This is a genomic window from Delftia sp. WSY_12 (genome assembly GCF_043104645.1).
In the GTDB taxonomy this organism is placed as follows: Bacteria; Pseudomonadota; Gammaproteobacteria; order Burkholderiales; family Burkholderiaceae_C; genus Comamonas; species Comamonas tsuruhatensis.
Map to the genome: position 1 here is coordinate 1 of NZ_JBICKW010000029.1, position 54,891 is coordinate 54,891.

General features: G+C 67.9%; 56 protein-coding genes (1 of these 56 only partly in view). 27 read left to right on the forward strand and 29 right to left on the reverse strand.

Going from position 1 to position 54,891, the window contains the following annotated elements; translation table 11 throughout:
- Positions 1-185: 185 nt before the first annotated feature.
- The 8 genes from fusA to ACF8LI_RS17870 all read right to left on the reverse strand — a co-directional run bounded on the left by fusA (position 186) and on the right by ACF8LI_RS17870 (position 7,592).
- The gene (gene fusA / locus ACF8LI_RS17835) at positions 186-2,294 is read right to left on the reverse strand and encodes an elongation factor G (RefSeq protein ID WP_016448515.1); all 2,109 of its coding nucleotides are present in this window, start codon (positions 2,292-2,294) and stop codon (positions 186-188) included.
- Positions 2,295-2,446: 152 nt separating this feature from the next.
- Positions 2,447-2,920: a 30S ribosomal protein S7 gene (gene rpsG, locus ACF8LI_RS17840; RefSeq protein ID WP_016448516.1), complete on the reverse strand. Its 474-nt coding sequence runs from the start codon at positions 2,918-2,920 to the stop codon at positions 2,447-2,449.
- 160 nt (positions 2,921-3,080) lie between these two features.
- The gene (gene rpsL / locus ACF8LI_RS17845; RefSeq protein ID WP_003059441.1) at positions 3,081-3,458 is read right to left on the reverse strand and encodes a 30S ribosomal protein S12; all 378 of its coding nucleotides are present in this window, start codon (positions 3,456-3,458) and stop codon (positions 3,081-3,083) included.
- A 157-nt stretch (positions 3,459-3,615) separates the two neighbouring features.
- Positions 3,616-4,785: a D-alanyl-D-alanine carboxypeptidase family protein gene (locus tag ACF8LI_RS17850; protein ID WP_016453570.1), complete on the reverse strand. Its 1,170-nt coding sequence runs from the start codon at positions 4,783-4,785 to the stop codon at positions 3,616-3,618.
- Positions 4,786-4,876: 91 nt separating this feature from the next.
- Positions 4,877-5,512, reverse strand: a complete 636-nt coding sequence (locus ACF8LI_RS17855; RefSeq protein ID WP_017405508.1) for an alpha/beta hydrolase — start codon at positions 5,510-5,512, stop codon at positions 4,877-4,879.
- 80 nt (positions 5,513-5,592) lie between these two features.
- The gene (locus ACF8LI_RS17860) at positions 5,593-5,967 is read right to left on the reverse strand and encodes a ferredoxin (protein ID WP_016448519.1); all 375 of its coding nucleotides are present in this window, start codon (positions 5,965-5,967) and stop codon (positions 5,593-5,595) included.
- Positions 5,968-5,977: 10 nt separating this feature from the next.
- Positions 5,978-7,132 (reverse strand): VanZ family protein, encoded by a 1,155-nt coding sequence (locus ACF8LI_RS17865; protein ID WP_074922622.1) that lies wholly within the window; start codon positions 7,130-7,132, stop codon positions 5,978-5,980.
- A gap of 31 nt (positions 7,133-7,163) precedes the next feature.
- On the reverse strand, positions 7,164-7,592 hold the full coding sequence (locus tag ACF8LI_RS17870; protein ID WP_016453572.1) for a CopD family protein: 429 nt from the start codon (positions 7,590-7,592) through the stop codon (positions 7,164-7,166).
- Positions 7,593-7,715: 123 nt separating this feature from the next.
- Between ACF8LI_RS17870 and hemB the strand changes: the two genes are divergently transcribed.
- Positions 7,716-8,723 (forward strand): porphobilinogen synthase, encoded by a 1,008-nt coding sequence (gene hemB / locus ACF8LI_RS17875; RefSeq protein WP_034347899.1) that lies wholly within the window; start codon positions 7,716-7,718, stop codon positions 8,721-8,723.
- Between the two features lie 4 nt (positions 8,724-8,727).
- Positions 8,728-9,945 (forward strand): magnesium transporter CorA family protein, encoded by a 1,218-nt coding sequence (locus ACF8LI_RS17880; RefSeq protein ID WP_016453573.1) that lies wholly within the window; start codon positions 8,728-8,730, stop codon positions 9,943-9,945.
- Here the strand turns inward: ACF8LI_RS17880 and ACF8LI_RS17885 are convergent.
- Both ACF8LI_RS17885 and ACF8LI_RS17890 read right to left on the reverse strand, forming a co-directional pair.
- The gene (locus ACF8LI_RS17885; protein ID WP_392413634.1) at positions 9,942-11,900 is read right to left on the reverse strand and encodes an ATP-binding protein; all 1,959 of its coding nucleotides are present in this window, start codon (positions 11,898-11,900) and stop codon (positions 9,942-9,944) included. The two genes, ACF8LI_RS17880 and ACF8LI_RS17885, sit on opposite strands and share 4 nt — an antisense overlap.
- Positions 11,901-11,919: 19 nt before the next feature.
- Positions 11,920-12,657 (reverse strand): response regulator transcription factor, encoded by a 738-nt coding sequence (locus ACF8LI_RS17890; protein ID WP_315531244.1) that lies wholly within the window; start codon positions 12,655-12,657, stop codon positions 11,920-11,922.
- A 218-nt stretch (positions 12,658-12,875) separates the two neighbouring features.
- On the opposite strand from ACF8LI_RS17890, the gene ACF8LI_RS17895 reads away from it, so the two are divergent.
- The 3 genes from ACF8LI_RS17895 to ACF8LI_RS17905 all read left to right on the forward strand — a co-directional run bounded on the left by ACF8LI_RS17895 (position 12,876) and on the right by ACF8LI_RS17905 (position 16,684).
- The gene (locus ACF8LI_RS17895) at positions 12,876-15,497 is read left to right on the forward strand and encodes a choice-of-anchor Q domain-containing protein (RefSeq protein ID WP_310044802.1); all 2,622 of its coding nucleotides are present in this window, start codon (positions 12,876-12,878) and stop codon (positions 15,495-15,497) included.
- On the forward strand, positions 15,494-16,138 hold the full coding sequence (locus ACF8LI_RS17900) for a molybdopterin-dependent oxidoreductase (protein ID WP_017405502.1): 645 nt from the start codon (positions 15,494-15,496) through the stop codon (positions 16,136-16,138). The genes ACF8LI_RS17895 and ACF8LI_RS17900 overlap by 4 nt, the downstream gene beginning before the upstream one ends.
- A gap of 228 nt (positions 16,139-16,366) precedes the next feature.
- Positions 16,367-16,684 (forward strand): hypothetical protein, encoded by a 318-nt coding sequence (locus tag ACF8LI_RS17905; RefSeq protein WP_074922616.1) that lies wholly within the window; start codon positions 16,367-16,369, stop codon positions 16,682-16,684.
- A 33-nt stretch (positions 16,685-16,717) separates the two neighbouring features.
- Here the strand turns inward: ACF8LI_RS17905 and ACF8LI_RS17910 are convergent, their stop codons facing one another.
- The 3 genes from ACF8LI_RS17910 to ACF8LI_RS17920 form a co-directional block, all read right to left on the reverse strand.
- Positions 16,718-17,086, reverse strand: coding sequence for a DUF86 domain-containing protein (locus tag ACF8LI_RS17910; protein WP_013800235.1), 369 nt, complete (start codon positions 17,084-17,086; stop codon positions 16,718-16,720).
- A complete protein-coding gene (locus tag ACF8LI_RS17915; RefSeq protein ID WP_013800234.1) occupies positions 17,083-17,373 on the reverse strand; it encodes a nucleotidyltransferase family protein in 291 nt (96 codons plus the stop codon). The genes ACF8LI_RS17910 and ACF8LI_RS17915 overlap by 4 nt, the downstream gene beginning before the upstream one ends.
- A 122-nt stretch (positions 17,374-17,495) precedes the next feature.
- Complete coding sequence (locus tag ACF8LI_RS17920; RefSeq protein WP_016448529.1) at positions 17,496-18,188, reverse strand: dienelactone hydrolase family protein; 693 nt, start codon at positions 18,186-18,188, stop codon at positions 17,496-17,498.
- Between the two features lie 118 nt (positions 18,189-18,306).
- Here ACF8LI_RS17920 and ACF8LI_RS17925 point away from each other — a divergent pair, with 118 nt between their 5' ends.
- Both ACF8LI_RS17925 and ACF8LI_RS17930 read left to right on the forward strand, forming a co-directional pair.
- The gene (locus ACF8LI_RS17925; protein ID WP_016453579.1) at positions 18,307-19,059 is read left to right on the forward strand and encodes an SDR family oxidoreductase; all 753 of its coding nucleotides are present in this window, start codon (positions 18,307-18,309) and stop codon (positions 19,057-19,059) included.
- 13 nt (positions 19,060-19,072) lie between these two features.
- Complete coding sequence (locus ACF8LI_RS17930; protein WP_016448531.1) at positions 19,073-19,720, forward strand: MarC family protein; 648 nt, start codon at positions 19,073-19,075, stop codon at positions 19,718-19,720.
- A 33-nt stretch (positions 19,721-19,753) separates the two neighbouring features.
- Here ACF8LI_RS17930 and ACF8LI_RS17935 read toward each other — a convergent pair whose 3' ends face one another.
- From ACF8LI_RS17935 to ACF8LI_RS17965, 7 genes are all read right to left on the reverse strand, one after another.
- Positions 19,754-20,254 (reverse strand): hemerythrin domain-containing protein, encoded by a 501-nt coding sequence (locus tag ACF8LI_RS17935; protein WP_016448532.1) that lies wholly within the window; start codon positions 20,252-20,254, stop codon positions 19,754-19,756.
- 246 nt (positions 20,255-20,500) lie between these two features.
- The gene (locus tag ACF8LI_RS17940; RefSeq protein ID WP_016448533.1) at positions 20,501-21,088 is read right to left on the reverse strand and encodes a hypothetical protein; all 588 of its coding nucleotides are present in this window, start codon (positions 21,086-21,088) and stop codon (positions 20,501-20,503) included.
- Between the two features lie 145 nt (positions 21,089-21,233).
- On the reverse strand, positions 21,234-21,452 hold the full coding sequence (locus tag ACF8LI_RS17945) for a CsbD family protein (protein ID WP_012202308.1): 219 nt from the start codon (positions 21,450-21,452) through the stop codon (positions 21,234-21,236).
- A gap of 523 nt (positions 21,453-21,975) precedes the next feature.
- A complete protein-coding gene (locus ACF8LI_RS17950; protein ID WP_016453581.1) occupies positions 21,976-22,644 on the reverse strand; it encodes an ABC-type transport auxiliary lipoprotein family protein in 669 nt (222 codons plus the stop codon).
- 13 nt (positions 22,645-22,657) lie between these two features.
- Complete coding sequence (locus tag ACF8LI_RS17955; RefSeq protein WP_016448535.1) at positions 22,658-23,620, reverse strand: MlaD family protein; 963 nt, start codon at positions 23,618-23,620, stop codon at positions 22,658-22,660.
- A 198-nt stretch (positions 23,621-23,818) separates the two neighbouring features.
- Positions 23,819-24,622, reverse strand: a complete 804-nt coding sequence (locus ACF8LI_RS17960) for an ABC transporter ATP-binding protein (RefSeq protein ID WP_012202305.1) — start codon at positions 24,620-24,622, stop codon at positions 23,819-23,821.
- Entirely contained in the window at positions 24,622-25,752 is a 1,131-nt protein-coding gene (locus ACF8LI_RS17965) for an MlaE family ABC transporter permease (protein ID WP_392413637.1), read from the reverse strand. The genes ACF8LI_RS17960 and ACF8LI_RS17965 overlap by 1 nt, the downstream gene beginning before the upstream one ends.
- Positions 25,753-26,078: 326 nt before the next feature.
- Between ACF8LI_RS17965 and ACF8LI_RS17970 the strand changes: the two genes are divergently transcribed.
- Positions 26,079-27,806, forward strand: a complete 1,728-nt coding sequence (locus ACF8LI_RS17970) for a GMC family oxidoreductase (protein WP_017404919.1) — start codon at positions 26,079-26,081, stop codon at positions 27,804-27,806.
- Here ACF8LI_RS17970 and ACF8LI_RS17975 read toward each other — a convergent pair.
- Complete coding sequence (locus tag ACF8LI_RS17975; protein ID WP_392413638.1) at positions 27,803-28,726, reverse strand: LysR substrate-binding domain-containing protein; 924 nt, start codon at positions 28,724-28,726, stop codon at positions 27,803-27,805. The genes ACF8LI_RS17970 and ACF8LI_RS17975 overlap by 4 nt on opposite strands.
- Before the next feature lie 99 nt (positions 28,727-28,825).
- Between ACF8LI_RS17975 and ACF8LI_RS17980 the strand changes: the two genes are divergently transcribed.
- From ACF8LI_RS17980 to ACF8LI_RS18010, 7 genes are all read left to right on the forward strand, one after another.
- Positions 28,826-29,854 carry an NAD(P)-dependent alcohol dehydrogenase gene (locus ACF8LI_RS17980; protein ID WP_016448540.1) on the forward strand — a complete coding sequence of 343 codons (1,029 nt, stop codon included), beginning with the start codon at positions 28,826-28,828 and terminating at the stop codon, positions 29,852-29,854.
- A 297-nt stretch (positions 29,855-30,151) separates the two neighbouring features.
- Complete coding sequence (locus tag ACF8LI_RS17985) at positions 30,152-30,910, forward strand: TSUP family transporter (protein ID WP_013800226.1); 759 nt, start codon at positions 30,152-30,154, stop codon at positions 30,908-30,910.
- A 251-nt stretch (positions 30,911-31,161) separates the two neighbouring features.
- Positions 31,162-31,932, forward strand: a complete 771-nt coding sequence (locus ACF8LI_RS17990) for an ABC transporter substrate-binding protein (protein WP_160854760.1) — start codon at positions 31,162-31,164, stop codon at positions 31,930-31,932.
- Between the two features lie 65 nt (positions 31,933-31,997).
- The gene (locus ACF8LI_RS17995) at positions 31,998-32,780 is read left to right on the forward strand and encodes an amino acid ABC transporter permease (protein ID WP_016448543.1); all 783 of its coding nucleotides are present in this window, start codon (positions 31,998-32,000) and stop codon (positions 32,778-32,780) included.
- A complete protein-coding gene (locus ACF8LI_RS18000) occupies positions 32,777-33,535 on the forward strand; it encodes an amino acid ABC transporter ATP-binding protein (protein ID WP_016448544.1) in 759 nt (252 codons plus the stop codon). The genes ACF8LI_RS17995 and ACF8LI_RS18000 overlap by 4 nt, the downstream gene beginning before the upstream one ends.
- 111 nt (positions 33,536-33,646) lie before the next feature.
- On the forward strand, positions 33,647-33,895 hold the full coding sequence (locus ACF8LI_RS18005; protein WP_016453586.1) for a hypothetical protein: 249 nt from the start codon (positions 33,647-33,649) through the stop codon (positions 33,893-33,895).
- Positions 33,892-34,311 carry a type II toxin-antitoxin system VapC family toxin gene (locus ACF8LI_RS18010; protein WP_043791093.1) on the forward strand — a complete coding sequence of 140 codons (420 nt, stop codon included), beginning with the start codon at positions 33,892-33,894 and terminating at the stop codon, positions 34,309-34,311. Before ACF8LI_RS18005 ends, ACF8LI_RS18010 begins: the two co-directional genes overlap by 4 nt.
- 49 nt (positions 34,312-34,360) lie before the next feature.
- On the opposite strand, the gene mrdA is transcribed toward ACF8LI_RS18010, so the two are convergent.
- From mrdA to ACF8LI_RS18030, 4 genes are all read right to left on the reverse strand, one after another.
- Complete coding sequence (mrdA, locus tag ACF8LI_RS18015) at positions 34,361-36,406, reverse strand: penicillin-binding protein 2 (protein ID WP_392413641.1); 2,046 nt, start codon at positions 36,404-36,406, stop codon at positions 34,361-34,363.
- A gap of 13 nt (positions 36,407-36,419) precedes the next feature.
- Positions 36,420-36,938, reverse strand: coding sequence for a rod shape-determining protein MreD (gene mreD / locus ACF8LI_RS18020; protein ID WP_016448548.1), 519 nt, complete (start codon positions 36,936-36,938; stop codon positions 36,420-36,422).
- The gene (gene mreC / locus ACF8LI_RS18025; RefSeq protein WP_160854756.1) at positions 36,935-38,008 is read right to left on the reverse strand and encodes a rod shape-determining protein MreC; all 1,074 of its coding nucleotides are present in this window, start codon (positions 38,006-38,008) and stop codon (positions 36,935-36,937) included. Before mreC ends, mreD begins: the two co-directional genes overlap by 4 nt.
- Before the next feature lie 183 nt (positions 38,009-38,191).
- Positions 38,192-39,235, reverse strand: a complete 1,044-nt coding sequence (locus tag ACF8LI_RS18030) for a rod shape-determining protein (protein ID WP_012202293.1) — start codon at positions 39,233-39,235, stop codon at positions 38,192-38,194.
- A 212-nt stretch (positions 39,236-39,447) separates the two neighbouring features.
- On the opposite strand from ACF8LI_RS18030, the gene gatC reads away from it, so the two are divergent.
- The 5 genes from gatC (at position 39,448) to ACF8LI_RS18055 (ending at position 45,452) form a co-directional block, all read left to right on the forward strand.
- A complete protein-coding gene (gene gatC, locus ACF8LI_RS18035; RefSeq protein WP_016448550.1) occupies positions 39,448-39,747 on the forward strand; it encodes an Asp-tRNA(Asn)/Glu-tRNA(Gln) amidotransferase subunit GatC in 300 nt (99 codons plus the stop codon).
- A gap of 66 nt (positions 39,748-39,813) precedes the next feature.
- Complete coding sequence (gatA, locus tag ACF8LI_RS18040) at positions 39,814-41,310, forward strand: Asp-tRNA(Asn)/Glu-tRNA(Gln) amidotransferase subunit GatA (protein WP_016448551.1); 1,497 nt, start codon at positions 39,814-39,816, stop codon at positions 41,308-41,310.
- A gap of 6 nt (positions 41,311-41,316) precedes the next feature.
- Positions 41,317-42,762, forward strand: a complete 1,446-nt coding sequence (gene gatB / locus ACF8LI_RS18045; protein WP_392413643.1) for an Asp-tRNA(Asn)/Glu-tRNA(Gln) amidotransferase subunit GatB — start codon at positions 41,317-41,319, stop codon at positions 42,760-42,762.
- A 166-nt stretch (positions 42,763-42,928) separates the two neighbouring features.
- Entirely contained in the window at positions 42,929-44,152 is a 1,224-nt protein-coding gene (locus ACF8LI_RS18050) for a serine hydrolase (protein ID WP_126311660.1), read from the forward strand.
- A gap of 133 nt (positions 44,153-44,285) precedes the next feature.
- A complete protein-coding gene (locus ACF8LI_RS18055; protein ID WP_392413645.1) occupies positions 44,286-45,452 on the forward strand; it encodes an HPP family protein in 1,167 nt (388 codons plus the stop codon).
- Positions 45,453-45,516: 64 nt separating this feature from the next.
- Here ACF8LI_RS18055 and serA read toward each other — a convergent pair whose 3' ends face one another.
- Entirely contained in the window at positions 45,517-46,746 is a 1,230-nt protein-coding gene (gene serA, locus ACF8LI_RS18060) for a phosphoglycerate dehydrogenase (protein WP_016453593.1), read from the reverse strand.
- Positions 46,747-47,104: 358 nt separating this feature from the next.
- Here serA and ACF8LI_RS18065 point away from each other — a divergent pair, with 358 nt between their 5' ends.
- From ACF8LI_RS18065 to ACF8LI_RS18080, 4 genes are all read left to right on the forward strand, one after another.
- Positions 47,105-48,082, forward strand: coding sequence for a hypothetical protein (locus ACF8LI_RS18065; RefSeq protein ID WP_047218829.1), 978 nt, complete (start codon positions 47,105-47,107; stop codon positions 48,080-48,082).
- A 49-nt stretch (positions 48,083-48,131) separates the two neighbouring features.
- Positions 48,132-48,695, forward strand: coding sequence for a nitroreductase family protein (locus ACF8LI_RS18070; protein WP_017404909.1), 564 nt, complete (start codon positions 48,132-48,134; stop codon positions 48,693-48,695).
- Positions 48,696-48,817: 122 nt separating this feature from the next.
- Positions 48,818-49,054: a hypothetical protein gene (locus ACF8LI_RS18075; protein WP_016448557.1), complete on the forward strand. Its 237-nt coding sequence runs from the start codon at positions 48,818-48,820 to the stop codon at positions 49,052-49,054.
- 76 nt (positions 49,055-49,130) lie between these two features.
- Entirely contained in the window at positions 49,131-49,484 is a 354-nt protein-coding gene (locus tag ACF8LI_RS18080) for a hypothetical protein (RefSeq protein WP_017404908.1), read from the forward strand.
- Positions 49,485-49,514: 30 nt separating this feature from the next.
- On the opposite strand, the gene ACF8LI_RS18085 is transcribed toward ACF8LI_RS18080, so the two are convergent.
- From ACF8LI_RS18085 to pyrE, 3 genes are all read right to left on the reverse strand, one after another.
- A complete protein-coding gene (locus ACF8LI_RS18085) occupies positions 49,515-52,133 on the reverse strand; it encodes a membrane-bound PQQ-dependent dehydrogenase, glucose/quinate/shikimate family (protein WP_392413648.1) in 2,619 nt (872 codons plus the stop codon).
- A 170-nt stretch (positions 52,134-52,303) separates the two neighbouring features.
- Positions 52,304-52,918: a hypothetical protein gene (locus tag ACF8LI_RS18090; RefSeq protein WP_016453597.1), complete on the reverse strand. Its 615-nt coding sequence runs from the start codon at positions 52,916-52,918 to the stop codon at positions 52,304-52,306.
- Positions 52,919-52,964: 46 nt separating this feature from the next.
- Complete coding sequence (gene pyrE, locus ACF8LI_RS18095) at positions 52,965-53,666, reverse strand: orotate phosphoribosyltransferase (RefSeq protein WP_016453598.1); 702 nt, start codon at positions 53,664-53,666, stop codon at positions 52,965-52,967.
- A 10-nt stretch (positions 53,667-53,676) separates the two neighbouring features.
- On the opposite strand from pyrE, the gene ACF8LI_RS18100 reads away from it, so the two are divergent.
- The 3 genes from ACF8LI_RS18100 to ACF8LI_RS18110 form a co-directional block, all read left to right on the forward strand.
- Complete coding sequence (locus ACF8LI_RS18100) at positions 53,677-54,480, forward strand: exodeoxyribonuclease III (protein ID WP_392413650.1); 804 nt, start codon at positions 53,677-53,679, stop codon at positions 54,478-54,480.
- A 92-nt stretch (positions 54,481-54,572) separates the two neighbouring features.
- Positions 54,573-54,821, forward strand: coding sequence for a type II toxin-antitoxin system CcdA family antitoxin (locus tag ACF8LI_RS18105; RefSeq protein WP_043791083.1), 249 nt, complete (start codon positions 54,573-54,575; stop codon positions 54,819-54,821).
- Positions 54,821-54,891: the start of a CcdB family protein gene (locus ACF8LI_RS18110; RefSeq protein ID WP_043791081.1), read on the forward strand. Its footprint extends 259 nt past the window's final position; the window shows 71 of its 330 coding nt (coding positions 1-71); it begins with the start codon at positions 54,821-54,823; its stop codon lies off the right edge, out of view. The genes ACF8LI_RS18105 and ACF8LI_RS18110 overlap by 1 nt, the downstream gene beginning before the upstream one ends.

Genomic DNA, 54,891 nt, shown 5'->3' on the forward strand with positions numbered 1-54,891 from the left:
CGCTCGAATTTTTCCTTTGCCATGATTTCTCCGAAAGAGCAAAACCTGTGTGATGTTTAAGGTCTGCATCCCATTGCTTGGTCGCCCCGCACAGGTGACAGGACGGCATGGGATCGCAGACCGGCAAAAATCGCAGCCCCTTTTCAGGGGCTGCGACTCAAAAGCCTTCGATTATACAAAAAGCCTTACTTGGCGCGAGCAGCCACGATGGCTTCGGCCACGTTGCGGGGAGCTTCGGCGTAGTGCTTGAACTCCATCGTGTACGTTGCGCGGCCTTGCGTCTGCGAACGCAGCGAAGTGGCGTAGCCGAACATTTCCGACAGCGGCACTTCAGCCTTGATGGACTTGCCACCGCCGGCCATGTCGTCCATGCCCTGGACCATGCCGCGACGCGAGGACAGGTCGCCCATCACGGTGCCGGCGTAGTCTTCGGGCGTCTCGACTTCCACGGCCATCATGGGCTCGAGGATGACGGGGCTGGCCTTCTTGGCGCCTTCCTTGAAGCCGAAGATGGCAGCCATCTTGAAGGCCATTTCGTTCGAGTCCACATCGTGGTACGAACCGAAGGTCAGGCGCACCTTGACGTCCACCACGGGGTAGCCGGCCAGCACGCCGGAAGTCAACGCCTCGATCACGCCCTTCTCGACCGCAGGGATGTATTCGCGAGGAACCACACCGCCCTTGATTTCGTCGACGAACTCGAAGCCCTTGCCGGCTTCCTGGGGTTCCAGGGTCAGCACGACGTGGCCGTACTGGCCCTTGCCGCCGGACTGGCGAACGAACTTGCCGTCCACATCGGTAACCTTCTGGCGAATAGTTTCGCGGTAGGCCACCTGGGGCTTGCCCACGTTGGCTTCCACGTTGAATTCGCGCTTCATGCGGTCAACGATGATTTCCAGGTGCAGCTCGCCCATGCCGGCGATGATGGTCTGGCCCGATTCTTCATCGGTGCGCACGCGGAAGGACGGATCTTCAGCAGCCAGGCGCGACAGGGCGATGCCCATCTTTTCCTGGTCGGCCTTGGACTTGGGCTCCACGGCCTGTGCAATCACGGGCTCGGGGAAGACCATGCGTTCCAGCACGATGGGAGCTTCGACGGCGCACAGCGTTTCGCCGGTGGTCACATCCTTCAGGCCCACGCAGGCAGCGATGTCGCCGGCGCGGATTTCTTCGACTTCCACGCGCTCGTTGGCCATCATCTGCACGATACGGCCGATACGCTCCTTCTTGCCCTTGACCGAGTTGAACACGGTGTCGCCCTTGGTCAGGACGCCCGAGTACACGCGCACGAAGGTCAGCTGGCCGACGAACGGGTCGGTCATCAGCTTGAAGGCCAGGGCCGAGAACTTTTCGCCGTCGTCTGCCTTGCGGCTGAGCTTGGTTTCTTCGTTTTCGGGATCGGTACCGGTGACGTCAGGGATGTCCACAGGCGCCGGCAGGTAGTCGATCACGGCGTCCAGCATGCGCTGCACACCCTTGTTCTTGAAGGCGGTACCGCACAGCATGGGCTGGATTTCGGTAGCCAGCGTACGAGCGCGCAGGCCGGCCTTCACGTCTTCTTCGGACAGAGTACCTTCTTCCAGGTACTTGTTCATCAGGTCTTCGCTGGCTTCGGCAGCGGCTTCCACGAGATTTTCACGCCACTTGTTGGCGGTCTCCACCAGCTCGGCGGGGATTTCGTGGTATTCGAACTTCATGCCTTGCGAGGCTTCGTCCCAGATGATGGCCTTCATCTTGACGAGGTCGACCACGCCCTTGAAGTTTTCTTCGGCACCGATCGGGATCACGACGGGCACGGGGTTGGCCTTCAGGCGCAGCTTCATCTGCTCGACGACCTTGAAGAAGTTGGCGCCGGTACGGTCCATCTTGTTCACGAAGGCCAGACGAGGCACCTTGTACTTGTTGGCCTGACGCCACACGGTTTCCGACTGGGGCTGCACGCCGCCCACGGCGCAGTACACCATGCAGGCGCCGTCCAGCACGCGCATGGAACGCTCCACCTCAATGGTGAAGTCCACGTGGCCGGGGGTGTCGATGATGTTGAAACGGTGCTCGGGGTAGGACAGGTCCATGCCCTTCCAGAAGCAGGTCACTGCAGCGGAAGTGATGGTGATGCCGCGCTCTTGCTCTTGCTCCATCCAGTCGGTCGTAGCAGCGCCGTCGTGCACTTCGCCCAGCTTGTGGGTCACACCGGTGTAGAACAGGATACGTTCGGTGGTGGTGGTTTTGCCGGCGTCGATGTGGGCGGAGATACCGATATTGCGGTAGCGCTCGATGGGGGTCTTGCGAGCCATGATGGATCCTTGATTGATCGTATGGAGGGAGTCTCTGCCCGTTCCAGCCTCATGGTGCAGACGGACAGCAGTCTTATCTGGGGATGCTCCTAATCGAGACAAGGCCGCAGGCAAAAATGCATGCGGCCCGTCTGATCAGGAGCGAAGCGCTCTTAGAAGCGGAAGTGGCTGAACGCCTTGTTGGCTTCGGCCATGCGGTGCACTTCGTCACGGCGCTTCATGGCGCCGCCACGGCCTTCGGTGGCCTCGAGCAGCTCGTTGGCCAGGCGCTGGGCCATGGACTTCTCGCCGCGCTTGCGTGCAGCTTCCTTCAGCCAACGCATGGACAGGGCCAGGCGACGCACGGGACGCACTTCGACGGGCACCTGGTAGTTGGCACCGCCGACGCGGCGGGACTTCACTTCGACCATGGGCTTCACGTTGTTGATGGCAACGATGAAGGCTTCCAGCGGGTCTTTGTCAGGGTGCTTCTTTTGAATCAGGTCCAGGGCACCGTAGATGATGCGTTCTGCGACCGCCTTCTTGCCGCCTTCCATGATCACGTTCATGAACTTGGACAGCTCGACATTGCCGAACTTGGGATCCGGCAGGATTTCACGTTTGGGGACTTCGCGACGACGTGGCATTTTTTACCTCTATCTTGCTTCAGTTGGCGTCTTTTCAGACACCGCGAGAGCCAACAGGACTCCCACTTACTCGACCCGCGCAAAACACTTGCGTTTGGGGTCACTACGCTGGATCTCGCGCCACGCGGGATACAGCACCTTCTTCGAAAAAACGCAGGGCTTACTTGGCCTTGGGCTTCTTCGCGCCGTACTTGGAACGGGCTTGCTTGCGGTCCTTGACGCCTTGCAGGTCAAGGGAGCCACGCACGATGTGGTAACGCACACCGGGCAAGTCCTTCACACGGCCGCCGCGCACCAGCACAACGCTGTGCTCTTGCAGGTTGTGGCCTTCACCACCGATGTAGGAGATGACCTCGAAGCCGTTGGTCAGGCGCACCTTGGCAACCTTACGCAGAGCGGAGTTAGGCTTCTTGGGCGTCGTGGTGTACACACGGGTGCACACGCCGCGGCGCTGAGGGCAGTTTTCCATAGCAGGGCTCTTGGATTTGACAACTTCGACCGTGCGGCCCTGACGCACGAGTTGGTTAATGGTTGGCATTAATAAACGTCCCTAAACGTGAATTGCTTGCGAAAAGCGAAAACGTGAATCCCTTCGGAAATTCCGAAAAGCCCTCGACTGTACCAGCTTGCAGGAGATCGCACAACTGCACCCCCTTCAAGCCGGTACGCGAGGGCCTGCGCGACAGGCGCGGGGCTTACTTGATCCAGAGGCGGATCGCATCCCAGGCACGGCCGAAGAAGCCAGCCTGCTCCACGCCTTCAAGCGCCACCAGCGGCACTTCGGCCACGGTGTCGGCCCCCAGCTTGACCTTGAGCGTGCCCATGGCCTGGCCCTTGGTGAACGGAGCGATCAGCGGGTCCTGGCGCACGACTTCGGTGCTCAGCTTGCCGCCACTGCCGGCCGGCACGGTGACCACGATGGGCGTGGTGCGGCCGATCTTGACGGTGCCCGCCTTGCCCTTCCAGACCTCGGGCGTGGCCACGGCCTGCTCGGCGTCGAACAGCTTGACCGAGTCGAAGGCCGCATAGCCCCAGTTCAGCAGCTTCTGGCTTTCATTGGCGCGCGCGTTCTCGCTGGCGGCGCCCAGCACGATGGAGATCAGGCGGCGGCTGCCCACGTTGGGCAGATCGCGCTTGGCCGTGGCCACCAGGCAGTAGCCGGCCGCAGCGGTGTGGCCGGTCTTGAGGCCGTCCACGGTCGGGTCGCGGAACAGCAGCGAGTTGCGGTTGGTGCCGTTGGAGGCCGGCGTGCCCGGGTAGAAGTACTTCTTGGTCGAGTAGTAGTGCATGTACTCGGGGAAGTCCTGCATCAGGCGCTGCGCGAGGATGGACAGGTCGCGCGCCGTGGTCAGGTGGCCGGGCTCGGTCAGGCCTTCGGGGTTCTTGTAGCTGGTGTTCTTCATGCCCAGCGCCTTGGCCTGCTCGTTCATGAGCCGCACGAAGTTCTCGGCCGAGCCGCCCACGCCTTCGGCCAGGGCCATGGTGGCGTCGTTGCCGGACTGCACGATCATGCCCTTGATCAGGTCATCCACCGGCACCTGCATCTTGGGGTCGATGAACATGCGCGAGCCCGGCATCTTCCAGGCGCGCTCGCTGACGGGCAGGCGCTGCTCCAGCGTGATCTTCTTGGCACGCAGTGCGTCGAAGACCAGGTAGCCGGTCATGAGCTTGGTCAGCGAGGCCTGCTCGATGGGCGCATCGATGTCCTTGGCACCCAGCACCTGGTTGGCGGTGACATCGACCAGCAGATAGTTGCGCGCCGCGATCTCGGGCGGCTGGGGCGGGGTGATCTGCGCCAGCGCCAGGGCCGGCGCCATGGCCGCTGCCAGTGCCAGGACTCGCAGCGTGGAGGAAATGGGCTTCATGAGGAAAACTCTCGCTAAAGGGCAGGTAAAGCAGGAAAGGCGGAAGATGCCCGCCGGCTGGGGCGGGCCTATTGAGCAGCGGCGCGGGCCGCTAGGGAAGTGAGCGCAAATGGCGGACCACGAGACTCTTGAGCAGCGGCAATTGTCCGTGAAAGAAATGACCGCCCCCGGGCACGACGGTAACAGGCAGTATCTGCGGGCGCGCCCAGTCCATGACGGCCGACAGCGGCACCGTGTCATCGGCTTCGCCGTGCACCACCAATGTCCGGTCATGGGCTTCGGGCGGCACGGGGGCCACCGAGAAACGGCTGGCCGCCGTGCCCACCAGCACAGCCTTTTCCACCCGGCCTTCATTCCACAGGCCCGCCAGCACATGGCTGGTGACGAAGGCGCCGAAGGAAAAGCCCGCCAGCGCGATCGGCCCTTCGGGAGCGACCTGGCGGACCACGGACAGCATGTCCTCGGCCTCGCCGATGCCTGCGTCGTGCTCGCCGGCACTGGCACCCACGCCACGGAAGTTGAAGCGTACGGCCGTGTAGCCGCACTGCACGAAGGCCCGCGCCAGGGTCTGCACCACCTTGTTGTCCATGGTGCCGCCAAACAGCGGATGGGGGTGGGCGATGATGGCCACGCCGCGCGCAGTCGCATCGGCGGCCGGCGCGTCGCGCAGGGCCTCCACGGCCCCGGCAAGGCCGGTCAGGGTCAAACGTTCGGTCTGCGCATTCACAATCGCTATCCTAGTAGTAGCAGCCAGTCCAAGCTGACAAAGCACTGATGCCCGGAAAGGCCCAAAGTTCCAGCCGGTGCTCAGCGGCCCACGTCGGGCGGCAGCAGCAGGCGCTCCACGGGCTGGCCGTTCTTGAGATGGGACTCGACGATCTCGTCGATATCGGTCTCGTCCACGAAGGTGTACCAGGTGCCTTCGGGGTAGACCACGGCCACGGGCCCGCCCGCGCAGCGGTCCAGGCAGCCGGCCTTGTTCACGCGCACCTGGCCCTTGCCGGCCAGGCCCAGCTGCTTGACCTGCTTCTTGCAGTGGTCGAAGCCTGCCTTGGCGCCGTGCAGCGCACAGCAGTCCTCGCCGCCAGGCCTCTCGTTGAGGCAAAAGAAGATGTGGCGCGCATAGTAGTTGCCTGCGCCTTGCTGGCCGCCTTCGGCCCCGGGACGTGGGTTTTCGCTCATGCAGCGGATTCTAGGCCTGCGTCTGCTGCCCCGAAGGCGCCGGGGGCGCTGAAGGTGCAGGCGGCAGCGGCCCTGCATCGCGGCGCGCCACCCTGAGCAGCACGTAGACCAGGGTGGCATAGGGCCACAGCCAGCCCAGCCACTGCCCCAGCCCGTAGAAGCGGATGAAACGCCCCTGCTCCCAGGCCTGCAGCGTCTCGGAGAAATAGGCACTGGTGGGCGCCTGGTTCAGGATGCTCAGTTGCAGCACCAGCACCAGCATCAGCAGGGCTGCACAGGCGCGGCGCGGCAGCGGCAGGGCCACCATGGCCAGGCCCACGCCGCCCCATACGCCCATGCGCACCGGCAGGTCCACCCACTCCCAGGCATGGGCAGGCCCCCAGCTCAGCGCGGCCGACATCGCCGAGACCGCGATGCCGATCACGATGGCCGAGCCCGCCAGCACGGCGCGCCGGCCCATGTGGCGCATCACGCAATAGGCCAGCAGGCAGGGCACCCACAGGCCCAGCATCACGCACAGCATCTCGGTCACGGGCGACAGCGGCGTCAGGGCCGACTCGCGCAGCGGCAGCCACATGAGAAAGGGCGTGCCTTCGAGCAGATCCAGCAGCCCCTGCTCCAGCCGCTCCAGCACCTGGCCCAGGCCAAAGGGCACGGCGGCGGGAAAGAGCAGCGCCCAGGGCCACAGCGCCAGCAGCACCATGGCGCCGCCGCCATCCTCGCCCAGCCAATGGGTGCGAAAGGCGCTCCAGCGCGCCAGGGCGCCCAGGCGCTCCAGCAGCAGCGCCACCAGCGCGCCCAACAAGGTGCCGCCCGCATTGAGCACCAGATCCAGATTGGAGGGAACGCGCCGCGGCAGGTAGATCTGCAGGAACTCCATGGACAGCGACAGCAGGGTGCCTGCCAGCGCCGCCAGCGGCACGGCCGCGCGCGGGCTGCCGCTGCGCACCAGGGCCAGCGCCAGGAAAAAGCCCAGCGGCGCGTAGCCGACGATATTGGTATTGACGTCGAACCAGGTCCAGTACGGCGGCGGGATCTTTGCCGTCAGGAAGACCAGCGGATCAATGCCCTGGGCACGCCAGCCATCGAAGGGAAACAGGCTGGCGAAAACGATGAGCACCGCATAGACCAGTGCCAGCGGCCAGGCCGAAGTCTTTTGCACCACGCCCTGCCTCCCTCTTCGTTGGAACGGTTTCTCAGAAAGGTTTGACGACCACCAGGATGACGATGGCCGCCAGCAGCAGCACCGGCACCTCGTTGAAGAAGCGGAACCAGCGGTGGCTGTGCTGGTCCCGGTTGTCGATCAGCTTGCGCAGCAGGCGCCCGCAGGCATGGTGGTAGCCGATGACCAGCAGCACGCCGGCCAGCTTGGCATGCATCCAGCCGTTGCCCGGCCCCTTGCCGATGCCGTAGCCCAGGTACAGCCACAGGCCCAGGCCCAATGCGGGCACGGCCAGCAGCGTGGTGAAGCGCAGCAGCTTGCGTGCCATGAGCAGCAGGCGCTCGCGCTCGGCCACCGAGCCGGGCGTGACCATGGCCACGTTGACGAAGATGCGAGGCAGATAGAACAGGCCCGCGAACCAGCTTGCCACGAAAACGATATGAAAGGCTTTGACCCACAGCATGCGGGCAGTGTACGTGCGTACAGGGGTGCGCCAGGCTGCGCAGGCGCAAAAGCCGAGTCCCGCGTGCCGGCGTCGTCGCCGGGGTTGCGGGGCCTGCGGCGGGAATGGGGCACAATTTTCGGCATGCATCTGTCCAGCCCCACCCCCTTCCCGCTCAACCGCCCCCGCCGCCTGCGCCGCGACGCCTTCACGCGCAATCTGGTGCGCGAGAACGTGCTCACGGCCCATGACTTCATCTACCCCGTGTTCGTGCACGAAGGCACGAACCAGCGCGAGGCCGTGCCCTCCATGCCCGGCGTGGACCGCCTGAGCCTGGACCTGCTGCTGCCCGTGGCAGAGCAGTGCGTGCAGCTGGAGATCCCGTTCCTGGCGCTGTTCCCCGCCATCGAGACCTCGCTGAAGACGCCCGACGGCAAGGAGGCGCTCAACCCCGACGGCCTGATCCCGCGCGTGGTGCGTGCGCTCAAGAAGGAGTTCCCGCAACTGGGCGTGATGACCGACGTGGCCCTGGACCCCTACACCAGCCACGGCCAGGACGGCATCCTCGACGAGTCCGGCTACATCATCAACGACGAGACCGTGCAGGTCCTGGTGGGCCAGGCGCTCACCCATGCCGAGGCCGGCGTGGACATGGTGGCGCCCAGCGACATGATGGACGGCCGCATCGGCGCCATCCGCGAGGCGCTGGAGGCCCATGGCCACATCCACACCCGCATCATGGCCTACAGCGCCAAGTACGCCAGCGCCTTCTACGGCCCGTTCCGCGACGCCGTGGGTACGCGCGGCGCGCTGGGCAAGGCCGACAAGAACGTCTACCAGATGGACCCCGCCAACACCGACGAGGCCCTGCGCGAAGTCGCCCAGGACCTGGCCGAGGGTGCCGACATGGTCATGGTCAAGCCCGGCATGCCGTACCTGGACGTGGTGCGCCGCGTCAAGGACGAATTCGGCGTGCCCACCTTCGCCTACCAGGTCAGCGGCGAGTACGCCATGCTCAAGGCCGCCGCCGCCAACGGCTGGCTGGACCATGACCAGGTGATGATGGAATCGCTGCTGGCCTTCAAGCGTGCGGGTGCCGACGGCATCCTGACCTATTTCGCCATCGACGCCGCGCGCAAGCTGCGCGGCTGAACGCATGCCGCCGGTGACGCCGCCCACGGGCACGGGAGCCGCTCCCCCAGCCGGGAACGCCAGGAGCATGCGCATCTTCCACCTGCAGCCGGGCGGCGCCACCGAACTGGCCGACCTGCCCGGGCAGGCGCCCGCGCAGGGCTTCCTGTGGATCTCCTGCACCCGCGCCACCTTGCAGGAGCGGCTGGCCGACGTGCAGCGCACGCTGCAGCTGCTGTCGGGCCAGCAGCTGGTGGACCTGCATGTCTCGGACCTGCTCAACGCCCAGCTGCCATCGCGCTACGACTACACCTCGCAGTACGACCTGCTGGTCTTTCGCCGCCTGGCCAGCGGGCAGGCGCGTGCCGCCGCGCAGGCCGGCACGGCCTCTTCGCCTGCGGCGCAGGCGGCGCCCCCCTCGCCTCCCGTGCGCCGCACAGGCCCGCCCGTGCTGCGCAACATCGACACCAGCCCCGTGGGCTTTGCCATGTTCGACCAGGTGCTGCTGTCCGTGCACCCCGACGACTGCACCGTGCGCGACGCCTATGCCGCGCGGCTGCTGGCCGCCATGCCCAGCGATCTGCGCGAGGGACGGCTGAACCCCACATCCGGCACGCGGCTGCCGGCCAGCCCGGCCGACCTCATGCTGCGCGTGGTCAACCTCATCGTGGACGGCTTCCTGGACCTGCGCCGCGAACTGTCGCGCCAGCTGGACCACTGGCAGACCGAGCTGCTGCGCCCGCGCACGCGCTTTGCCAACTGGGGGGCGCTGCTGGACGCACGGCTGGCCCTGCATGAGCTGGACGAAGTCTGCGAAGACCAGCGCGCCGCCGTGCAGGACTGGATCGACGCGCTGGAGACCTGGGCGCCTCCCGAGGGCGTGGCGGCGCTGCGCGAGCTGGACCTGCTCAAGGTGCGCAGCCGCGACGTGCTGGAACACATAGAGCGCGTGGTCCACCACGTGCGGCGGCTGGAGCAAAGCACCGAGACCGTGGTGCAGATGCATTTTTCGGTGCAGAGCAACCGCACCAACGACATCATGCGCACGCTGACCGCGCTGACGGCCGTGTTCCTGCCGCTGAACCTGATTGCCGGCATCTTCGGCATGAACTTCGAGTTCATCCCCCTGGTGCACAAGCAGGACGGCTTCTGGTGGGCCATGGGCTCGATGATGGCGATTGCCGTGGGCCTGACCATGTTCTTCTGGCGCAAGCGCTACATGGCGCGCACGGCGCAGGGCTAGGGCCCCGCCCGCTCCAGCGGCATCCACAGCGTGAAGCGATTGCCGCCGGCCAGCGGCGCCCAGTCCAGCCGCGCCTGCAGCGCCAGCGCGCGCGTGCGCATGTTCGCCAGTCCCTTGCGGCCCTCGGTGGGTGCCTGGGCGCGGTCGAAGGGGTGGCCGTCGTCCTCCACCAGCACCTGCACGCCGGCCCGGCCGTCCAGGGGGGCCTGGGCCGTGCGCACCGTGATCTCGCGCGCGCCGCTGTGCTTGATGATGTTGGTCAGCACCTCCTGCAGGATGCGCAGCACATGCAGGGCGGCCTGCGCGTCCAGCCAGGGCAGCGCGGGCAGGTCGCTCACCTCCCAGTGCAGCCGCAGCCCCGCCCCCTCCAGGCGCGGCCCCAGCCGGTAGCGCAGCCCGGCCAGCAGCGCCAGCAGGTCGCAGTCCAGCGGCTCCAGCGAGTCGATGGACAGCTTCAGGTCATCGATGCACTCCTGCAGCAGCTGCACCAGGTCCACCGTGCCGGCCTGGTTGAACTCCACCACGCGCAGCGCGCTCATCAGCGAAGAGCCCACGCCGTCGTGCATCTCGCGCATCAGGCGCTGGCGCTCCTGCATCAGCGTCTGCTCGCGCTCCACGGCCAGCAGGCGTTCATGGGCCTGGGCCAGCTCCGCCTCCTGGGCCTTGAGCCGTTCCGCCAGATGCAGGTTGGCGTTCTCTGCCACGGCCAGCGCGCCGTTGTAGCGCCGGTAGGCCACCAGCAGGAACAGCGTGAACAGCCCCAGGTACACATAGGGCGTCAGGTAGATGCTCTCCATGCTGATCAGGTAGCTTTGCAGCGCCAGGTCATGGAAGCCGATGGGAAACGACAGCAGCATCCACACGGCCAGCATGGTGCTGCCGCCATCGCGCATGCGCCAGGCGCCCGCCACGGCCATGCACAGCACCAGGATCTCCGGCGGCACCATCAGCAGCCGCAGCAGCGGCAGGATGGTCTCGTGCGCCGGCCCCCACAGCGGCACCGCCACCAGCACCACCGTGCCCACATAGCCCTGCAGCACCCGCGCCAGCCAGGGCCGGCGCCTGCGCTGCATCAGGCACAGGAAATGGAAGGCCGCCACCGTGGCGCCCATGAGGCCGGCCAGCGTCAGCCAGGAGAACCAGCCGTCCGACAGGGCCAGCCCCTCGCCGTCCACCATGAACTGCAGCGAGCCCAGCAACTGGCACAGCGACATCAGGAAGAACAGCAGGAACACCACATCCCCGCGCCGCCGCTGCAGCGTCCACAGCGCCAGCGCGAACAGGCCCAGCACCAGGTAGGAGCCTGCCGTATAGACCACCAGATCGGCCTGGAGCAGGCTGCGCAGCCGCCAGGACAGGCGCAGCGACTCGGCCGGCCCCGCCCACAGGCTGGACAGCGCCCCGCCCACGCCCTGCTGGCTGGCCATGCGCACATGCACCTGCAGCGGTCTGCCCGGCTGCGCCAGCCCGCCCAGGTCCAGCCACACCGGCCGGTTGAAACTGTTCCACACCCGGCTGCCGCGCGTCTGCCAGGCCAGCTTCCCATCCACATACACCGCCACCGTGCCCACCGTCTGCCAGCGCGGGATATACAGGCGCGCGCCCTGCGGCGTAGGCACCAGGGCCTCAGGCGGCACCACGGCGCGGAACCAGCGCACCTCGGGCGGCGCCGCTGCCAGGTCGCCGCTGCCCGACACGGCCCTGTCGCCCCCATAGGGCAGGTCCACATCGCTCCACGGCGTCGATGCATCCAGCACCGCGTCGTCGGCCGACACAAGCGCCGCAGGCGGCGCCCAGTGCGGGCTGTCCGACCGCCACAGCTGCGCCTGGCGCAGTTGCACCGCTTCGCCTGCGGCGGGGCCACGCAGCCCGAATGCCCCCGCCAGCAGCATCGCCAGCGCCACCAGTCCCGCCGAAACCAGCAAGACCCTCCCCTGCAGCAGCGGCTGCGTCATCTGCCCACCCTCGCGGCGCTCATTGCCGCCCCTCGGCCAGCCAGCCCCGCTGCAAGGCCACATGCATCATCTGCGTGCGGCTGGACACCTGCAGCTTGCCGTAGATGCGCCGCACGAAGGTGCGCACCGTGTGGCGCGACACGCCCAGCTGGCGCGCCACCTCGTCCAGCGTATGGCCGCGCGCCACCAGGCGCAGCACCTCCAGCTCGCGCGCGGACAGCGCCTGCGCGGCGGCCTGCGGCTCCACAGGCCGTTCCAGCCCTGCCACCGCCCCGGCCCGCTGCTGGCGCAGCAGCAGCTTGCGCGCCACCATGGGATTGATGGGGCTGCCGCCCGCGTGCAGGCTGCGCACTTCCTCCAGCACCGCGTCGGCGGCCAGGTCCTTGAGCAGATAGCCCATGGCGCCGGCCTCGATGGCGGCCAGCACATGCTGCTCGTCGCCAAAGATGGTGCTGACCATCACCGCCGCCCCGGGGTGGCGGGTGCGCACGGCAGCAATCACCTCCAGGCCGCTGCCGTCGGGCAGGCCCAGGTCCACCAGCATCACGTCCATGGCACCGGCCCCATCGGCCCGGCCGAGCTGGTGCAGGGCCTCCGCGCGGCTGGCTGCCGCCCAGCACAGGACCATGTCCTTCGCGGCATTGATCACGCCCACCAGGGCATGGCGGCAGGCGGCGTCGTCCTCCACCACGGCCACGCGGATGGGTGTGGCGCCACCCGTCGCGGCGGCAGAGTAAGGGTCTGTGTGCGTGTCCATGGAGGTGGAGTGCGTGGCGAGGGCCGCATGTTCACATGGAACAAGACCGCTGTCATGTCGCCCGGATAGGCGACATGGGCGACATGAGCGGCATGGCGACCCCGCCCCTCTCATCGGCCATGTAGCCCGAACGGGGGACATACAGAAAGCCGGACACCCCATAGATTTGCCCTCTTCAGCACATCACCGAGATGCTGTGCCTACCGAGGGGGTCCGCCATGTCCATCATCCACCCGTCTGCTGCAGCCGACGTACCACCCATACCCACGCCAAGCCCCTGGGTCCGGACATTGCCGGGCCTGACGGTCGGGTTGGCACTGGCCCTTGCCGGCGCCGCGGCCCAGGCCGCCACACTCACCGTCACCACCGCCGGCGAGATTGCAGACACCGAGCCGCTGTCTCGTGCGCAATGCTCGCCTGCCGCAGGCGACCGCAACTGCGACACCCTGCGCGACGCCATCAACCATGCCGCCGATGGCGACACCATCGTCTTCGGCGCGGCCCTGGATGGACAAACCATCTCGCTGACCCGCTTTACCAACTGCCTGGACACCGGGCAGGCCGCCGGCGCCACCTGCCTGCCGCTGGCCAGCTGGCCCGGCTACGTCTCGCAGTTCGGCCCCAGCGCCTTCTTCATCAGCGGCAAGCACATCACCATCGATGCCACCGCCAATGGCCTGACGCCCCAGGGCGTGAGCGTGCAGCGCCTCGGTACCGCACCCGGTTTCCGGCTGTTCGACATCGATGCGCAGGGTGGCCTGGTCCTGCGCGGCCTGACCCTGGCCGGGGGGCAGGCCACAGGCGGCTCCAGCCGCTTTGGCGGCGGCGCGCTGGGTGCGGGCGGTGCCATCTTCAATCGGGGCCAGCTCACCATCGAACGCAGCACGCTCACGCGCAATCACGCACAAGGGGGGCAAGGAGGCAGGCTTTCCTTGAACTCCTTTGCAGGTGCCGGCGTGGGCGAGGATGGGACTTTGTCCCCGGGGGGAGGGCCGAACGCTGGCGGCCCGAACGATGGCGGCCTGGGCGGTGGCAGTGGCAGCGCCAGCGGCAAGAACGGCGGCTTCGGTGGTGGCGGCGGCGGCTCCGGCGGTGGCGGATTTGGCGGTGGTGGTGGCCGTCGTGGCAGCGGTGGCGGCTTCGGCGCCGGCAACGGTGGGGGCGGCCCCTTCGACGCTGGCGGTGGCGCAGGCGGCATGGGAGGGGCCATTTTCAACAACGCAGGCACCTTGACGCTGAACCAGGTCACCCTGGCTGGCAACGGTGCACACGGCGGGCTGGGCAACAGCAGCGGCGGCGGCGCCGGCCTGGGTGGCGCCGTTTTCAACTACAACGGCGTGCTCACCATCCGTTTCTCCACCCTGGCCGGCAATACCGTGCAGGCCAATGGCGACGACAACCCGGCCGCGCAAGGCGGCGCCATCTATAGCCTGGGCGATTCCCAGGCCGCCTGCAGTGCGGGTGGCAACATCAGCTGCACCCGCAGCGGTGCCTCGCTGCAGATGCAGGCCAGCATTGTCCAGGACAGCGTGTTCGAGCCGGCCACCAAACAGCCCGCTGGCAGGGACGTGGTGCTGGACCTGCGCAATGGCGGCACCAGCGATGCCAGCGGCAGCAACAATCTGCTGGGCCTGGCGCAGGCCCTGAACAATGCCGACATCAGCGCCCTGGCCTTCACCACGGGCAACCCGCAGCTCGGCCCCCTGGCCAGCCACGGCGGCCCCACCCAGACCATGTTGAACACCACCGGCAGCCCGGCACTGGACGGGGTGGCCTGCACTGCCGCACCCGGCACGGACCAGCGCGGCGTGGTCAGGCCCCAGGGTGCACGGTGCGACATCGGCGCCGTGGAGGCGAACGTCTTCCAGGCGGCATTGACCGTGCTGGCCAGCGGCGCGGGCGGCGTATCGGCGCAGGCCTCCCCGCCTGCAGCCACGGGTGCCGTACAGGACTGCGGCCGCCCAGGCGGCCTGTGCCAGGCCGGCTATGGCTACTTCGAAGGCGCGCCCACCCTGGTGACCCTGGCCGCCACGCCCGACGCTGGCCATGCCTTTGCCGCCTGGAGCGGCGCCTGCAGCGGCAGCACGCCCACCTGCAGCGTCACCATCGATGCAGCCAGGAGCGTGCAGGCCAGCTTCACGGCCTTCAGCGTCACGGCAAGCCTGCCCTCCGGCACCTACGGCACGGCCTACAGCCAGCCGCTGGCGCCCGTGCCCGGCGGCGGCGTGGGGCCGTTCAGCTACAGCGTGAGCGGTTTGCCCGCAGGCTTCAGCCAGGCCGCCGGCCCCCTCTCGGCCCCAGCCACGCAGGCGGCAGGCAGCTACAGCTTCACGCTGACCGCCACCGATGCCAACGGCGCCACCACCGAACCCGCAGCCGTGACCGTTGTGATCGGCCCGGCAGCCACCAGCGCCCACCTGTCGGCCTCCCCCGCTGCGCCAGGCCATGGCCAGAGCGTGACTTTCAGCGCCCAGGTCACGCTGCCTGCCGGCGCCAGCGGCACGGTGGATTTCTTGAACGGAACGCAGGTGCTGTGCGCCAGCGTTGCGGTGACCGGCGGGCAGGCCAGCTGCAGCGTGCCCCGGCTGCCACCGGGCACGGCCACGGTGCAGGCGCGCTATGTGCCCGGTGATGGCAATACCTCCGGCTCGGACAGCAACACCGTGACCGTCACGGCGGCCCCCGCACCATCTGCGGCGCCCATTCCAGCGCTGGGCGCCGGGGGGATTGCGCTGCTGGGCCTGCTGACCGCAGCGGGCGCGGCGTTGTCGCGCAGGATGGGCACTTCACGGAAAATCGGCGCTGGCACATCGCCACGCACCCCCAGGAGTTCCCCATGACCGCATCCGCAAGCCGGAGCCCGCTTTCACGCCGCAGCCTGCTGGCCGCCAGCGCAGCCACCGGCCTGGCCCTGTGCGAAAGCGCCCTGGCCGCCCCCGCCGCCCCCGGGAAAAGCACCGAAGCCGCCGTGCTCACCATCAGCGGCCCCGGCGTGCGCGGCAACCGGGGGCCGCTGGACCCGGTGGCCGATCTGCTGCTGAAAAACCATGGCCTGGCCTTCGACTCGGCCTGGACCACAGGGGCCGGTGCGCTGGAGCGCCTGCCCACGGTGGAGATCACGCCCCATATCGAATACGACGGCCAGCCCCACCGGCTGCGCGGCCCGCTGCTGGCCACCGTGCTGCAGGCGGCCGGCGTGGACAGCGCCGCCGCAGCGGCCAAGGGCCAGTGGATCACCCTGCAGGCCATCGACGGCTACCGCGCCCAGCTGCCGCTGGCGCAGGCCCTGCAATGGCGCATGCTGCTGGCCACGCGCATGGACGGCCTGCGCCTGGGCCTGGGCGGCCTGGGCCCGCAATGGGCCATGTATGACGCCGACCGCATTGCCGATCTGGCAGGCAAGCCGCTCAAGGAACGTTTTGCGCAGGCGCCCTGGGGGCTGTACCACATGGGGCTGCACGCGCAGCGACCCCAAGGTTGAACCTGGCTTCAGAGCGCGGCAGGACGCGCATTTGGAGTACCATTTCGCGATCCCCTCGGGGGATACGGGCTTGGCGGCCCGAAAGCAAAGGAGCAGCAGCCGTTTGTCTTTACAACGAGACAGCGGCTTTTCCATCTTCCCAGTGTGCTGCGCTGGGCACAGTTCCGTTTTGGCGGGGCTGTGCGGGACCTCCGCTAGGGGGTGCCAGTTCATGCCAAAGGAGCCGCCATGCCTGACATCGATGCGCCCAGCGGAGCACACGCCTCCCTGCCTTTCTTCTCCTCCCCGCAAGTGCCGAGGGAAGAGACCAGCCTGTACTACCCCATTTCCGAATACGAGGTCTATCGCCTCAAGGACTGCATGCACCAGATGGGCCTGGTGATCGACCTGTGCTGCATGGCCGGCCCCGACCAACAACTGAGCGACCTGGGCGGGCTGATGAGCTTCCTGACCGCGCAGCAGCGCGCGCTGCGGGGCACGCTGCAGACCGTGCAGGCGCGCAAGGCGACGCCGGGGCCGGCCTGTGATCCGGACCCCGGGGGTTGATCAGGCCAGTTGCGGACACTCGCGCAGCACCGGTCAGCCCGGCCTGGCGCCGTCCGCATCCCGGCGAATGGATGGCCATTGCCTGAGCAATTCAGGCAAGGCCGTCTGCACGGTGTCCCACACCAGATCGAGGTTGATGTCGAAATAGCCATGGGCGATGCGGTTGCGCATGCCGCGCATGTTGCGCCATGGCACTTGCCCGTGTGTCTGGGCGAACTCGGCATAGCCATCCATGACCTTCGTGACAGCCTCGCCGATGATGACGAGGCTCATGATGACGGCCTGCTGGGTGCGCTTGTCCTCCAGGAAATCCTCCTTGGCCAAGCCCTCCACGAAGCTACAGGCATCCGTTGCGGCCTGCTGTATGTGATCGAGGTAATCGGGAAGGCGATGCCCGTTCATATCGGCTGCGCCTCCGCAAGCACCTGGGCACGGAACTTCAGCGGCAGGTCTCCGGGCGTCAGCAGATCAACGCGAAGGCCGAGCAGCGATTCCAGCTCGTCCTGCAGGCCGCCCAGGTCGAACAGCGTCGCGCCCGGCAATGCATCGACCAGCAGGTCGAGGTCGCTGCCGTCCCGGTCGGTGCCATGCAGCACGGAGCCGAAGACGCGCGGGTTCGCAGTGCGGAAACGGCTGGCCATTTCACGCACTGCGCTGCGATTCATGTCGAGTACCACGGACGGTCGCATGGACATCCTTTCCTGTTGAGACTTCTGGAAAGCCTATTGCATCAGGCACCGGGTTTCAAGCAGCACTCCCGGAAATCCCGATGCCTGGATTTTCCATGCCGGGCCACGCCCGGCACGGCAGATCAGGCCAGGTGCTGGTCGAAGAAGGCCAGCGTGCGATCGCGCGCCTGCAGGGCGCTGGCCTCGTCGTAGGCGCTGCGCTGGTCGCAGTTGAAGCCGTGGTCGGCGTCGTACAGGTGCACCTGCACATGCTTTTGCGCCTGGGCGAAGGCCTGCACGGCGTCCACGGGAATGTGCGCATCGCGCCGGCCGAAGTGGGCGATGACGGGGCACAGCGGCTCGCGGCCCATCTCCAGCGGCGTGGTCATGCCGCCGCCGTAGTAGCAGGCCGCAGCCGACAGGCTGGGCAGGTTGCAGGCCGCGCGCCAGGCCCACAGGCCGCCCCAGCAAAAGCCCACGATGCCCACCTTGCCGCCGGGCACCAGCGTGGCGGCATGGGCGATGGCGGCCTCGATCTCGGGCAGCACGCCGGGCTGGGGCAGCGCCTCGGCGGCGGATTTCAGCGCCATGCCCTTGGCACGGTCGGCGTCGCCGTAGCCCAGGTCCACACCCGGCTCCACACGCGTGAACAGTGACGGCGCCACGGCCACATAGCCCCGCGCCGCAAGCCGGTCGGTCACGGCGCGGATATGGGCGTTGACGCCGAAGATCTCCTGCAGCACGACGATGGCACCGCGCGCGGGCACGTCGGGGCGGGCCACCCAGGCCGGCGAAGACGTGCCATCCAATGAAGTCAACTGCACAAAACTGCCCATGTCCGCGTTCCTTTCTGTCTGAGAACCTGTTGTGATTTCCCGGTGGGCGGACGCGCCCCGCAATGCTGTAATGGCGGCGGGCCGGCCCGTGCGGCAATTCTTTCACAGGAGACATTCGATGGAACGAAAAGTCGTGCTCATCACCGGCGGCAGCCGCGGCATAGGCGCCGCAACGGCACGCATGGCAGCGCACCGGGGCTGGGACGTGGTGATCAGCTACCAGCACCAGCGCGATGCGGCCGAGGCCGTGGTGGCCGACGTGCAACTGGCCGGCACCCGCGCGCTGGCCGTGCAGGCCGATGTGGGCGACGAAGCCGAGGTGCTGGCCCTGTTCGGTGCGGTGGATGCGCAGTTCGGCCGGCTGGATGCCCTGGTCAACAACGCCGGTGTGGTGGACCGCGCGCAGACCGTGGCCGAGATGAGCGTGCAGCGGCTGGAGCGCATGTTCCGCGTCAATACCATCGGCAGCTTCATCTGCGCGCGCGAGGCCGTGCGGCGCATGAGCACCCGCCATGGCGGAAGGGGAGGCGCCATCGTGAACGTCTCCAGCATCGCTTCGCGGCTGGGCGCACCGGGCCAGTACGTGGACTATGCGGCCGCCAAGGGCGCGTTGGACGTGATGACGCTGGGCCTGGCCAAGGAAGTCGCCGCCCAGGGCATACGCGTGAACGCCGTGCGGCCCGGCTTGATAGAGACCGACATCCACGCCAGCGGCGGACAGCCCGACCGCGTCGAGCGCCTGGCGCCCAACGTGCCCATGCAGCGCGGCGGCAGGGCCGAGGAAGTGGCCGACGCCATCCTCTGGCTGATGTCCGACGGCTCGCACTACACCACGGGCAGCCTGGTCGATATCTCGGGCGGCAACCTCTAGCTCCAAGGCAACCATGGACCTCAAACCGCTGATCACTTTGGTGGCCATCATCAACCCGCTGGCCATCGTCCCCTTCTTCATCCACTACACCGAGGGATTCAGCGCCCAGCAGCGCCAGCAGACCATTCGCACGGCGGCGCTGGCCTCGTTCTGCGTGATTGCGGCCTGCGCCATCATCGGGCTGCAGGTGCTGGACTTCTTCAACATCTCGCTGCAGAGCTTCCAGGTGGGCGGAGGCCTGCTGCTGCTGATCAGCGCGATGAACATGCTCAACGCCCGCCCGGCCGAGGAACGGCCCAACGCGCCCACGCTGGCGGCAGGCGCGGAAAAGGCCGCCATGGGCAACAGCATTGCCGTGGTGCCGCTGACGATTCCGCTGCTGACAGGGCCGGCCTCCATGTCCACCGTGGTGATCTATGCCGACCAGGCACGCACCATCTGGCAGCACCTGGCGCTGGTGGGCTATGGCGTGGTGGTGGCGCTGGTGGTGATGGTCTGCTTTTCGCTGGCCGACCCGATTGCGCGCGTGCTGGGCAAGACCGGCATCAACGTGATGACGCGGCTCATGGGCCTGATCCTCGCGGCCCTGGCCGTAGAGGTGATGGCGGGCGGGCTGGTGAAGATCTTCCCCATCCTGGCCTCGCCCGCGATCGTGCCCTGAGCGGGCTGGCTGGCCGATTGAAGGCCCGCCGGATCAGGCCGGCACGGCCCGCGCGCGGTCGGCGCTGCCGTCGCAGGCACCGCCGCAGCCCGTGATGGGCTGCTCGGGCAAGGCCTCGGGGTGGGCCAGCGAGCCCGTGGCGGGATCGAAGCCCGCGCTGCGCAGATGCAGGGCCAGCGCCGCATCCATGGTCTGCGCATGGTGCACGAACCAAGCCGCCAGCTCGCCCGCCATGCTGCGGATCACGGCCAGATCCCCCGCTGCCGCCTTGGCCGCCCCCTCGCGCATCACCTGCAGCACTACCTTGTGCTGCAGGCTGTGGCAGTTGGTGCTGGTGAACCGCGTGGACTGCATCCAGCGGTCTTCCTGGTCGAAGTGCACTTGCGTATGCGCGATCAGCTCATCCCAGCGCACGCACAGCTGCGCATCATCGGCCGCCTCCACCTCGGCCAGCAACAGCACGAACTCCTGGTGCACCTCGTCCATGGCCGGCAATTCCAATGCCAGCGCTCCGCTCCATTCCAGCACGGCCATATGCTTCTCCTGCCTTCATCATGAAAGACTGCAGCTTAGGAACAGCACCGCCCAACCCATTTGACCCACATCAGCCAACCCGAAAACAGCAAAGCCCCGCGAGCGGGGCTTGGTCAAGGCGGATAAAACTGGCGCGCCCCAACATCAGGGACGCCAAGCAAGAGCCGCCTCGCGGCGAGGGCGTCGTCCCCCTCCCCCGCGAAGCGGGTAGAGAGGGGGAAGCGGCGTCAGCCGCTCAGGGGGAGCTTACTGTCCATATTTACGCTTGGCATCCGCCACGCAGGCATCCTTGGCGTCACCGCTCATGGTGTCGCAACGGGCCTTGGCAGCCTTGTAGTCGGCTTCGCGGGTTTCCTCGGCAGCGTCCTTGCGGGTCTCGGCCACGTTGGCGGCCTTGGCGGCAGAGTTGGCGGCAGGTTCGGCCTGGGCCTTGTTAACCTTGGCGGCTTCGACGGCACGCACATGAGCAGCCTTGGCATCCTTCACGCAGACATCCTTGGCGTCGCCCTTGAGGTCATCGCACTTTTCCTTGGCGATGTCGTAGTCCGCATCAGCCTTGGCCTTGAGTGCCTTTTCGCTGTTCTTGGGCGAAGGATTGCGGCGCGATTCCAGTTCAGCCTTGGCGACGTTTTCCTGGCCCTTGGCCTGCTTCTCGCAGACGTCCTTGGCGTTGTCCTTGAGCGGCTTGCACTGTTCCTTGGCAGCCTTGTAGTCGGCCTCGATCTGGTTCTTGGCGGCCGTGTGCTCGGCATTGGTCATGGCCATGGCGCCGGAGGCCATCAGACCCAGGGCGACGGCGGACAGCATGTGGCGAAAGCGTTGCGGTGTTTGCATGATGGAACTCCTTGTATTTGTACTGAGGTGGCCCTTGGTGCCTGCGGCGGCGGGCCTTGGGTGCATGCCCTGGGGGCATGCCGGCTGTCGAGGAGCGGATGGGGGCGCCGGCCAGGGCGACCAGCCCATCCGCAGTCCACCCTCGTCAGTCTTCGAAGCGGAAGTCGGGGTTGCGCTTTTGCCAGTCGGTCAGCTGCTTTTCGGCAGCGTCGCGGGCCAGGCCCTGGCGCTCCTGCAGCTTGCCCAGGAATTGCTCGCGCTTGCCGGCGATCACGTCCAGATCGTCATCGGTGAGCTTGCCCCATTGCTCACGGATCTTGCCGGTGAATTGCTTCCAGTTGCCCTTGATGCGGTCTTCATTCATGGCTTGTTCCTTTCAGTGATGTTGAAGTCGTGCCGTGCAATCAGGCCTTGTTTTTTCAAAGCCGCGATCTGCATCAGCGACGGTTTCACTGTAAAAAACCTGCGCGCCGCGCGCCGTAGTCTGGACCTAGTGTTGACGGTCGTCCCAGGGGCAGCCGAGACGGTGGGATCGGGACTACAGCCCCTGACGGACGCGCGGGAAGCGCTGGGTCAGGCGCGGCCCGCCCCTGCCCTGAGTACCCGGCCTTTTCCCCGTATGTCCGCACCTGCGCCGTGGCGGTTGCGGGATTGCAAGCCTGCCGAAGGACAGGCTTGCTTCGTGATCTGACCTTTCTTGGCGAATCAAGAAAAGGGCAGTCGGCTGCCGGGCCGAGACCCGGCCTCGAAAAGCAACCATCCGGCAGGGGCAGAAAAAGTCCACTTGCGTGCAGAGCCAGTTGCCGAAAACAAAAAACGGCCAGCGGATGCAATGCACCCACCAGCCGTTCTCAAGAGAATGGATGGGCTGGAAATCCAGCAGCCGCTCAGTGCCCCTGCTGCCCCAGCCACGCATCGATCTGCGCAATGGCCGCATCCGTGGCCTTGGCCAGGGCCTGGGCGCCGCCCGCCGCATCGCCCGAAGCTGCAGGACTGCGCACCTCGAACACCTTCTGTCCGAGCAGGCGGTCCACAGCACCGCTTTGCTCGACCAGGGTGGCGCGCAGGCGCACCACGCCGGCACTGGAGCCGGGCGCGTCAAAGACCTGGCTGAACTCTTCGATGTCCACGCGCAGCAGCGTGGGCACGGCGCCTTGCAGGCGCGGCTGGGCCACGCTTTCGCTGCTGGCCAGCACGGGGCGCTGCAGGCCCAGCTGGCTGCGCAGGCGCTGCTGCAGCAGCAGTGCAGGAGGCTGGCTCCAGCGCGCCAGCTGGTAGGGGCGCAGTTCCTGACCGTTGGCATAGGCCAGGCGGTAGAACATGGCCGTGCTGCCGTCGGACAGGGCGGGGGCCTCCACATCGGCCAGCGCCAGCGGCGTGCGTGCCTGCGGGGCTGCGGATGTGGCGGACTGCGCGGGCGTGGACAGCGGCGCCAGCCCGAAGTCATAGCGTGCGGGCTGGGCGGGGGGCTGCGGCAGGGCCGAGCAGCCGGCCAGCAGGATCAGGGCGGCGGCCAGTCCAGCGCTGGCCACGGCGGTCTTGCGAGATGGGGACATGCGGGTTCCTCGGTCAGGGCTGGGTGGCTGCAGACGGGGCGACGAAGCCGGGCTCGCCCGGCCCCGGACGGGCCTGGCCCGGCCCGTAGATCACGGCCTGCGGGTTGTCGCTGAAGCGGCTGGCCGCCGTGCCCATCTGGCGCGCGGCGCGCGAGACATCATCGGCCGCTCGGTTGGCGTGCGGCACCGTGCTGCGGCCCAGCGAATCGGCCATGCGGGTCAGTGCGCGCGTGCTCTGGGCGATCTGCTCCAGCGGCCCGTCCTGCGCGTTCACGCGGCGCACGGTCTGCTGCAGCTCGGACGCCACGGCGGCGGCTCCGTTGCTGGCCTTCTCCAGCGACTGCAGGGTGTTGTGGGCGTCGGCGGCGAGCTGCGGCACCTGGGTGGACAGCGTGCGGTCCAGGTTCTGCGTGAGCTGCTGCACGCCTGCGGCAGCGGCCGCAATGTTCTCCAGCGCCTGGCTCACGCGCTTTTGGTTGTCGGTGTCCAGCATGTCGCTGAGGCGGCGCGAGATTTCATCGGCGCGCTCCAGCAGCACCTGCCCCTGGTCGGCCAGCATGCTCAGCGGCGAAGAGCGCAGCGGCAGGCGCGGCAGGCCGCTGGGGCCCGGGGGCAGTTGGGGCTGGGGCTGGTCCGCATCATCGAGCTGCACATGGGCCAGGCCCGTGACGCCCTGGTAGCCCAGCACGGCGAACGTGGTGGGCGTGATGGGCGTGTTCACGCCGATGGCGATGCGGATCAGCACATTGCCATTGGTCTGCGGATCGAACCCGATCCGCGTGACCTTGCCCACGGCCACGCCCTTGTAGCGCACGGCGGCCTGGGCCTGCAGGCCGCTGATGCCATCCTTGGTGGACAGCTCGTACTCGTTGTACTGCCGCGTATCGCGCGTCAGCCAGATCGCCAGCCCCGCCAGCAGGGCCGCCACGACCAGCACGAAAATGCCGGCCGCCATGGCATGTGATTTGTTTTCCATATCAATGGTCCATAACGTTGAGCCCAGCAAAACAAGGCATGGGGCCACAGTCCCCAGGGCCAGCACTCAGAGCGCGGCCTTCAAAACCGGCGCACCCCAAGGCAAGGGACACCGAGCAAGGGCCGCCCCGCCGCGAGGGTGTCGTCCCCCCCCGCAAGGCGAGAGGGGGGAAGGCGCGAAGCGACTCAGGGGGGCTTCTCATACCGTGCTCATCGCGCGCCTGCCGCGCTCGCCCTGGAAGAAATGCTCGATGAATGGATGCTTGAACTCGGCCACCTCGCGCGGCGGGCCGCTGACCAGCACCTTCTTCTCGGCCAGCACGGCCACGCGCGAGGACAGTGCGAACAGCGTGTCCAGATCGTGCGTGACCATGATGACGGTCAGGCCCAGCTCGGCACGCAGCTCGCGCAGCAGTTCGCAGAATTCGTCGGAGCTGGTGGGGTCCAGGCCGGCCGTGGGCTCGTCGAGCAACAGCAGGGGCGGGTCCATGATCAGCGCCCGCGCCAGCGCCACGCGCTTGATCATGCCACCCGAGAGATCGGCCGGCATGCGCGAGGCATGCTCGGGCTTGAGGCCCACCATCTGCAGCTTGACCAGGGCCGCGTCGCGCACCAGATCGTCGGGCAGCGTGCCCTGCTCGCGCAGCGCGAAGGCCACGTTGTCCAGCACGCTGAAGGCCGAGTACAGCGCCCCGTGCTGGAACAGCATGCCCACGCGGCTGGCAGCGCCCTCGCGGCCCATTTCGCTGGCCGGGCGGCCCAGCACTTCGACGCGGCCCTTGGTGGGCTCCAGCAGCCCCAGCATCTGGCGCAGCAGCACGGTCTTGCCCGTGCCCGAGCCGCCGACGATGGACAGCATCTCGCCGCGCTGCACATCCAGGTCCAGGTCCTGGTGCACGGCAAAGGCGTTCTCGCCTTCGCCGAACACGCTCCACAGCCCGGCGATGCGCACGATGGGCTCGTCGGCTGCGGGCGTGGAGGAGGTTTCGGTGTCCATGGCCATCAGATTCCGACATCTTTGAAAAGGATTGCGAAGATCGCATCCACCACGATGACCATGGTGATGGCCGACACCACCGAGGCCGTCGTGCCCTTGCCCAGGCTCTGCGTATTGGGCTCCACGCGCAGGCCCCAGTGGCAGCCGATCAGGGCGATGAGGGCGCCGAAGACCACGGACTTGCCCATGGCGATCCAGAGGTTGCCGATCTTCACGGCGGCAGGCAGCGCCTCGGCAAAGTAGGCACCCGTGACGCCCATGGTCAGGTCGGCTGCCAGCATGCCGCCGGCCAGCGCAGCCAGCGTGGTCCACAGCGAGACCAGGGGCATGGCAATGGCCAGCGCCAGCGCACGCGGCAGCACCAGGCGAAAGCCGTGCGGTATGCCCATGACCTGCATGGCGTCCAGCTCTTCGGTGACGCGCATCACGCCGATCTGGGCGGTGATGGCCGAGCCCGTGCGGCCCGCCACCAAGATGGCTGCCAGCAGCGGGCCCAGCTCGCGGATCAGCGAGATGCCCAGGATGTTGACGATGAAGGATTCCGCCCCGAACTGGCGCAGCTGCAGCGCCATCAGGTAGGCCAGCACCACGCCGATCAGAAAGCCCACCAGGGCCGTGATGGGCAGGGCCGTGGCGCCCATGGAGTAGAGGTGGCCGGAAATGTCGCGCCAAGGCCCCCGGTGCGGGGCACGCGCAAAGCGCACCAGGTCGATCAGCAACTGGCCGATGAGCCGCGTCAGCTGTGCGAAATGGCCACAGGCGTTGATGACCAGGCAGCCCAGGCTGTCGATGTGCTCCAGCAGGCTCAGGCGCGGGGCCGACGGTGCAGGCTCCTTGGAAAAACGGGCCACGCGGTCGAGCATGGCGCGCTGCGCGTCGCTGGCCGCCAGGCGCGCGGGCAGGCGACGGCCCCAGTGGTTCCACAGCAGTTGCGCGCCCACGTGGTCCAGCCAGTCCAGCCCTTGCAGGTTCCAGCCCAGGTCATCGCCCTTGGCGTCGGCCAGCTGTGCACGCAGCCTGCGCCATTGCGCCCGCCGGCCCAGCTCGGCCGCGCCCCAGGAGCCGGTCAGCAACGCCCATTGGCCGTCGTTGTCACGGCGCAGGCTGCATTGGGGGGGATTGTTGAGGGCAGACAAGTGCAGGAAGTCCTTGGGGGTTGCGAAGGCGGGGCCGAGGCGCGCGGGCAGGCACGGTGGCACGCCCGCCAAGACCGCAGGATAACCGAGCGGCGCGGCCCGCAGATTGCCCCGCAACGCCGTGTGCGCGACGGCTTTGCCCTACGCGTGCAATTTTTATCAAAAAACCAGCGGGACGGCCATCGCTGCTGCATGCGCTGCTGCGAAAAAAGGAGTCCAGCGCGCTTTCCCTCTCGACAGTGCGCATGCTGTCCGCACAATGGGCCGAAGCACCAACCCCGGCTCCCAAGGACGTTCCGGCCCGCAGCGGACGCCCGCCCATCTCCATGAGCAATACCACCTTCGACTACATCGTCATCGGCGCCGGCACGGCAGGCGCCCTCCTGGCCAACAGGCTCTCGCGCGACGGCCGCAGCCGCGTGCTGCTGATCGAGGCGGGCGCCAAGGACGACTACCACTGGATCCACATCCCCGTGGGCTACCTGTACTGCATCGGCAATCCGCGCACCGACTGGCTGTACCAGACCGAACCCGACGAAGGGCTCAACGGCCGCAGCCTGCGCTATCCGCGCGGCAAGACGCTGGGCGGCTGCTCCAGCATCAACGGCATGATCTACATGCGCGGCCAGGCCCGCGACTACGACGGCTGGGCCGAGCTGACCGGCGACGACGCCTGGCGCTGGGACCAGGTGCTGCCGGCCTTTCGCCAGCATGAAAGCCATTGGCGGCTGGACGCCGGGGGCAACGCCGATGCGCGCTTTCGCGCCCTGCACGGCGGCACGGGCACAGGCGGCAGCGGCGAATGGCGCGTGGAGCGGCAGCGCCTGCGCTGGGACATCCTGGATGCCTTTGCCGAAGCCGCCCAGCAGGCCGGCATTCCGGCCACCGAGGACTTCAACGGCGGCAGCAACGAGGGGGTGGGCTACTTCGAGGTCAACCAAAAGGGCGGCCTGCGCTGGAACACCGCCAAGGCCTTCCTGCGGCCCACCTGCTATGGCCGCCCCAACTTCGAGCTGTGGACCCATGCCCAGGTCAGCCGGCTGCTGTTCGAGCCGCTGCCCGCCGGCGGCCTGCGCTGCAGCGGCGCACAGGTCTGGACCGGCTCGGAAATGGTCGATGTGCAGGCCAGCCAGGAGGTCCTGCTGTGCGCGGGCGCCGTGAACTCCCCGCAGATCCTGCAGCTGTCGGGCATAGGCCCGGGGGCGCTGCTGCAAGGCCACGGCATCGCCGTGCGCCACGACCTGCCCGGCGTGGGCGAGAACCTGCAGGACCATCTGCAGATCCGCTCGGTCTACAAGATCAAGGGCGCGCGCACGCTCAACACCATGGCCAATTCGCTGTGGGGCAAGGCCGGCATCGGCCTGGAGTACCTGCTGCGCCGCAGCGGCCCCATGAGCATGGCGCCCTCGCAGCTGGGCGCCTTCACGCGCAGCAGCCCGCAGCAGGCGCACCCCAATATCCAGTACCACGTGCAGCCGCTGTCGCTGGACGCCTTCGGCGAGCCGCTGCACGGTTTTCCGGCCTTCACGGCCAGCGTCTGCAACCTCAACCCTACCAGCCGGGGCACGGTACGCATCCGCAGCGGAGACTTCCGCCAGGCGCCTGCCATTGCGCCGCACTACCTGTCCACGCCCGAGGACCGGCAGGTGGCCGCCGACAGCCTGCGCGTGACGCGGCGCATCGTCAGCCAGAGCGCGCTGGCGCGCTTTGCCCCCGAGGAATGGAAGCCCGGCGTGCAATACCAGAGCGACGAGGACCTGGCCCGCCTGGCCGGCGACATTGCCACCACCATCTTCCACCCCGTGGGAACCACGAAGATGGGCCGCGCCGACGACCCCATGGCTGTGCTCGACAGCCGCCTGCGCGTGCGCGGCGTACAGGGCCTGCGCGTGATCGATGCAGGCGCCATGCCGCGCATCACCAGCGGCAACACCAACAGCCCGACGCTGATGATGGCGGAGAAGGCCGCCGGCTGGATTCTTGCGGACAGGCAGGGCCGGGGCCAGGAGCCGGCACGGCAGAGCACGGAACCGGCCGTTGCGCTGGCCGCCTAGGACTGCTCCTGCAGCAGCGGCGGAATCGCCGCCAGCAGCGCATCGATGGTCACGCGCAGCCGGTAGGGCAGAAAGCGCGTGCGCGGCCACAGCACATGCAGGGGAATGCGCGCGGCCGGCACGTCGGGCAGCAGGCGCACCAGCGCCCCGCTGTCCAGCGCACTGCGCACCCGCCACAGCGGCATGTGGGCCAGGCCCGCGCCCTGCAGCGTGGCCGTGGCGATGGTTTCTATGTCGTCAAAGCCCAGCGCCGGCTCCAGCACGGGCGTGGCCAGCGATCCATCCTCACCGGCCAGCCCCCAGGGGGCGGCGCGGCCGCTGCGCATATAGGCAATACAGCGATGCCCGGCCAGGTCGGCCACGCTGCGCGGCGCGCCATGGGCCTGCAGATAGGCGGGTGATGCGCACAGCACCATGGTTTGCATGCCAAGGCGCCGCGCAACCAGCCAGTCGCTGTCAGACAGTTCCCCGCTGCGTATGGCCAGGTCGATGCCGTCATCGGCGAAGTCCAGTTGGCGGTCGGTGAAGCTGGCCTCGATGCGCAGGCGCGGATGCAGCTGCGCCAGCTCCAGCAGCAAGGGAGCCACGTGGTGGCGGCCGAAGACCACGGGTGCGCTGATGCGCAGCCGGCCCACCACTTCCCGCCGCCCGGCTTCCAGCATGTGCCGGGCGGCATCCAGGTCCTCCAGCGCCTGCGCGCAGCGCTCGTAGAACATCTGGCCGTCCTCGGTCAGCCCCAGGCTGCGCGTGGTGCGCACGAACAGCCGCGCGCCCAGGCGCTCTTCCAGCCGCGCCACGGCCTTGCCAACAGCCGAGCGCGTAAGGCCCAGGCGCTCGGCCGCCTGGGCGAAGCTGCCAGCCTCGGCCGAGGCGACGAAAGCGCTGACGCCTGCCAGCCTGTCATTTGCAATTGGTTCCATAAATTCTACAAACCATAGCCTCAATTGAATCAATGCAATTATGGAGGAATCAATAGACTGAAGTCCTGTTTGATATCTGCCTCGAAAGGACCGCCTTCCATGACCGTGCCTGCGTCTTCCCCATTCATGCAGCAATGGCAACTGCCCGCCCTGGGCCATGAAAACCTGCAGCTGGTGCAAGTCCCCATTCCCGAGCCCGGGCAGGGCCAGGTACTGGTGCGTGTGCATGCGGCATCGCTGAACTACCGCGATCTGCTGATCCTGCGCGACGGCATGGGCATGGGGCCGGCCCTGCCCCTGGTGCCCGGCTCGGACATGGCTGGCGAGGTGGTCGCCATCGGCCCGGGCGTCGCGGAGTTCGCGGTTGGCGACGCCGTGATCAGCACCTTCTTCTGCGGCTGGCAGGACGGCGTGCAGCCGCGCACCAGCCTGCCGCTGGGCTCGCCCGGGCCGGGCATGCTGTCGGAATACGTGGTGCTGGGCGAAGACAACCTGGTCGCCGCGCCCCGTCAGCTGGACTTTGCGCAGGCCAGCACCCTGACGTGCGCGGGCGCAACCGCCTGGTTCGCGCTGGCCGAGTCCGCGCCCACGCGGCCCGGCGACACCGTGGTCATCATGGGTACGGGCGGCGTGGCGCTGTTCGCCATGCAGATCGCCCATGCCCAGGGTGCGCGCGTGGTGGTGGTTTCGGGCAGCGACGACAAGCTGGCGCGGGCTGCGCAGCTGGGTGCAGACCACGGCATCCACCGCCACCGCACGCCGGACTGGGCCGCCGAGGTGCGCGCCCTCACGGGAGGACGCGGCGCCGACCATGTGCTGGAACTGGCCGGGGGGGATAACTTCGGCCGCTCGCTATCGGCCCTGGCACAGGGAGGCCGCGTGTCGGTGATCGGCAATCTGCAGGGTGACGAGCTGCGCGGCTCGGTCTATCCGCTGCTGCTGGGGCGCGCCACCGTTCAGGGCATCGGCGTGGCACACCGGCGTGCGCTGCAGGATCTGGTGCGTGCCGTGGACTGGCTGAAGCTGCAACCTGTGATCGACAGCGAATACGCGCTGGCCGATCTGCCGGCAGCCCTGGAGCATCTGGAGCGGGGTGCTTTCGGCAAGCTGGTGCTGCGCATGCGCTGAACGTCCGGCAACCGGCAATCATCGTCCCAGCCCCTTGCTGGTGCAATCCCGCACTTTCGCGGCAACTGCGGGAAATCCCCGATGCACCACCCAGGTGCGGCCATTAAAGTCCATCCACTCTCGCGGTACCACAGTGCTGCACAAGAGGGGCCGAGGAGACAACTCGTACACAACCAGATCAACATTCATAAATAGCATCCCAAGATGCATTTCCCAGAGCGCCGGCAAGTCCGGCGCTTTTTTTATGCCTGCGGCCAGCCTGATGCGGCACCGTGGCGGTGCGACAATCGCCGCCCTATGGAATGGATCATCGTCTCGCTGGCCTCGATGCTGGCTGGCTTCGTGGACGCCATCGTGGGCGGCGGAGGCCTCATCCTGCTGCCCGCGCTGTTCGCCACCTTCCCCACCGCACCACCGGCCACGCTGCTGGGCACCAACAAGAGCGCCTCGGTCTGGGGCACGGCCATGTCCACCTGGCAGTACGGCCGCAAGGTGCAGTTGCCCTGGCGCGCGATGATGCCGGCGGCCTGCGTGGGCATGGCGGGCTCTTTTGCGGGCGCCTGGGCCGTCACGCAGATCTCCCCCGATTTCCTGCGCCGGCTGCTGCCGCTGGTGCTGCTGGGCGTGCTGGTTTACACGCTGGCGCGCAAGGACATGGGCCGCCACCACACGCCGCACTATTCGGGCCGCGCCGAGACGCTGATCGCCTGCGCCATCGGCCTGGTGATTGGCTTCTATGACGGTTTCTTCGGCCCCGGCACGGGCAGCTTCTTCGTGTTCCTGTTCGTGCGGCTGATGGGCTATGACTTCCTGAACGCATCGGCCTCGGCCAAGCTGCTGAACATGGCCACCAACCTGGCTGCGCTGGCGCTGTTCGCGCTCAAGGGCCATATCTGGTGGCACCTGGCCGTGCCCATGGCGGTGGCCAATGTGCTGGGCGCCATGCTGGGCACGCACATGGCCCTGCGCCATGGAACGGGCTTTGTGCGCGGCATTTTCATCGGCGTGGTGAGCCTGCTGATCCTCAAGACCGGCTACGACGCCTTCATCGCCTGAGCACGGGCCAGCGGCGTTCGCAACACCTGCCATCGGCGTTGGCGACGGCAACCTTCTATAATTGCCGACTTTTCGCCTTGAGCTGCGGCGGCTGGTGCATGTCGCACCCCTGCCAGCGGCCGTACCCGACCAGCCGACCAGCCGCAAAAAACCGGCCCCGCCGTCCATGGCCCATGCACTGATGCGTGCCTTGGCGCTTTCTTCATGCTGCGGCGCCGGGGTCAGGTCTTGAGCGACAGCCCAGGAGTTCCATGAAACGCTTTACCGTCATCGCCGCCGCCGCGCTGGCCCTGTGGACCGCCGCCGGCGTTCAGGCCCGCCCCTTCGACGCCATCCAGAAGGAAGGCACGCTGCGCCTGGCCACCGAGGGCTACTACGCGCCCTTCGCCCATTTCGAGGGCAAGCAGCTGACCGGCTTCGAAGTCGAGCTGGCCCAGATGATGGCCGCCAAGATGGGCGTGAAGTACGAGTGGAAGACCATCAGCTTCGACGCCCTGCTGACCGGCCTGCAGCAGGACCGCTGGGATCTGGTGATTTCCTCGCACGGCATCACGCCCGAGCGCGAGAAGGCCGTGACCTTCACCCAGCCCCATTACTGCTCTGGCGCCATCGTGATGTCGCTGGACCCGGCCATCCGCTCGGGCAAGGACCTGGCGGGCAAGACGGTGTCGGTGCAGACCGGCACCACCTATATGCAGTACATGGAGAAGAACCTGCCCGGCATCAAGCGCCTGGTCAACTTCCCCACGAACGAGGCCGCGCGCAATGCGCTGCTGTCCAAGCGGGTGGACGCCTGGGTGACCGAGCGCTTCATTGCCAAGGAACTGCAGCAGAAGAACCCCAATGCCCAGCTCAAGCAGGGCGAGTTGCTGCTGGTCGAGCGCATTGCCGCCGCCGTGGCCAAGGACAACAAGTCGCTGGCCGATGCCTGGAACAAGGCCTTCAAGGACGCCCTGGCCGACGGCAGCTACGCCAAGCTGTCGCAGAAATACTTCCACGAAGACATCCGCTGCCCTGACTGAGGCCCCGGGCAGATCTGCCCGACCGGCGCCCACTTGCAGGGCGCCTTTTTGTTTCTAGCCCACCTATGCTTACCGTCCTCTGGCCCGCCCACTGGAGCCGCTCGCAGCGCAGCAACGCCACCCTGGTCACGGCCCTGCTGCTGATGGTGCTCGTGGTTTCGCTGCTGGGGCAGTTGCTGTCCCTGCTGCCCGAGCCCATAGGCTCCAATGCCGACACCTTCGCCGATGGCGCGCGCACCACGCTGTACCTGACGCTGGCCAGCGGCGCCGCCGGCCTGGTGCTGGGCATCGCCGCCGCGCTGGCGCGCACCTCGCGCACGGCCGCCCTGCGCTGGGCTGCAGGCTTTTACGTCTGGGCGATCCGCGGCACGCCGCTGCTGGTGCAGATCCTGTTCATCTACTTCGCGCTGCCGGTGCTGATCCCGGGCCTGAACCTGCCCGACTTCGCGGCCGCCTGCATTGCGCTGGCGCTGAACGTGGGCGCCTACAACGCCGAAGCCGTGCGTGCCGGCCTGCAGGCCGTGCCGCGCGGCCAGGCCGAGGCCGCACGCGCGCTGGGCCTGCCGCGCAGCCGCGTCTTCATGGACGTGGTGTTCCCACAGGCCTTCAAGATCTCGCTGCCGCCGCTGGTGAGCAACTTCGTGGCCCTGCTCAAGGATTCGTCGCTGGCGTACGCCATCGGCGTGGTGGAGCTGACCAATGTGGGCAACCGCATCCAGTCGGCCACCTTCCAGCCCGTGGAGACCCTGGTCACCGTGGGCGTGACCTACCTGGTGCTGACCACGCTGGTGACCCAGGTCACGGCTGCCGTGGAGTACCGCTTCGACGTGGAGGGCCGCCACAAATGAGCGCCGACAAGCTGGCACGGGGCATGCCCTACATCGTGGCCGACAAGGTCACCAAGTCCTTCGGCAGCCACCAGGTGCTCAAGGGCGTTTCCACGCAGTTCTGCACGGGCGAGGTGACGGTGATCATCGGCGCCTCGGGCTCGGGCAAGTCCACGCTGCTGCGCGCCATCAACCGGCTGGAGCCGCATGATGGCGGGCGCATCACCATCGACGGCGTCGAAGTCACCGACAACGAAGCCACGCTGCAAAAGCAGCGCTGCGAAGTGGGCATGGTGTTCCAGCAGTTCAACCTGTTCGGCCACATGACGGTGCTGGACAACGTGACCCTGGCGCCGCGCCGCATCCACAAAACGCCGCGCGCCCAGGCCAATGCCAAGGCCATGGCCCTGCTGGAGCGAGTGGGCATGCAGGCCCACGCCCACAAGTACCCGTGGCAGCTGTCGGGCGGCCAGCAGCAGCGCGTGGCCATTGCCCGCGCCCTGGCCATGGAGCCGCAGGTGATGCTGTTCGACGAGCCCACCAGCGCGCTGGACCCGGAGATGGTCCAGGAGGTGCTGGACGTGATGCGCGAGCTGGCACGCGGCGGCATGACCATGATCGTGGTCACCCACGAAATGGGCTTCGCCCGCGAGGTCGCCGACCGCGTGATGTTCTTCGACCAGGGCTGCATCGCCCACGAGGCGCCACCGGCCGAATTCTTCGGCAACCCGGCCAGCGAGCGGATCGCGGCGTTCATCGGTCGCATGGGGCATTGAGGCCGAAGCCCTGATTCGTCGCCTTGCGTGCCCTCATGCGCAGGGGGCATGCCGTTGTCGCCTTGCCTGTCCATGACTACCATGCGTCATTGACCTGAAAGGAGCCTGGCCATGACTACCATGACGATCCACGATCTGGATGAAGACCTGCAGGCCCGGCTGCGTCTGCAGGCGGACCTGCACGGCCACTCCATGGAAGAAGAGGCCCGCAACATCTTGCGCGCGGCACTCGCAGCCAATGCGGCGGAGGGGCATTCACTGTTCGACTCCATCCGGGCCCGGGTCGAGCCCCTGGGCGGCGTTGAACTGGTGCTTGCGCAGCGCGAGCCCATTCGCAATCCGCTGGGTGCCAGCCGGTGATCATTCTCGACACCAACGTCCTGTCCGAGGCTCTGCGCCCCGATCCCGACAGGCGCGCCATGGAATGGCTGGCCAGCCAGCCCCGCTCCAGTTTGCTCACCACAGCCATCACGCGCGGCGAATTGCTGTACGGCGTCCTGCTGTTGCCGCAGGGACAGCGCAAGCATGGGTTGCTGGCTGCAGTGCAGGCCATCTTGGACATCGATATGGCAGGCCGCGTCCTGGAGTTCGACAACGGTGCCGCTGACGCTTATGCGCAGATCGCTGCGGCCCGAAGGCAGTCCGGCAGACCCATCAGCCAGTTCGACGCCATGATTGCGGCCATCGCCCGCTCAAGGGGAGCCAGCCTTGCCACCCGCAATGTGCGGGACTTTGCGGACTGCGGGGTCACGGTCATCGATCCCTGGCAGCGCTGAATCTGCCGCGCAGGGCTCAGACCCGCTTGCAGCGGCACACAAGCGTGCCTCAATCCTCCAGCTCGGCAGCCGAAGGCGGCGGCAGCACCGCCGGGCGGCCTGCGGGCACGGGGACCGGCGCCTCGGGCGGCTCGTAGCGCGGCAGGCCGGGCAGGTTCACGGTTTCCGCATCCAGCGTGATTTCGGAGACGCGGCGCGGGGTGCCTAAGGGGACGCCGGCCTGGCCCTTGCGCATGGCGGCCATGTCCTCCACGCTGGGGTAGCGGCCCAGCAGCCAGTAGTCGAACACGCGGCGCGCCAGCGGTGCGGCGGCAGCGGCACCGAAGCCGGCGTTCTCCACGATGGCAGCGACGGCAATGGTGGGGTTGTCGGCCGGCGCGTAGGCGATGTACAGCGAGTGGTCGCGCTGGAACTCGGACAGGCGTGCCGCGTTGTACTTCTCGTTCTGGCGCACGCCCACGGCCTGGGCCGTGCCGGTCTTGCCGGTGGAGGTGTAGGGCGCGTTGCCGAAGATGCCGCGCGAGGTGCCCTCCACCGTCACGGCGGCCACGGCGGCGCGCACGGCCTCCACGTTCTCGGGCTTGTAGCCCATGCTGGTGCCTGGGTCCTTGTTGATGGCCGAGAACTGCTGCGTGACGGCATCGACACGGCCCACGGCCAGGTGGGGGCGGTGCTTGACGCCCTTGGCCGCCAGCGTGGACATGGCATTGGCCAGCTGCAGGATGGTGAAGTTGTTGTAGCCCTGGCCGATGCCCAGCGAGATGGTCTCGCCCGCGTACCACTTCTTCTGCTCGGGCCGCTTGTAGGTGTTGCGCTTCCACTCGGTGCTGGGCAGCACGCCGCGCGCCTCGCCGCGCACATCGATGCCGGTGAGCTGGCCGAAGCCCAGCGGCTTCATGTAGTCGTGGATCATGTCCACGCCCATGTCGTTGGCCAGCATGTAGTAGTACACGTTGGACGACTTGATGATGGAGCGGCGCAGGTTGGTCGGCCCGTTGGGGTGGCCCGAGCGGAAGGTGTGGCCGCCGAAGGTCCAGCTGCCGTTGTCCATGATGGTGGTGTCGGGGCGGCGCTTGCCCGACTCCAGCGCGGCAATCGCCATGAAGGGCTTGTAGGTGGAGCCCGGCGGATAGGTGCCCCGCAGCGCGCGGTTGAGCAGCGGGCGGTTGATGGATTCGTTGAGCGTGGTCCAGCTCTCCTGGTCGATGCCATCGACGAAGAGGTTCAGGTCGAAGGTGGGACGGCTGACCATGGCCAGCACTTCGCCGCTGCGCGGATCGATGGCCACCAGGGCGCCGCGGCGGTCGCCGTACAGCTCCTCCACCATGCGCTGCAGCTTGATGTCCAGCGACAGCACCAGGCTGTCTCCGGGCGTGGCGGGGCGGCTGCCGAGCTTGCGCACGGCATGTCCGCCGGCCGAGGTTTCCATTTCCTCCCAGCCGGTCTGGCCGTGGAGGTCGGTTTCGTAGCTCTGCTCCACGCCCAGCTTGCCGATGACGTCGGTGCCACGGTAGTTGGCGGCGTCGTCGGAGTCTTCCAGCGCCTCTTTCTCGCGCTGGTTGATGCGGCCGATGTAGCCGATGACATGGCTGGCCGTGTCCTGCATGGGATAGGTGCGGAACAGCCGCGCCTTGATGTCCACGCCCGGGAAGCGGTAGCGCTGCGCGGCAAAGCGCGCGACCTCGTCATCGGTCAGGCGCGTGCGGATGGGCAGGGAGTCGAAGCTGCGGGAGTCGTCCACCAGGCGCTTGAACTTGCGCCGGTCGCGCGGCGTGATCTCGACGATCTCGGCCAGGCTGTCGATGGTCTCTTCAAGGTTGCCCGCGCGCGAGGGCATGATCTCCAGCGTGTAGGCCGAGTAGTTGGTGGCCAGCACCACGCCGTTGCGGTCCAGGATCTGGCCCCGGTTGGGCACGATGGGCACCACGGCCGTGCGGTTGCTTTCGGCGCGCTCGGACAGCTCCTCATGGCGCTGCACCTGCAGCACCAGCAAGCGCGCCACCACCAGCCCGAAGGCCAGCAGCACCACCACGCTCATCACCCATGCGCGCAACCTGAATCGCTGCAGCTCGGCTTCTGTATTGCGGATTTCCATCACGCGTCAAGCCTCACAGGGGACGGTTCTCGTCACTGTCCGGCGGGCGGCGCTGAGGCGCCAGCAGCAGGCCGCTGACCAGGGGCCACAGCAGGGCCTCGATCAAAGGCGCGACGACCACCAGCGGGCCGGGCATGATGCCACCGGCCACCATGCGCAGCAGCACCTGCAGGCCGTGCACCACGGCAAACAGCGGCAGCAGGTGCAGCGCCTGCACGGGCGTGGAGAACCACGACAGGCGCCGGCCCATGGCGCCGGCCGCGAACACCAGCAGCGCATAGGCCAGCGCATGCTGGCCCAGCAGGGAGGAGCGGTCCACGTCCATGCACAGGCCCAGCAGGAAGGCCACGCCCATGCCCACGCGCTGGGGCTGGTTCAATGCCCAGAAGGCCAGCAGCACCATGAGCAGGTCGGGTTGCCAGGCCTGGCGTCCCAGCGGCAGCATGTTGAGTGCCAGCGCCGCCAGCAGGCTGACGACGATGAACAGGGGATTGACCGGCAGCAGCAGCTGCTGGCCGCGCGGCATGATCATGCGGGCTCCTTCCTGGCGGAGGCGGGTGCGGCGGGAGCAGCGGGTGCGGCAGGCGTGGCCGGCGCATCTGTCTTGCCGGCCTTGCCGCCGTCCTTGGCGGCTTCCTTGCCCTTGCCGTCCTTGGCCTTGTCTTTTTCCTTGCCCTTGTCTTTTTCCTTGCCCTTGCCGGCGCGCAGGGGTTCGGCAGCGCCTTCCGCCTCGGGATGCGTGGCGCGGTCCAGCGGCTTGAGCACCACCACGTGGCGCACGCCCTGAACGCGGCCCACGGGTTCGCAGTAGATGCGGGAGAAGGCCGAGTCCGCGCGGCGCTCCACCGAGACCACCTTGGCCACGGGCAGGCCCGGCGGGTACAGGCCGTCGACGCCGCTGGTGGTCAGCAGGTCGCCTTCCTGCACATCGGCATTGCTGGGCATGAAGCGCAGCTCGATGCCGCCGGTGCGCAGCGGCGACGGGTCGCCATAGGCCACGCTGCGTGCACCGGTGCGCGGGTTGAAGACGGGAATGGCCTGGTCGCGGTCGATGAGCAGGGTGACCTCGGAACGCAGCGGATACACGCGCGTGACCTGGCCGACCACGCCCTTTTCATCGAGCACGGGCGAGCCCTGGGCGATGCCGTCCACCTGGCCGCGGTCGATGACCACACGGCGGGTATAGAGGTCGGGGCTGTCGTAGACCACTTCGGCCGCCGTGCCGGGCGTGGTCAGGCGGTCGCGCAACTGCAGCAGCTCGCGCAGATGGTCGTTTTCCTGGATCAGTTCGTCGGCCAGCGAGGCACGCTGGGCCATGGCCACCAGTTCCTTGCGCGCGCCCTGCTCCCGGGCCTGGGCCTCGTCCAGCGAGCCCAGGTAGCGGCTGGCGTCGTGCACGGCCTCCACCGGCTTGAGCATCACCCACTGCACGGGGTACAGCACGGTGGACACGGCCACGCGCACGGGGTCGGTGATCCTGAAACGCGCGTCGGCCACCATCAGAAACAGCGCCAATGCGCTGTAGATGGCCAGTTGGGAGACGCGCGAGGGCCGCCGCTTGAACAGCGAGGGCGCCGAGTGGTCCAGGGTGTTGGGATTCATGCGCCCCTCCCGCGCGGCAGGGCCTGCCCTGCCGCACTTGCTGCGGCCTGGAAAGCACGGGCCGGGCCCGGTGCGAAGGAAGGCAGGGCAAGCATGCAGGTCACCACGGAAGGGAGAAGAAAAACGTTGCAGTCGGTCGGCTGCCGCCCGGGCCCGCGACAACGGGCCCCGGCCTGCGCCGCGTCAGTCGCTGGTGAAGATACTGCCCTGGCGGTCCATGGTCTCCAGCGCCATGCCGCAGCCGCGCACCACACAGGTCAGCGGTTCCTCGGCCACGAGCACGGGCAGGCCCGTCTCTTCGGCCAGCAGGCGGTCCAGGTCGCGCAGCAGCGCGCCGCCGCCGGTCAGCATCATGCCGCGCTCGGCGATGTCGGCGCCCAGCTCGGGCGGGGTCTGCTCCAGCGCGTTCTTGACGGCGCTGACGATCTGGTTGAGCGGGTCGGTCAGGGCTTCGAGCACCTCGTTGGACGAGATGGTGAAGCTGCGCGGCACGCCTTCGGAGAGGTTGCGGCCCTTGACTTCCATCTCCTTGACTTCGGAGCCGGGGAAGGCCGAGCCGATGTTCTTCTTGATGGATTCGGCCGTGGGCTCGCCGATCAGCATGCCGTAGTTGCGGCGGATGTAGCTGATGATGGCTTCGTCGAACTTGTCGCCGCCCACGCGCACGGAGCCCTTGTAGACCATGCCGCCCAGCGAGATCACGCCGACTTCGGTGGTACCGCCACCGATGTCCACCACCATGGAGCCCGAGGCCTCGGACACCGGCAGGCCAGCACCGATGCCGGCGGCCATGGGTTCCTCGATCAGGTAGACGGAGGTGGCTCCTGCCGCCTCGGCCGCGTCCTTGATGGCGCGGCGCTCGACCTGGGTGGAGCCGCAGGGCACGCAGATGATGATGCGCGGGCTGGGCGTGAGCACCGAGCGCGGATGCACCATCTTGATGAACTGCTTGATCATCTGCTCGGTGATGACGAAGTCGGCAATCACGCCATCCTTCATCGGGCGAATGGCCTCGATGTTGCCGGGCACCTTGCCCAGCATGGCCTTGGCTTCACGGCCCACCGCCTGGATCACCTTCTTGCCATGCGGGCCGCCTTCGTGGCGGATGGCGACAACGGAGGGTTCGTCCAGAACAATGCCCTTGTCGCGGGCGAAAATCAGGGTGTTGGCTGTGCCAAGATCAATGGCAAGGTCGGTGGAGAAATACCGACGGAAAGCTCCGAACATTACGAGAGTCCTCTCAGGCACGGCATGCTCGTCGGCCTGCCATCGCCGGGATGAAAGTTAGGGAGTCTGGATGGGGTTGGCTTTTCGCACAATGACCAGCTCGGAGAGGGTCTTGCGGCAAAGCCGAGATAATACCGTATCCCCTGTGAATAACTTGTACTGCCGGGGCTTGAAATGCGGGTTTACATCCCGTTGCCCCCTTCAAAATTCCTATGGCACTGAACGCACAAGACATCGCACGCATCGCGAACCTCGCACGGCTCGAGCTCTCTTCCGCAGAGAGTGAGCGCATGCTAGGCCAGCTCAATGATTTTTTCGGCATCGTGGAGAAGATGCAGGCTGTGGATACTTCGGGCGTCAGCCCGCTGTCACATCCGGTCGCCGCCATCCAGGACATTGCCCTGCGCCTGCGCGAGGACATTGCCAGCGAGCCCGACCAGCGCGACGCCAATCAGCGCAGCGCCCCGGCCGTCGAGCGCGGCCTGTTCCTGGTCCCCAAGGTGATCGAGTGAGCGCCGGGCGTCGCTCGCCCTGCTTCCTGACCCCTGGCATCCGTCCCCGTTTTCCGCATCCCATACATGACCCAGCAAACCACTGATCTGCACACGCTCGGCGTGTCGGCCCTGTCGGCCCTGCTGCGCGAGCGCAAGCTCGGCGCCGTCGAAGCCGCCCAGCATTTCCTGGCCCGCGCCCAGGCGCACCAGAACCTGGGCGCCTTCGTCAGCATCGACGAAGAGGCCACCCTGGCCCAGGCCCGCGCTGCCGACGCCCTGATTGCCCAAGGCAAGGGCGGCCGCCTGGCTGGCGTGCCCATTGCGCACAAGGACATCTTCGTCACGCGCGACTTCCCGACCACGGCCTCCAGCAAGATGCTGGCCGGCTACCGCTCGCCCTTCGACGCCACCGTGGTCACCCGCCTGGCCGAGGCCGGCGCCGTGACGCTGGGCAAGCTCAACTGCGACGAATTCGCCATGGGCTCGGCCAACGAGAACTCGGCCGTCGCGCCCGTGGGCTTCGACGCACCCGCGCCCGTGCGCAATCCCTGGAACCTGGACCGCGTGCCCGGCGGCTCCTCGGGCGGCTCGGCCGTGGCCGTGGCCGCCGGCCTGGCGCCCGCCGTCACCGGCACCGACACGGGCGGCTCCATCCGCCAGCCCGCATCGTTTTGCGGCATCACCGGCATCAAGCCCACCTATGGCCGCGCCAGCCGCTACGGCATGATCGCCTTCGCCTCCAGCCTGGACCAGGCCGGTCCCATGGGCAAGAGCGCCGAGGACTGCGCCCTGCTGCTGTCCGAGATGTGCGGCCCCGACCTGGACCGCGACTCCACCAGCCTGGACGTGCCCGCCGAGGACTTCACGGCCCGCCTGAACGACGGCATCGAAGGCCTGCGCATCGGCATCCCCGCCGAGTTCTTCGGCGAAGGCCTGTCGGCCGACGTGCGCGCCGCCGTGGATGGCGCGCTCAAGGAATACGAGAAGCTGGGCGCCCGCCTGGTGCCGATCTCGCTGCCGCGCACCGAGCTGTCGATTCCCGTGTACTACATCCTGGCCCCGGCCGAGGCATCGTCCAACCTGTCGCGCTTCGACGGCGTGAAGTTCGGCCACCGCGCCAAGGACTACACGGACCTGGTGGACATGTACAAGAAGACCCGCGCCGAAGGCTTCGGCGACGAGGTCAAGCGCCGCATCATGATCGGCGCCTACGTGCTGTCCGAGGGCTACTACGACGCCTACTACCTGCAGGCGCAGAAGATCCGCCGCATGATCGCCGACGACTTCCAGGCCGCCTTCCAGCAGTGCGACGTGATCGCCGGCCCCGCCGCGCCCACCGTGGCCTGGCAGCTGGGCGGAAAGAGCGACCCGCTGGCCAACTACCTGGCCGACATCTTCACGCTGCCCGCGTCGCTGGCCGGCCTGCCCGGCATGAGCGTGCCCGCAGGCTTTGGCGAGGCCGGCATGCCCGTGGGCCTGCAGCTGATCGGCAACTACTTCAAGGAAGGCCAGCTGCTCAACGCCGCCCACCGCTTCCAGCAGGCCACCGATTTCCACCTTCAAGCTCCGAAGGGCATCTGAGACCCCATGACCGCGAAACTCATCCAGGGCTATGAAGTCGTCATCGGCTTCGAGACCCACGCCCAGCTGGCCACCCAGTCCAAGATCTTCAGCCGCGCCAGCACCGCCTTCGGCGCCGAGCCCAACACCCAGGCCTGCGCCGTGGACATGGCGCTGCCCGGCACGCTGCCGGTGATGAACAAAAAGGCCGTCGAGTGCGCCATCCGGCTCGGCCTGGCGCTGGGCTCGCACATTGCGCCGCGCAGCATCTTCGCGCGCAAGAACTACTTCTATCCCGACCTGCCCAAGGGCTACCAGATCTCGCAGTTCGAGATTCCCGTGGTCCAGGGCGGCGAGGTGTCCTTCTTCCTCGGCGACGAGAAGAAGACCATCCGCCTGGTGCGCGCCCACCTGGAGGAAGATGCCGGCAAGTCGCTGCACGAGGACTTCATCGGCCAGTCGGGCATCGATCTGAACCGCGCCGGCACGCCGCTGCTGGAGATCGTGACCGAGCCCGACATCCGCAGCACGGAAGAAGCCGTGGCCTACGCCAAGACGCTGCACCAGATCGTGACCTGGATCGGCATCTGCGACGGCAACATGCAGGAAGGCAGCTTCCGCTGCGACGCCAACGTCTCCGTGCGCAAGCCCGGCCAGCCGCTGGGCACGCGCCGCGAGATCAAGAACCTCAACAGCTTCAAGAACATGCAGCTGGCCATCGACTACGAGATCCGCTGGCAGATCGAGGAAATCGAGGACGGCCGCCGCATCCAGCAGGCCACCGTGCTGTTCGACCCCGACACGGGGGAGACGCGCTCCATGCGCACCAAGGAAGACGCGGCCGACTACCGCTACTTCCCCGACCCCGACCTGCCGCCGCTGGTGGTCGCGCCCGAGTGGGTGGAACAGGTCAGGGCCGACATGCCCGAGCTGCCGCGCGCCATGGCCGCGCGCTTTGTCGAGCAATACGGCCTGCCCGAGTACGACGCCACCACGCTGACGCAAAGCCAGGCCATGGCCGCCTACTTCGAGGACACGGCCCGAGCCTGCAATGCGCCCAAGCTGGCCAGCAACTGGATCATGGGCGAGATATCGCGCCGCCTGAACACCGAGGAAATCGGCATGGAGGCCGCCAAGGTCTCCAGCGCCCAGCTGGCCGCGCTGATCCAGCGCATCGGCGACGGCACCATCTCCAACAACGCCGCCAAGCAGGTGTTCGAGGCGCTGTGGACAGGTGAGGGCCAGGACGTGGACGCCATCATCGAGGCCAAGGGCCTCAAGCAGATGAACGACACGGGCGCGCTGGAGAAGATCATCGACGAGGTGATCGCCGCCAATCCGGCCAACGTGGAGCAGTACCGCGCAGGCAAGGACAAGGCCTTCAACGCCCTGGTCGGCCAGGTCATGAAGGCTTCCAAGGGCAAGGCCAACCCGGCGCAGGTCAACGAGCTGCTCAAGGCCAAGCTGGTCTGACCACACGCCCGGTCCACCCGGTCCACCCGGTCCACCCGGCCCACCAGGCCCGCCCACCGTGGCGGGCTTTTTTTCGTGTGCACGCTCCGCGCCGGCTGTCCCGCACCGAACAGCGCCTGCGCCCGCATGTCTCCAGAATCCCTGCCATCGCACCTGAGGAGACAGCATGACCGCCAGCACCGACCGCCTGCACATCCCCGGCCTGCCCTGGGCCGACTCCCCTGAAGCCGTGGGTCTGGGCGGCGCGCGCCTGGCGCGCCTGTCGGCCCGGCTGCAGCGCGGCGTGGACACCGGCGAGATCCCGGGCGCCGTGGCCCTGGTGGCGCGGCGCGGCAAGCTGGCCTATCTGGAGAGCTTCGGCCTGCTGGACCCCGAGGCCGGCACGGCCATGCGGCCCGATGCCATCTTCCGCATCGCCTCCATGAGCAAGCCCATCACCTCGCTGGCCATCATGATGCTGGCCGAGCAGGGTCGGCTGTCCATCATTGAGCCTGTGGAGCAGTACCTGCCCGAGCTGGCCGCGCTGCGCGTGGGCCTGGAGCGCGCGCCGCTGGCACGCTCCATCACGCTGCAGGACCTGCTGCGCCACACCTCCGGCATTCCCTATGGATTCGCCGGCACCGAGCACCCCGTCAAGAAGATGTACCTGGATGCGGGCCTGTTCAGCGGCAAGTTCACCAATGCGCAGTTCATCACCAGGCTCGCGCAGCTGCCGCTGGTGGCCCAGCCCGGCGAGACCTGGGAATACGGCATGTCCACCGACGTGCTGGGCCGCGTGGTCGAGGTGGTCAGCGGCCAGACGCTGGCCGCCTTCGTGCGCGAGCACATCACCGGGCCGCTGGGCATGGCCGACACGGGCTTTCATGCGCCCGACAGCGAGATCGCACGCGCCGCGCGGCCCCAGCCCGAAGGGCCGCAGAAACAGATGCCGCCCATCCCCCCGGTCACGCGCGCCATGGTGTTCGAGTCGGGCGGCGGTGGCATGGTCTCGACCATGGCCGACTACGCGCGGCTGTGCCTGTTCTGGCGCAACGGCGGCACGCTGGACGGCGTGCGCCTGGTCTCGCGCAAGACCGTGGAGCTGATGACCTCCAACCACCTGCCCGCCAGCGTGCGCATGGGACCGGACATGGCGTATTTCGGCGCCCAGCTGCCCTCGCCCGACGTGGGCCAGGGCTTCGGCCTGGGCTTTGCGGTGCGCACGGCGCCGGGCCTCAACCCGCTGCCGGGCAGCGTGGGCGACTTTTCATGGAGCGGCATCTACGGCACCTTCTTCTGGATCGATCCGCAGGAGGACCTGTTCGCCATCCTCATGATGCAGTCCATGGCTCAGCGCATTCCCTACCGCTGGGTGATGCGCGAGGGCGTGTACCAGTCCGTGGTGGACTGAGCCGGCAGGCGCGCTGCACCGAAAGGGTGCAAAGCCCATGCTGCCAGCAAGAGCGGCGTCCCTTCCTAAAATGACGCGCTTTTGCAGCCCTGCCCCAGGGCCGCGCAGGCAAAGACAACAAGACAACAAGGCCATGGGCTGGAACAGAAAAGCATGGGGGCCGGTGGTGCCGCGCCCCGCGCCTGCGGACATGTGGCGCGTGGCCATGGGCTCCATCGTGGGCATGGGGCTGGCCACGGCCCTGGTCTGGCTGGCGCATGCGGGCACCTGGGATCTTCCCCTGCGCCTGTTCGCGCCGCTGGGCGCCACGGCCGTGCTGCTGTTCGCCGTGCCCACCAGCCCGCTGGCCCAGCCCTGGTCCTGCGTGGTGGGCAATACGGTGTCTGCGCTCTGGGCCCTGTTCGTACTGCAGTGGAGCCCTCCCCAGCTGGCCCCTGCGCTGGCCGTGGGTGGCGCCATAGGCTGCATGCTGCTGACGCGCTCGCTGCACCCGCCGGGTGGCGCCATGGCCCTGCTGACGGTGCTCAACGCCAAGGCCTCGCTGGCCGCCGGCTGGATGCTGCCCTTCGTGCCCGTGGGCGCGCTGACGCTGGCGCTGGTCCTGGCGGCCACGGCGCTCCACCGCGCCACGGGCCGGCGCTATCCCCACCATGCCGACACGGCGCCCAAGGCCGCGCCCGCCGATGCGGCCCACCGCCATGCCTCGCGCCTGGGCCTGTCCCATGCCGATCTGGAGGGGCTGCTGCTGCGCTTCGGCCAGGAAAACAACCTGGAAGCCGATGACCTGGCCGAGCTGCTGGCCGCCGCCGAGGAAACCGCCATCGAGCACCGGCTGGGCGGCGTGCGCTGCGCCCAGCTGATGACGCGCGATCCCGTGAGCTGCTCCATGGACGACGACGTGCACGCCGTGGACGCACGCTTTCGCGCGCACCCGGCCAAGAGCCTGCCGGTGCTGGACGCCGATGGCGGCCTGGCCGGCACGGTCTCCCGTGCCGAGCTGTACGAGTGGCTGTGGATGAGTCCCGTGCGCCCGGCCGAATCTGCGGCAAAGCCTTCTTTGTTGAACTGGCTGGGCCAGCGCCTGCCTGGCAAGAGCCGGGCCGTGCCCCGCCTGTCGGAGCTGCCCCAGCTGGTTCATGCGCCTGAACTCAGCGTGGACGAAGACACGCCCGTGGGCCAGTTGCTCAACGCCCTGGCCCGGCACAGCGTGCCCTGCATTCCCGTGATGCGCGAAGGCCGGCTGACCGGCCTGATCACGCGCACGGACCTGATGCGGCTTCTGCTGCAGCCGGGCAGATAGGGCGAGCCGGCAATGCGCCAGTTTCAGGAAGTGCGCCCAAGCGCAGCATCCTGAAACCTGACCATCAGAACAGCACGCGGCAGCGGATGGTGCCGGGAACCTGGGTCAGTTTCTCGACCGCCAGGCCCGAGGACTGGGCTGCCAGGTCGATCACCACATAGCCCACCTTCTCGTCGGTGCGCAGGTACTGGCCGGCAATGTTGATGCCGTTCTCGGCAAACACCTGGTTGATGGCCGACAGCACGCCGGGCTGGTTGTGGTGCACGTGCAGGATGCGGTTCTGGCCGGGGTGGGCGGGCAGGGCCACTTCGGGGAAGTTCACCGCCGAGGTGGTGGTGCCGTTGTCGCTGTACTTGACCAGCTTCTCGGCCACTTCCAGGCCGATGTTGGCCTGGGCCTCCATGGTGGAGCCGCCCACGTGCGGGGTCAGGATGACGTTGTCCAGGCCGCGCAGGGGCGAGACGAATTCATCCTTGTTGCTGCGCGGCTCGGTGGGGAACACGTCGATGGCGGCGCCCAGCAGCTTGCCGGCCTTCAGGGCCTCGGCCAGCGGCTCGATTTCCACCACGGTGCCACGCGAGGCATTGATCAGGATGGCGCCGGGCTTCATGGCCGCGATTTCCTTGGCGCCGATCATCCACTGGGTGGAGGGCAGCTCGGGCACGTGCAGGGTGACGATGTCGCTGCTGGCCAGCAGATCGGCCAGCGATGCGGCCTGGCGCGCATTGCCCAGCGGCAGCTTGGTGGACACGTCATGGAAGAGCACCTGCATGCCCACCGACTCGGCCATCACCGACAGCTGGGTGCCGATGGAGCCGTAGCCCACGATGCCCAGCGTCTTGCCGCGGATTTCGTAGGAGTTCTCGGCGCTCTTGAGCCAGCCGCCGCGGTGGGCGGAGGCGTTCTTGGCGGGCACGCCGCGCAGCAGCAGGATGGCTTCGGCCAGCACCAGCTCGGCCACCGAGCGCGTGTTGGAGTAAGGCGCGTTGAAGACCACCACGCCACGCTCGCGCGCCGCGTCCAGGTCCACCTGGTTGGTGCCGATGCAAAAGCAGCCCACGGCCACGAGCTTTTGCGCGGCGGCGAACACGTCGGCCGTCAGCTGCGTGCGCGAACGGATGCCGACGAAGTGCACGTCGGCGATCTTGCGCTTGAGCTCCTCGCCTTCCAGCGCGCCCGTCACGGTCTCCACATTGGTGTAGCCCGCGTTGCGCAGCACTTCGAGTGCGGAAGGATGGATGCCTTCGAGCAGCAGGAACTTGATCTTCGATTTATCCAGCGACGTTTTGGTCATGGGCGAGCCCTCTCTAGTCAGTCAGAAATCAAAGCGAGCATTACAGCGGATTCGGGAAGCCGCTACAGCCGGTAGGCCCAAAGCCAGCGCGCCCGCAAGCGGGAGAACCATGCGCCCTGCGGCCATGAACATCCCACCATCCGGCAGACACCCATTGCAGGACGGTGCATGCCACGGGAGCACATGCACACTTCGACTTTGGCGCGAAATGTAAAACATTGAGAACCGGTGCGCCCGTGCGCGGCAGCCTTCCTAGAATTCGCGCGTCTGCGTCCGGCGCTTTCAAATCAATAGCAACAGAACAGGCCTGCAGGCGGGCCGGACGCGCCCTTGATTTACGAACCAACCGAGGAATCCGATGATTACAAACATGCTGCGCAGGATCGAGGACCTGCTGGTGCAGGTGGTGCGCGTGGTGCTGCTGGTGTTCTCCCTGCTCGTGCTGGTGGGCATGGCACTGTGGACCTGGGAGAGCTTCAGGCCCGGCAAGGCCGAGGCGCCCCAGGCCGTGGCCCAGGAATTGAACTGGAAGGACGCCAGGCCCGACCTGCAGTTCGTCGTGGACGAAACCAGCCGCGATCTGGGCGCGGGCGGCGGCGAACCCGCCATGGAAAAGCGCCTGGCCGATCCGGCGCTGCGCCCCGCCTTCCAGAAGGCCGACGCCCTGGTGCGCGCCTTCGTGAACAAGGATCCTGCGCGGCGCGAGCGCACAGAGCGGGACCACCAGGCCCGGGGCCTGGCACCGCTGCACCCGCTGCTGCAAGGCGACGCCCTGCCGTCCGAGGCCGATGTGCAGCGCCACATCCAGGAGCGCGGCCAGCGCGAAGGCGATGCCGGTGCCGTGGATGCGGCGGCCGACGCAGCGGCGGCCGATGCAGCGGCTGCCGCAGCCGCCTCCGCCGACGAGGAAGACAGCTGGATGGTCGATCCCGTGGATACCGCCGCCGCCATCCACGAGCGTGCCCAGGCCGCCGAGCTGGAACACGGCAAGGGCGCCTATGCGGCCTATGTGCAGGGCCTGCCCGCCGCGCTGGAGCAGGTCTTCGGCAATGCCGCGCTGGAGCCGCGGCTGCAGGCGCAGACGGCCCAGCAGATCCTGTCCACGGTGCTGCTGAACTACACGCTGTCCCTGGACAATGCGGCGCGCGCGCTGCGCGGCGAGGACAGCCACGGCAGCAGCTCCTGGAAGGAACGCTTCGGCGCCGTGGAGACGGCCTTCTGGAGCATGCTGATGTCATTCCTCGTGCTGGTGGTGATGGTGCTGGTCTTCATCCGCATGGAGCGCCACCTGCGCGTGATCAGCCAGCAGCATGGCCAGGCACCGCGCCAGCCCTGAGGCCTTGCGCTATCGTTGCCGCTTTCCTTTCTGCTTGCCGCCTATCCGCATGACACGCAACACCACCACCCCCATCCATCCGCAGTTCCTGGGCCGCATGTCGCCGCGCGCCTTCAGGCCCGAGGCACTGAGCCAGGCCCAGGTCGAGCAGCTGGCCGACGCCGCGCGCTGGGCGCCTTCGGCCAGCAACAAGCAGCCCTGGCACTTTGCCTATGCGCTGCGCGGCGATGCGAACTGGCAGGCCTTCAGCACCATCCCCAACGAGTTCAACCGCCGCTGGTGCCTGGAGGCGGGCGCGCTGATCGTGCTGATGTCCGACCGCCAGGCCTCGCCCGGCAAGCACAGCTTCGACGCGGGCTGCGCCTGGGGCTACCTGGCGCTGGAGGCCCACGCCATGGGCCTGGCCACGCACGCCATGGGCGGCTTCTCGGCCGAGGCCGCACGCGAGGTGCTGCGCCTGCCCGAGCACCTGGAGCCCGAGGTGGTGATCGCCGTGGGCTGGCGCGGCGATGCGGCCACCCTGCCCGACGATCTGCGCGAGCGCGAGGTGCCCACGCCGCGCAAGCCGCTGGCCGAAGTGCTGAGCGCCGGCCCCGTGGCCACGGGCGGCTGACGGCGGGTTCCAAGTCCTACGCCGCTTTGCGGGGATGCCCCGGATGGCCGCTCCAGGCCCCGGGGCTACACTGGCCCACAGGCCTGCGGCGCAGCAGGCGTCCATGACCCCAAGGAGTTGCCATGACACCATCCTCCAGCCCCAACCTCGACAAGCTGCGCAACATCGTCCAGAAGTTCGGCGCCAGCTCCTTCACCACGGACCAGGTGGCCAGCGAATACGACGACGCCCCGGCCACGGCGGAAAGCATCGAGCAGTTCGACGCCCTGCTGCAGCGCCATGCAGCCGTGCTGGGCATCCATTCCGTCCCCGGCAGCGGCGGCCAGGGCCACGGCGCCACCGTCTGGCAACCGGCCTGAGCACCGAAACCACGCAGGGCACTGCGCCGCTACACTCGCTGCGGCCGGCACTTTGCCGGCGCGCGGTTTTCTTTTGATGTCCTCACTCTCCCCCCATACCTGGCTGCAGCTGTCCGTGGCAGCCAGTGCCTTGCTGGTGCTCGCCTCCATCGGCTGGGTCTGGCACGGCACGCGCGCCCTGCCCGCGGATTCGCGCGATGGCCGCAGCGCCCGGCGCATGGCGGCCCTGTTCGCCCTGGGCGCCCTGGCCTGGCTGGCCTACGGCCTGTACACGGGCTATGCCGTGCTGTGGAAGGCCGACGCGCTGATGCTGTTCGCCCAGCAAGGCGCGCTGCTGCGTCTGCCGCTGCTGATCGGCGGACTGGCCTGGGTGGCCGCGCTGCTGGTCACGCGCGTGCTGCGCATGCTGGGCCGGGCCGGATCGGCATGAGCCGGCGCAGACCCCCACGGCGCTGAGCGCTCAGGGCGCCGCCACCTCCTTGGGCAGCACATAGGCACGCACGCTGTCGCCAGCCTTGGTGCCGGTCGAACCATGGCCACCCGCCACCACCACCAGGTACTGGCGCTGGTCCGTGCCCAGGTAGGTCATGGGCGTGGCCTGGCCGCCTGCGGGCAGGCGGTCCTGCCAGAGCTGGCGGCCGCTGTCCACGTCGTAGGCGCGTACATAGTTGTCCAGTGCCCCCGAGTAGAAGGCCACGCCGCCAGCGGTCACCACCGGGCCGCCAATGCCGGGCACGCCCATGCGAAAGCCCAGCGGCAGCGGGCTCAGGTCGCGCGGCGTGCCGTTGCGGCGCTGCCAGACGATCTGGCCCGTGCGCAGGTCGGCGCCCGCCACAAAGCCCCAGGGCGGCGCCTGGCAGGGAATGCCCAGCGGCGAGACAAAGGGCTTGAGCCGCACCGCAAACGGTGCGCCGAAATTTTCGTTGAGCGCGGGCAGGCCGTCCTTGGGCGGGCCGCCATCCTGCACCAGCAGCGAGGTATCGTCCGCACGCGGCACCAGGGTGGAGACGAAGGCCAGCCGCGTGGGCGTGGCAAACACCACCTGCCGGCGCGGATCCACGGCCACGCCACCCCAGTTGAAGACGCCGAAGTTGCCCGGATAGATCAGCGAGCCCTGCTCCGAGGGCGGCGTGAAGCGCCCCTCGTAGCGCAGCCGGTGGAAGGCCAGCCGGCACCACAGCTGCTCGAAGGGCGTGGCACCCCACATGTCGCGTTCGGTCAGGGCCGGGGGATTGAAGCTCAGCTGCGAATGCGGCTGCGTGGGCGCCGTGCGGTCGCCGCGTGCCGAGCCCTGCGGCGCAGCCACCTCGGTAACGGGTAGCAGCGGCTGGCCCGTGCGCCGGTCCAGCACGAACAGCTCGCCCTGCTTGGTGGGCTGCACCAGGGCGGGCACGCTGTGGCCGCCGATCTCCAGGTCGATCAGGCTGGGCTGCGAGGGTACGTCGTAGTCCCAGAGATCGTGGTGCACGGTCTGGAACACCCAGCGCACGGCGCCCGTGGCGATGTCCAGCGCTACCACGGAGGACGAATACTGCTCGGCCTCGGCGCTGCGCCGCCCGCCCCATTGGTCGGGCGGCGCATTGCCCATGGGCACGAAGACGAGGCCCAGCGTCTCGTCCACGCTGGAGATGGACCAGCTGTTGGGCGAGCTGGGCACATAGGTCTGCCCCGGGGGCAGCGGCGTGCTGTTGCCTGGCCGGCCCGGGTCCCAGGCCCACAGCAGCGCGCCCGAGCGGATGTCGAAGGCGCGGATCACGCCCGAGGGCTCGCGCGTGGAATGGTTGTCCAGCACCGTGCCGCCCACGATGATGCGGTCGCGCGCCACCACCACCGGCGAGGTCGAGTAGTACGAGCCCGGCTTGCGCTCGGGCATGCCCTGCCAGAGATCGATCTGGCCCTGGCCGCCCGCCACGTTGCCGCAGGTCTGGCCGTCGGCGGGATTGAGGGCGACCACCTTGCCGTCGGCCGTGGCCATGAACAGCTTGGCGGTACAGCGGCCATCATCGGAGGAAGGGGCCGGGGAGACCGAGGAAGCCGGATCAGCCTGTACCGCCTGTACCGCCTGTGCCGCCTGTGCGCCGGCCTTCCTTGCAGCCGGCGCCACCGCCGAATGCGTCTGCCCTGCCGCCGCATCGAACTGCGCGGCCGCCTGCGCCGACTGGTAGGACAGGCCCCGGCAGGTCAGGTGCTGCAGCGCCAGCCCCTTGGGCATGGGCAGGTCGCGCCGCCACAGCTGCTTGCCCGTGGTGGCATCGAGCGCAATCACCGACTGGTGGGGCGTGCACAGGAACAGGCGCTCGCCGATCTTCAGCGGCGTGACCTCGAACGTGGTTTCTTCGGGATCGCCGGGCTTGCCGCGCACATCGCCCGTGCGGAACTCCCAGGCCAATTGCAGCAGCCGCACGTTGTGCGGGCCGATCTGGCGCAGCGGCGAATAGCGCTGGCCCGCTCCGGTGCGGCCATAGGCATGCCATTCACCATCGGGCACGGCATCGGTGGCATCGCCCTGCAGCACCGGCGGGCTGCGCAGGCCGCCGGCATCGGAGGCCACCATGGACATGTTCTGCACGGCCGTGACCTGGCCGTCGGCCGGCAGGTCCGACGCGGCGGCGGCCGCGCCCGCAAACTGGCCCTGGGTTTCATGGGCATCGCGCTGACGGCCGAAGGACAGGCCCGCAAGAATGGCCGTGCCCAGCACCACCAGCGCCAGCGCCGCATGGGCCGGGGCCAGACCCCGGTTCTGGCCCATGTCGGGCTCATGGCGCAGCGCACGCACCGACCAGGGCAGCACCAGCAGGAGGCCCATCAACCAGGGCAGCCCCAGGCGCCCCGCCAGCGGCCACCAGTCCAGCCCTATCTCCCAGACCGCCCACAGCGCGGTGCCCAGCAGCCACAGCGCAAACAGCCACAGCGCCATGGCCGAACGGCGCGCCACGCCCCACCCCACCACCAGCAGCAGCAGGCCGGCGATCACGTAGTAGCCGCTGCCGCCGGCCAGCAGGAGCTGGGCGCCGCCCCAGGACAGCCAGGCCCCGGCTGCCCACAGCAGCAAGGCCATCAACCAACGCCACACCGTCATGCTGCCTCCCTTGATGTCAGCCCGCAGACTCGATGCGCAAAGCCTAGCCCTGCATGCGGGCGCCGCATGCAGGACGAATTCGACTCAGCAAGCGTGCAACGAGAAGGAGGAAGGAAAGGAGGGGCAGGAAGGAGAAAGAACGCGGCGGCGGGCGCGGCGTTGGGCCTGCCTCAGCGGCGTGCGCTCGCAGCCCACAGCTGGCGCAGCTGCTGCAGCTCGGCATCGAAGCGCTCCTGGATGCGGCGCTTTTCCTGGTCCTGCTGCTGGACGAAGCGCTGCTGCTCCTCCTGCGAGGCCGTGTTCTCGTCGAGCTGGCGGCGCAGCGATGCCGGCGCCTTGGCGGGGTCTTTCCTGTAGAACTCCATCTCGGCATTCAGGGCCGTGCGCCGCGTCTGCAGTTCCTGCTGGCGCTGGCGCGCCACGGAGATGACCTGATCGACCTGGGAGATGGCCTCGGCACGCTCGGCATCGTGGGCGGCCTGGTTGGGGTAGCGCGTGATCAACGCCTTGTCGCGCGAGCGCTCCTCGCGCATGCGGCGCTGCTCTGCCTGGTCGCGGCGGCGCTGGGCGTCCAGCTCGGCGCGTTCGTTGTCGGTCAGCGTGGGGCCCACGCGGCGCAGCTCCACGCCGGAGTTGCCCAGCACGCGCTGGTCGCGGTCCACGCATTCGGCAATCGGGCGGTCGGCCGTCAGGCGGCGGCCACGGGCGTCGGTGCATGAATAGATGCCCGGCCCCAGGGGCACATCCTGGGCGAGCACGGCGCAGCCCAGCGTGGCCAAGCCCATGGCACACAGCAAGGATCGTGCATGCATCGCCCGCTTCATCAACCGCTCACCCCTTGTCGTTGACTCCATAACGCTGGCGGTAGGCCAGCACGCGCTCATGGTGGCCGCTGCCTGCGCTGCCACCTTGAATCTCAAGATAAAGCAATAAGTCTGCCAGTTTTGCAATAGTGCAGACCTGCATGCCCAGCTGGTTGCGCACGTACTGCACGGCGCTGTGGGGCACGTCCTGGCCATTTTCCGTGGCCATTTCCTGGCGGTCCAGCGCGATGGCCACGGCATGCGGCGTGGCACCGGCGGCGCGGATGATGGCGATGGACTCGCGCGCGGCCGTGCCGGCGCTCATCACGTCGTCCACGATCAGCACGCGGCCCTTGAGGGGCGCGCCCACCAGGGTGCCGCCCTCGCCGTGGTCCTTGGCTTCCTTGCGGTTGTACGCAAAGGGCTTGTTGATGCCCATGCGGGCCAGCTCCACCGCCACGGTGGCCGCCAGCGGGATGCCCTTGTAGGCCGGGCCGAAGATCATGTCGAACTCGATGCCGCTGGCCGCAATGGCTTTTGCATAGAATTCGGCGAGACGGCCCATCTTGCCGCCGTCATCGAACAGGCCGGCATTGAAGAAGTACGGGCTCATGCGCCCGGCCTTGGTCTTGAACTCGCCGAAACGCAGCACCCCTGCGTCAACGGCGAATTGCACAAATTCCTGCGCCAGACGGCCTGCGTCATCGGCCTGCAGATTACTCACCACCATGGATTCATCCTTGTTCAAATTGACCAGCCTCAACCTCAACGGCATCCGCTCGGCCTCGACCAAGGGCGTCGAAGCCTGGATCGAGGCCACTGCGCCGGATTGTATTTGCGTGCAGGAAATCAAGGCCCAGGCCGCCGACATGACCGGACGCTTCGAGCTGCTGGCCGGCCTGCGCGGCCACTTCCACTACGCCGAGAAAAAGGGCTACTCGGGCGTGGGCGTCTACAGCCGCCACGAGCCCAGCGACGTCGTGGTCGGCTTCGGCTCGCACGAATTCGACGCCGAGGGCCGCTACGTGGAGGCGCGCTTCGACACGCCATCGCGCAAGCTGTCCATCATCAGCGCCTACTTTCCCAGCGGCAGCTCCGGCGAACTGCGCCAGACGGCCAAGTTCCGCTTCCTGGACGAAATGCACGCCCACCTGATGCGCATGAAGGGCGAACGCGAGTTCATCCTCTGCGGCGACATCAACATCGCCCACCAGCAGATCGACCTCAAGAACTGGCGCAGCAACCAGAAAAACAGCGGTTTCACGCCCGAGGAACGCGAGTGGATGACAAAATTGTTGAACAAAACTGAGCCGACTGGCGGCCTGGTGGACGTTTATCGCCTGCTCCAGCCCGACACCACCGACACCTGCTACACATGGTGGAGCAACCGCGGCCAGGCCTACGCCAACAACGTGGGATGGCGCCTGGACTACCACCTGGCCACCCCCGCTACCGCCGCGCTGGCCCGCACCGAGAACATCTACAAGGATGTGAAGTTCTCGGACCATGCGCCGGTGACCATCGGCTACGACATGAAGCTGTGAGACGTTCAAGCAGGGCCTTGGGTCGCGGCGGTTTGACTCGTCGCGCTCTCATACAGACACTGTGCGCATGATCTTTATCTGAGGGTTCCGAGATGAAATCCATTGCTGTCTCCAGCGCCAAGCGGCCAATCCATCTCACGATCAATGCAGATCTGGTGACGCAGGCCAAGGCCTATACCGACAATCTCTCGGCCACCATGGAATCCCTGCTGGCCGAATACGTTGCCAGGCAGGAGGGCGCACAGCGTGAGCGCCAACGGCTTGCCGACGCCTGCGCCAGCGACTGGAACGCGGTCAACATCGCGGTGGGTTCGTTCGCAGACGAGCACTCGACGCTCTAGTGGCGCAATTCGACGTTCATCGCAACAAGGGAGCCTTGCGCGACTCGATTCCCTACGTCGTCGTGGTCCA

Coding starts and splice junctions, on each gene's coding strand:
- ACF8LI_RS17915 (WP_013800234.1), bottom strand. CDS start 17,373: ATGCGACCGTCCGTGGTACTCGACATGAATCGCAGCGCAGTGCGTGAA.
- ACF8LI_RS17970 (WP_017404919.1), top strand. CDS start 26,079: ATGAGCAATACCACCTTCGACTACATCGTCATCGGCGCCGGCACGGCA.
- mreD (WP_016448548.1), bottom strand. CDS start 36,938: ATGATCATGCCGCGCGGCCAGCAGCTGCTGCTGCCGGTCAATCCCCTG.
- serA (WP_016453593.1), bottom strand. CDS start 46,746: ATGACCAAAACGTCGCTGGATAAATCGAAGATCAAGTTCCTGCTGCTC.
- ACF8LI_RS18080 (WP_017404908.1), top strand. CDS start 49,131: ATGTCCTCACTCTCCCCCCATACCTGGCTGCAGCTGTCCGTGGCAGCC.
- ACF8LI_RS17940 (WP_016448533.1), bottom strand. CDS start 21,088: ATGCAAACACCGCAACGCTTTCGCCACATGCTGTCCGCCGTCGCCCTG.
- ACF8LI_RS17900 (WP_017405502.1), top strand. CDS start 15,494: ATGACCGCATCCGCAAGCCGGAGCCCGCTTTCACGCCGCAGCCTGCTG.
- ACF8LI_RS18065 (WP_047218829.1), top strand. CDS start 47,105: ATGATTACAAACATGCTGCGCAGGATCGAGGACCTGCTGGTGCAGGTG.
- ACF8LI_RS17890 (WP_315531244.1), bottom strand. CDS start 12,657: ATGGACACGCACACAGACCCTTACTCTGCCGCCGCGACGGGTGGCGCC.
- ACF8LI_RS17850 (WP_016453570.1), bottom strand. CDS start 4,785: ATGAAGCCCATTTCCTCCACGCTGCGAGTCCTGGCACTGGCAGCGGCC.
- ACF8LI_RS17985 (WP_013800226.1), top strand. CDS start 30,152: ATGGAATGGATCATCGTCTCGCTGGCCTCGATGCTGGCTGGCTTCGTG.
- ACF8LI_RS18050 (WP_126311660.1), top strand. CDS start 42,929: ATGACCGCCAGCACCGACCGCCTGCACATCCCCGGCCTGCCCTGGGCC.
- gatC (WP_016448550.1), top strand. CDS start 39,448: ATGGCACTGAACGCACAAGACATCGCACGCATCGCGAACCTCGCACGG.
- ACF8LI_RS17870 (WP_016453572.1), bottom strand. CDS start 7,592: ATGCTGTGGGTCAAAGCCTTTCATATCGTTTTCGTGGCAAGCTGGTTC.
- ACF8LI_RS17960 (WP_012202305.1), bottom strand. CDS start 24,622: ATGGCCATGGACACCGAAACCTCCTCCACGCCCGCAGCCGACGAGCCC.
- mrdA (WP_392413641.1), bottom strand. CDS start 36,406: ATGGAAATCCGCAATACAGAAGCCGAGCTGCAGCGATTCAGGTTGCGC.
- ACF8LI_RS17925 (WP_016453579.1), top strand. CDS start 18,307: ATGGAACGAAAAGTCGTGCTCATCACCGGCGGCAGCCGCGGCATAGGC.
- ACF8LI_RS18030 (WP_012202293.1), bottom strand. CDS start 39,235: ATGTTCGGAGCTTTCCGTCGGTATTTCTCCACCGACCTTGCCATTGAT.
- ACF8LI_RS17930 (WP_016448531.1), top strand. CDS start 19,073: ATGGACCTCAAACCGCTGATCACTTTGGTGGCCATCATCAACCCGCTG.
- ACF8LI_RS17920 (WP_016448529.1), bottom strand. CDS start 18,188: ATGGGCAGTTTTGTGCAGTTGACTTCATTGGATGGCACGTCTTCGCCG.
- ACF8LI_RS17950 (WP_016453581.1), bottom strand. CDS start 22,644: ATGTCCCCATCTCGCAAGACCGCCGTGGCCAGCGCTGGACTGGCCGCC.
- ACF8LI_RS17955 (WP_016448535.1), bottom strand. CDS start 23,620: ATGGAAAACAAATCACATGCCATGGCGGCCGGCATTTTCGTGCTGGTC.
- rpsL (WP_003059441.1), bottom strand. CDS start 3,458: ATGCCAACCATTAACCAACTCGTGCGTCAGGGCCGCACGGTCGAAGTT.
- ACF8LI_RS17880 (WP_016453573.1), top strand. CDS start 8,728: ATGCCGCCGGTGACGCCGCCCACGGGCACGGGAGCCGCTCCCCCAGCC.
- ACF8LI_RS18070 (WP_017404909.1), top strand. CDS start 48,132: ATGACACGCAACACCACCACCCCCATCCATCCGCAGTTCCTGGGCCGC.
- fusA (WP_016448515.1), bottom strand. CDS start 2,294: ATGGCTCGCAAGACCCCCATCGAGCGCTACCGCAATATCGGTATCTCC.
- ACF8LI_RS18055 (WP_392413645.1), top strand. CDS start 44,286: ATGGGCTGGAACAGAAAAGCATGGGGGCCGGTGGTGCCGCGCCCCGCG.
- ACF8LI_RS18105 (WP_043791083.1), top strand. CDS start 54,573: ATGAAATCCATTGCTGTCTCCAGCGCCAAGCGGCCAATCCATCTCACG.
- gatB (WP_392413643.1), top strand. CDS start 41,317: ATGACCGCGAAACTCATCCAGGGCTATGAAGTCGTCATCGGCTTCGAG.
- ACF8LI_RS17945 (WP_012202308.1), bottom strand. CDS start 21,452: ATGAATGAAGACCGCATCAAGGGCAACTGGAAGCAATTCACCGGCAAG.
- hemB (WP_034347899.1), top strand. CDS start 7,716: ATGCATCTGTCCAGCCCCACCCCCTTCCCGCTCAACCGCCCCCGCCGC.
- ACF8LI_RS17895 (WP_310044802.1), top strand. CDS start 12,876: ATGTCCATCATCCACCCGTCTGCTGCAGCCGACGTACCACCCATACCC.
- ACF8LI_RS17975 (WP_392413638.1), bottom strand. CDS start 28,726: ATGGAACCAATTGCAAATGACAGGCTGGCAGGCGTCAGCGCTTTCGTC.
- mreC (WP_160854756.1), bottom strand. CDS start 38,008: ATGAATCCCAACACCCTGGACCACTCGGCGCCCTCGCTGTTCAAGCGG.
- gatA (WP_016448551.1), top strand. CDS start 39,814: ATGACCCAGCAAACCACTGATCTGCACACGCTCGGCGTGTCGGCCCTG.
- pyrE (WP_016453598.1), bottom strand. CDS start 53,666: ATGGTGGTGAGTAATCTGCAGGCCGATGACGCAGGCCGTCTGGCGCAG.
- ACF8LI_RS18000 (WP_016448544.1), top strand. CDS start 32,777: ATGAGCGCCGACAAGCTGGCACGGGGCATGCCCTACATCGTGGCCGAC.
- rpsG (WP_016448516.1), bottom strand. CDS start 2,920: ATGCCACGTCGTCGCGAAGTCCCCAAACGTGAAATCCTGCCGGATCCC.
- ACF8LI_RS18090 (WP_016453597.1), bottom strand. CDS start 52,918: ATGGGCTTGGCCACGCTGGGCTGCGCCGTGCTCGCCCAGGATGTGCCC.
- ACF8LI_RS17860 (WP_016448519.1), bottom strand. CDS start 5,967: ATGAGCGAAAACCCACGTCCCGGGGCCGAAGGCGGCCAGCAAGGCGCA.
- ACF8LI_RS17905 (WP_074922616.1), top strand. CDS start 16,367: ATGCCTGACATCGATGCGCCCAGCGGAGCACACGCCTCCCTGCCTTTC.
- ACF8LI_RS18005 (WP_016453586.1), top strand. CDS start 33,647: ATGACTACCATGACGATCCACGATCTGGATGAAGACCTGCAGGCCCGG.
- ACF8LI_RS17935 (WP_016448532.1), bottom strand. CDS start 20,254: ATGGCCGTGCTGGAATGGAGCGGAGCGCTGGCATTGGAATTGCCGGCC.
- ACF8LI_RS18075 (WP_016448557.1), top strand. CDS start 48,818: ATGACACCATCCTCCAGCCCCAACCTCGACAAGCTGCGCAACATCGTC.
- ACF8LI_RS17885 (WP_392413634.1), bottom strand. CDS start 11,900: ATGACGCAGCCGCTGCTGCAGGGGAGGGTCTTGCTGGTTTCGGCGGGA.
- ACF8LI_RS17995 (WP_016448543.1), top strand. CDS start 31,998: ATGCTTACCGTCCTCTGGCCCGCCCACTGGAGCCGCTCGCAGCGCAGC.
- ACF8LI_RS17990 (WP_160854760.1), top strand. CDS start 31,162: ATGAAACGCTTTACCGTCATCGCCGCCGCCGCGCTGGCCCTGTGGACC.
- ACF8LI_RS17910 (WP_013800235.1), bottom strand. CDS start 17,086: ATGAACGGGCATCGCCTTCCCGATTACCTCGATCACATACAGCAGGCC.
- ACF8LI_RS18085 (WP_392413648.1), bottom strand. CDS start 52,133: ATGACGGTGTGGCGTTGGTTGATGGCCTTGCTGCTGTGGGCAGCCGGG.
- ACF8LI_RS17980 (WP_016448540.1), top strand. CDS start 28,826: ATGACCGTGCCTGCGTCTTCCCCATTCATGCAGCAATGGCAACTGCCC.